The sequence below is a fragment of the Pseudomonas sp. LBUM1648 genome (genome assembly GCF_059716145.1).
This window is the reverse complement of record NZ_CP166808.1, coordinates 5595058-5651728: the sequence shown is the minus strand read 5'-3', so window position 1 is coordinate 5651728 and position 56671 is coordinate 5595058. Positions and strand designations below refer to the sequence as shown.

At 59.2% G+C, this 56671-nt stretch carries 52 protein-coding genes (2 of these 52 running past the window's edge); 26 read left to right on the top strand and 26 right to left on the bottom strand.

Translation table 11 applies throughout. From position 1 onward, the window contains the following. Window positions 1-274, bottom strand: the start of a protein-coding gene (locus tag ACA043_RS25620) for a histone deacetylase family protein (RefSeq protein ID WP_497658142.1). 647 nt of this gene lie to the left of the window's left edge; 274 of the gene's 921 nt are visible here — the first part of the coding sequence; it begins with the start codon at window positions 272-274; its stop codon lies off the left edge, out of view. Window positions 275-356: 82 nt separating this feature from the next. Here ACA043_RS25620 and ACA043_RS25615 point away from each other — a divergent pair, with 82 nt between their 5' ends. The 3 genes from ACA043_RS25615 to ACA043_RS25605 all read left to right on the top strand — a co-directional run bounded on the left by ACA043_RS25615 (window position 357) and on the right by ACA043_RS25605 (window position 2495). Beyond that, window positions 357-926 (top strand): GNAT family N-acetyltransferase, encoded by a 570-nt coding sequence (locus ACA043_RS25615; RefSeq protein ID WP_187680937.1) that lies wholly within the window; start codon window positions 357-359, stop codon window positions 924-926. 109 nt (window positions 927-1035) lie between these two features. Next, the gene (tesB, locus tag ACA043_RS25610) at window positions 1036-1905 is read left to right on the top strand and encodes an acyl-CoA thioesterase II (protein WP_187680936.1); all 870 of its coding nucleotides are present in this window, start codon (window positions 1036-1038) and stop codon (window positions 1903-1905) included. Continuing rightward, entirely contained in the window at window positions 1902-2495 is a 594-nt protein-coding gene (locus ACA043_RS25605) for an HAD family hydrolase (protein ID WP_497658141.1), read from the top strand. Before tesB ends, ACA043_RS25605 begins: the two co-directional genes overlap by 4 nt. A 91-nt stretch (window positions 2496-2586) precedes the next feature. On the opposite strand, the gene ACA043_RS25600 is transcribed toward ACA043_RS25605, so the two are convergent. Both ACA043_RS25600 and ypfJ read right to left on the bottom strand, forming a co-directional pair. Next, window positions 2587-3537: an alpha/beta hydrolase family protein gene (locus tag ACA043_RS25600; RefSeq protein WP_401267307.1), complete on the bottom strand. Its 951-nt coding sequence runs from the start codon at window positions 3535-3537 to the stop codon at window positions 2587-2589. After that, on the bottom strand, window positions 3538-4425 hold the full coding sequence (gene ypfJ / locus ACA043_RS25595) for a KPN_02809 family neutral zinc metallopeptidase (RefSeq protein WP_187680933.1): 888 nt from the start codon (window positions 4423-4425) through the stop codon (window positions 3538-3540). It abuts the gene before it with no gap. A gap of 229 nt (window positions 4426-4654) precedes the next feature. Between ypfJ and ACA043_RS25590 the strand changes: the two genes are divergently transcribed. After that, on the top strand, window positions 4655-5431 hold the full coding sequence (locus tag ACA043_RS25590; RefSeq protein ID WP_489879949.1) for an IclR family transcriptional regulator: 777 nt from the start codon (window positions 4655-4657) through the stop codon (window positions 5429-5431). A gap of 153 nt (window positions 5432-5584) precedes the next feature. Continuing rightward, window positions 5585-6463 (top strand): DMT family transporter, encoded by an 879-nt coding sequence (locus tag ACA043_RS25585; protein ID WP_187680931.1) that lies wholly within the window; start codon window positions 5585-5587, stop codon window positions 6461-6463. A 42-nt stretch (window positions 6464-6505) separates the two neighbouring features. Here ACA043_RS25585 and ACA043_RS25580 read toward each other — a convergent pair whose 3' ends face one another. Beyond that, a complete protein-coding gene (locus tag ACA043_RS25580; RefSeq protein WP_187681212.1) occupies window positions 6506-7843 on the bottom strand; it encodes an MFS transporter in 1338 nt (445 codons plus the stop codon). Between the two features lie 271 nt (window positions 7844-8114). On the opposite strand from ACA043_RS25580, the gene quiC reads away from it, so the two are divergent. Both quiC and ACA043_RS25570 read left to right on the top strand, forming a co-directional pair. Then, on the top strand, window positions 8115-10016 hold the full coding sequence (gene quiC, locus ACA043_RS25575) for a 3-dehydroshikimate dehydratase QuiC (RefSeq protein WP_187681211.1): 1902 nt from the start codon (window positions 8115-8117) through the stop codon (window positions 10014-10016). Between the two features lie 102 nt (window positions 10017-10118). After that, window positions 10119-10796 carry a TetR/AcrR family transcriptional regulator gene (locus ACA043_RS25570; RefSeq protein ID WP_187681210.1) on the top strand — a complete coding sequence of 226 codons (678 nt, stop codon included), beginning with the start codon at window positions 10119-10121 and terminating at the stop codon, window positions 10794-10796. A gap of 32 nt (window positions 10797-10828) precedes the next feature. Here the strand turns inward: ACA043_RS25570 and ACA043_RS25565 are convergent, their stop codons facing one another. The 4 genes from ACA043_RS25565 to ACA043_RS25550 all read right to left on the bottom strand — a co-directional run bounded on the left by ACA043_RS25565 (window position 10829) and on the right by ACA043_RS25550 (window position 14697). Further along, window positions 10829-11683, bottom strand: coding sequence for a shikimate dehydrogenase (locus ACA043_RS25565; RefSeq protein ID WP_187681209.1), 855 nt, complete (start codon window positions 11681-11683; stop codon window positions 10829-10831). Beyond that, window positions 11680-12129 (bottom strand): type II 3-dehydroquinate dehydratase, encoded by a 450-nt coding sequence (aroQ, locus tag ACA043_RS25560; protein WP_497658140.1) that lies wholly within the window; start codon window positions 12127-12129, stop codon window positions 11680-11682. Before aroQ ends, ACA043_RS25565 begins: the two co-directional genes overlap by 4 nt. A gap of 196 nt (window positions 12130-12325) precedes the next feature. Continuing rightward, window positions 12326-13405 (bottom strand): tRNA (uridine(54)-C5)-methyltransferase TrmA, encoded by a 1080-nt coding sequence (gene trmA / locus ACA043_RS25555; protein WP_187681207.1) that lies wholly within the window; start codon window positions 13403-13405, stop codon window positions 12326-12328. Beyond that, window positions 13402-14697 (bottom strand): NCS2 family permease, encoded by a 1296-nt coding sequence (locus ACA043_RS25550; RefSeq protein WP_305439918.1) that lies wholly within the window; start codon window positions 14695-14697, stop codon window positions 13402-13404. Before ACA043_RS25550 ends, trmA begins: the two co-directional genes overlap by 4 nt. A 222-nt stretch (window positions 14698-14919) precedes the next feature. Here ACA043_RS25550 and ACA043_RS25545 point away from each other — a divergent pair, with 222 nt between their 5' ends. Further along, on the top strand, window positions 14920-15366 hold the full coding sequence (locus ACA043_RS25545) for a DUF4879 domain-containing protein (RefSeq protein WP_497658139.1): 447 nt from the start codon (window positions 14920-14922) through the stop codon (window positions 15364-15366). A gap of 67 nt (window positions 15367-15433) precedes the next feature. Beyond that, entirely contained in the window at window positions 15434-15985 is a 552-nt protein-coding gene (locus tag ACA043_RS25540; RefSeq protein WP_497658138.1) for a DJ-1 family glyoxalase III, read from the top strand. 6 nt (window positions 15986-15991) lie between these two features. Here ACA043_RS25540 and ACA043_RS25535 read toward each other — a convergent pair whose 3' ends face one another. After that, a complete protein-coding gene (locus ACA043_RS25535) occupies window positions 15992-17230 on the bottom strand; it encodes an MFS transporter (protein WP_187681203.1) in 1239 nt (412 codons plus the stop codon). A 429-nt stretch (window positions 17231-17659) separates the two neighbouring features. Between ACA043_RS25535 and ACA043_RS25530 the strand changes: the two genes are divergently transcribed. From ACA043_RS25530 to ACA043_RS25520, 3 genes are read left to right on the top strand one after another with little or no spacing between them, the layout of a single operon-like run. Next, window positions 17660-19102, top strand: coding sequence for a cytochrome ubiquinol oxidase subunit I (locus ACA043_RS25530; RefSeq protein WP_401267284.1), 1443 nt, complete (start codon window positions 17660-17662; stop codon window positions 19100-19102). A 3-nt stretch (window positions 19103-19105) separates the two neighbouring features. Further along, the gene (cydB, locus tag ACA043_RS25525; protein ID WP_401267283.1) at window positions 19106-20113 is read left to right on the top strand and encodes a cytochrome d ubiquinol oxidase subunit II; all 1008 of its coding nucleotides are present in this window, start codon (window positions 19106-19108) and stop codon (window positions 20111-20113) included. Window positions 20114-20170: 57 nt separating this feature from the next. Further along, the gene (locus tag ACA043_RS25520) at window positions 20171-20338 is read left to right on the top strand and encodes a DUF2474 domain-containing protein (RefSeq protein WP_497658137.1); all 168 of its coding nucleotides are present in this window, start codon (window positions 20171-20173) and stop codon (window positions 20336-20338) included. A gap of 72 nt (window positions 20339-20410) precedes the next feature. Here ACA043_RS25520 and ACA043_RS25515 read toward each other — a convergent pair whose 3' ends face one another. Together ACA043_RS25515 and ACA043_RS25510 are read right to left on the bottom strand one after the other, a co-directional pair. Beyond that, window positions 20411-21535, bottom strand: a complete 1125-nt coding sequence (locus ACA043_RS25515) for a methyltransferase (protein WP_187681213.1) — start codon at window positions 21533-21535, stop codon at window positions 20411-20413. A gap of 176 nt (window positions 21536-21711) precedes the next feature. After that, entirely contained in the window at window positions 21712-22425 is a 714-nt protein-coding gene (locus ACA043_RS25510; RefSeq protein ID WP_497658136.1) for an autoinducer binding domain-containing protein, read from the bottom strand. A gap of 319 nt (window positions 22426-22744) precedes the next feature. Between ACA043_RS25510 and ACA043_RS25505 the strand changes: the two genes are divergently transcribed. Beyond that, window positions 22745-23521, top strand: a complete 777-nt coding sequence (locus ACA043_RS25505; protein WP_497658135.1) for a ferredoxin--NADP reductase — start codon at window positions 22745-22747, stop codon at window positions 23519-23521. A 43-nt stretch (window positions 23522-23564) separates the two neighbouring features. Here the strand turns inward: ACA043_RS25505 and mscL are convergent, their stop codons facing one another. Then, window positions 23565-23978, bottom strand: a complete 414-nt coding sequence (gene mscL, locus ACA043_RS25500) for a large-conductance mechanosensitive channel protein MscL (RefSeq protein WP_187681198.1) — start codon at window positions 23976-23978, stop codon at window positions 23565-23567. 286 nt (window positions 23979-24264) lie between these two features. Between mscL and ACA043_RS25495 the strand changes: the two genes are divergently transcribed. Genes ACA043_RS25495 through radA form a run of 3 tightly spaced genes read left to right on the top strand, consistent with a single transcriptional unit; the run spans window position 24265 to window position 27825 of the window. Next, complete coding sequence (locus tag ACA043_RS25495) at window positions 24265-25806, top strand: catalase (RefSeq protein WP_497658134.1); 1542 nt, start codon at window positions 24265-24267, stop codon at window positions 25804-25806. 60 nt (window positions 25807-25866) lie between these two features. After that, window positions 25867-26412 carry an ankyrin repeat domain-containing protein gene (locus ACA043_RS25490; RefSeq protein ID WP_401267271.1) on the top strand — a complete coding sequence of 182 codons (546 nt, stop codon included), beginning with the start codon at window positions 25867-25869 and terminating at the stop codon, window positions 26410-26412. A 45-nt stretch (window positions 26413-26457) separates the two neighbouring features. Beyond that, a complete protein-coding gene (gene radA, locus ACA043_RS25485) occupies window positions 26458-27825 on the top strand; it encodes a DNA repair protein RadA (RefSeq protein WP_497658133.1) in 1368 nt (455 codons plus the stop codon). 31 nt (window positions 27826-27856) lie between these two features. Here radA and ACA043_RS25480 read toward each other — a convergent pair whose 3' ends face one another. Both ACA043_RS25480 and ACA043_RS25475 read right to left on the bottom strand, forming a co-directional pair. Further along, a complete protein-coding gene (locus ACA043_RS25480) occupies window positions 27857-28828 on the bottom strand; it encodes an IS110 family RNA-guided transposase (RefSeq protein WP_497657778.1) in 972 nt (323 codons plus the stop codon). Window positions 28829-29163: 335 nt separating this feature from the next. Then, window positions 29164-29532: a PilZ domain-containing protein gene (locus ACA043_RS25475; protein ID WP_497615386.1), complete on the bottom strand. Its 369-nt coding sequence runs from the start codon at window positions 29530-29532 to the stop codon at window positions 29164-29166. A 159-nt stretch (window positions 29533-29691) separates the two neighbouring features. Between ACA043_RS25475 and ACA043_RS25470 the strand changes: the two genes are divergently transcribed. From ACA043_RS25470 to yjiA, 3 genes are all read left to right on the top strand, one after another. Further along, complete coding sequence (locus tag ACA043_RS25470) at window positions 29692-31758, top strand: carbon starvation CstA family protein (RefSeq protein ID WP_489879958.1); 2067 nt, start codon at window positions 29692-29694, stop codon at window positions 31756-31758. 15 nt (window positions 31759-31773) lie between these two features. Next, window positions 31774-31971 carry a YbdD/YjiX family protein gene (locus ACA043_RS25465; RefSeq protein WP_003228401.1) on the top strand — a complete coding sequence of 66 codons (198 nt, stop codon included), beginning with the start codon at window positions 31774-31776 and terminating at the stop codon, window positions 31969-31971. A gap of 151 nt (window positions 31972-32122) precedes the next feature. Beyond that, window positions 32123-33094: a GTPase gene (gene yjiA / locus ACA043_RS25460; RefSeq protein WP_497658132.1), complete on the top strand. Its 972-nt coding sequence runs from the start codon at window positions 32123-32125 to the stop codon at window positions 33092-33094. Between the two features lie 53 nt (window positions 33095-33147). On the opposite strand, the gene ACA043_RS25455 is transcribed toward yjiA, so the two are convergent. The 5 genes from ACA043_RS25455 to morA all read right to left on the bottom strand — a co-directional run bounded on the left by ACA043_RS25455 (window position 33148) and on the right by morA (window position 41558). After that, window positions 33148-33846 (bottom strand): GntR family transcriptional regulator, encoded by a 699-nt coding sequence (locus ACA043_RS25455; protein ID WP_497658131.1) that lies wholly within the window; start codon window positions 33844-33846, stop codon window positions 33148-33150. Between the two features lie 24 nt (window positions 33847-33870). Then, the gene (locus ACA043_RS25450; RefSeq protein ID WP_187679186.1) at window positions 33871-34575 is read right to left on the bottom strand and encodes a FadR/GntR family transcriptional regulator; all 705 of its coding nucleotides are present in this window, start codon (window positions 34573-34575) and stop codon (window positions 33871-33873) included. Window positions 34576-34625: 50 nt separating this feature from the next. Beyond that, window positions 34626-35939, bottom strand: coding sequence for a C4-dicarboxylate transporter DctA (locus ACA043_RS25445; RefSeq protein ID WP_187679187.1), 1314 nt, complete (start codon window positions 35937-35939; stop codon window positions 34626-34628). 276 nt (window positions 35940-36215) lie between these two features. After that, window positions 36216-37469 (bottom strand): serine hydroxymethyltransferase, encoded by a 1254-nt coding sequence (gene glyA / locus ACA043_RS25440; protein ID WP_187679188.1) that lies wholly within the window; start codon window positions 37467-37469, stop codon window positions 36216-36218. A gap of 240 nt (window positions 37470-37709) precedes the next feature. Further along, a complete protein-coding gene (gene morA, locus ACA043_RS25435) occupies window positions 37710-41558 on the bottom strand; it encodes a cyclic di-GMP receptor MorA (protein ID WP_401267255.1) in 3849 nt (1282 codons plus the stop codon). 286 nt (window positions 41559-41844) lie between these two features. Between morA and ettA the strand changes: the two genes are divergently transcribed. After that, window positions 41845-43509, top strand: a complete 1665-nt coding sequence (gene ettA, locus ACA043_RS25430) for an energy-dependent translational throttle protein EttA (protein ID WP_187679258.1) — start codon at window positions 41845-41847, stop codon at window positions 43507-43509. Window positions 43510-43858: 349 nt separating this feature from the next. Continuing rightward, entirely contained in the window at window positions 43859-45196 is a 1338-nt protein-coding gene (gene gdhA, locus ACA043_RS25425; protein ID WP_497658130.1) for an NADP-specific glutamate dehydrogenase, read from the top strand. On the opposite strand, the gene ACA043_RS25420 is transcribed toward gdhA, so the two are convergent. The 4 genes from ACA043_RS25420 to ACA043_RS25405 form a co-directional block, all read right to left on the bottom strand. After that, window positions 45193-45687, bottom strand: a complete 495-nt coding sequence (locus ACA043_RS25420; RefSeq protein ID WP_305439894.1) for a GreA/GreB family elongation factor — start codon at window positions 45685-45687, stop codon at window positions 45193-45195. The genes gdhA and ACA043_RS25420 overlap by 4 nt on opposite strands. Before the next feature lie 71 nt (window positions 45688-45758). Next, window positions 45759-46115, bottom strand: a complete 357-nt coding sequence (locus ACA043_RS25415; protein ID WP_497658129.1) for a hypothetical protein — start codon at window positions 46113-46115, stop codon at window positions 45759-45761. 155 nt (window positions 46116-46270) lie between these two features. After that, window positions 46271-48124: an Lnb N-terminal periplasmic domain-containing protein gene (locus ACA043_RS25410; protein WP_497658128.1), complete on the bottom strand. Its 1854-nt coding sequence runs from the start codon at window positions 48122-48124 to the stop codon at window positions 46271-46273. Between the two features lie 95 nt (window positions 48125-48219). Continuing rightward, a complete protein-coding gene (locus ACA043_RS25405; protein ID WP_042561159.1) occupies window positions 48220-48708 on the bottom strand; it encodes a DUF3015 domain-containing protein in 489 nt (162 codons plus the stop codon). A gap of 277 nt (window positions 48709-48985) precedes the next feature. Here ACA043_RS25405 and ACA043_RS25400 point away from each other — a divergent pair, with 277 nt between their 5' ends. Together ACA043_RS25400 and ACA043_RS25395 are read left to right on the top strand one after the other, a co-directional pair. Next, window positions 48986-51424 carry a Lon protease family protein gene (locus ACA043_RS25400; protein ID WP_489879964.1) on the top strand — a complete coding sequence of 813 codons (2439 nt, stop codon included), beginning with the start codon at window positions 48986-48988 and terminating at the stop codon, window positions 51422-51424. A gap of 311 nt (window positions 51425-51735) precedes the next feature. Next, window positions 51736-52056: a PA4575 family protein gene (locus tag ACA043_RS25395; protein WP_095189336.1), complete on the top strand. Its 321-nt coding sequence runs from the start codon at window positions 51736-51738 to the stop codon at window positions 52054-52056. Here ACA043_RS25395 and ACA043_RS25390 read toward each other — a convergent pair. Beyond that, the gene (locus ACA043_RS25390; protein ID WP_497615382.1) at window positions 52053-53882 is read right to left on the bottom strand and encodes a hypothetical protein; all 1830 of its coding nucleotides are present in this window, start codon (window positions 53880-53882) and stop codon (window positions 52053-52055) included. The genes ACA043_RS25395 and ACA043_RS25390 overlap by 4 nt on opposite strands. A gap of 162 nt (window positions 53883-54044) precedes the next feature. Here ACA043_RS25390 and ACA043_RS25385 point away from each other — a divergent pair, with 162 nt between their 5' ends. The 3 genes from ACA043_RS25385 (at window position 54045) to bamJ (ending at window position 55758) form a co-directional block, all read left to right on the top strand. Further along, window positions 54045-54533 (top strand): TIGR00645 family protein, encoded by a 489-nt coding sequence (locus tag ACA043_RS25385; RefSeq protein WP_129395586.1) that lies wholly within the window; start codon window positions 54045-54047, stop codon window positions 54531-54533. A 177-nt stretch (window positions 54534-54710) separates the two neighbouring features. After that, window positions 54711-55016, top strand: a complete 306-nt coding sequence (locus tag ACA043_RS25380; RefSeq protein WP_187679196.1) for a DUF6482 family protein — start codon at window positions 54711-54713, stop codon at window positions 55014-55016. 124 nt (window positions 55017-55140) lie between these two features. Then, window positions 55141-55758 carry a BamJ family beta-barrel-assembly machinery protein gene (bamJ, locus tag ACA043_RS25375; RefSeq protein WP_039761705.1) on the top strand — a complete coding sequence of 206 codons (618 nt, stop codon included), beginning with the start codon at window positions 55141-55143 and terminating at the stop codon, window positions 55756-55758. Window positions 55759-55889: 131 nt separating this feature from the next. Here the strand turns inward: bamJ and ACA043_RS25370 are convergent, their stop codons facing one another. Both ACA043_RS25370 and ACA043_RS25365 read right to left on the bottom strand, forming a co-directional pair. Beyond that, a complete protein-coding gene (locus tag ACA043_RS25370; RefSeq protein ID WP_401267236.1) occupies window positions 55890-56147 on the bottom strand; it encodes a PA4570 family protein in 258 nt (85 codons plus the stop codon). Between the two features lie 206 nt (window positions 56148-56353). Continuing rightward, window positions 56354-56671: the 3' portion of a zinc ribbon domain-containing protein YjdM gene (locus ACA043_RS25365; protein WP_003228364.1), read on the bottom strand. It continues 24 nt past the right edge of the window; only the last 318 of its 342 coding nucleotides appear in the window; the start codon falls outside the window, past its right edge — the gene reads right to left on this strand; it ends in the stop codon at window positions 56354-56356.

Sequence of the window (56671 nt, the reverse complement as noted above, 5' to 3'; positions counted from 1 at the left end):
TGCGTCGGGCCAGCGCTTCGTTCCATGGCAGGCCAAGACGCCGCTGGTCTTCGCGGGACAACTCGCCGCTCATGTAGCGTTCGATATAGCTACGGTCATGGGCCAGGGCGAGGATGTCGTTGGGGCAGATTTCGGGGCGCAGCAGATCGGCGTCACGGGTCAAGCCGCTGTCGACCAGGTGATCGCGCAGAAGACGAAACTTGTCCATGGGAAAGCGGTGATCCGCAGGAAACTCCGGGCTGTAGTCGTCGTGGTAGATCAGCGGCAGTGGCATGGCGATTTCTGTCAGACGTGTAGGAAAGAGTGAAGGATCCTACCAGCGATGTAGACTTGCGGCATGGAAACGGAGGGGCACGATGGAGCCGATACTGGAACTGGAAAGCGCACGGTTGCTGATGCGTCAGTGGCAGGATGAGGATTTGCCGGAATTTGCGGCGATGTGTGCCGATCCTCAGGTGATGCGCTATTTTCCGGAGCCGTTGAGCCGGCTGGAAAGTGCCGCGTTGATCGGTCGCGTGCGCGGACATTTTGCCGAACACGGCTACGGCTTGTGGGCGCTGGAGCGCAAGGACAGCGGCGAATTCATCGGTTTCACCGGGCTTGGCGTGGTCGGTTTCGACGCGCCGTTCACCCCGGCGGTGGAGATTGGCTGGCGTCTGGCGAAGGAGCATTGGGGCCTGGGTTACGCCAGTGAAGCGGCTTGGACCGCTCTGCGTTGCGGGTTTGATCGATTGGCCCTGAAGGAAATCGTGTCGTTCACTGCGCAATCAAATCTGCCTTCGGAGAAAGTCATGCAGGCGATCGGCATGCATCACGCGCCGGCCGATGACTTTGATCACCCCAAGCTTGCCGTCGATCACCCGTTAAGAAGACATGTGCTGTATCGGATTACCCGGGAGCAGTGGCTGCAAACCTTGCATGGATAAGCTGACACGGACGTTTACAATGGCCGCCATATCATTGGCCCGTGCCAGTACCTGAATCGCCCGCCGCAGCCAAGACTGCGCGGCATTGCTTTGTGTGAGGAGAGTCTGAATGAGCCAAGTGTTGGAAGATCTGGTCGATTTGCTGACCCTGGAACCGATCGAAGAAAACCTGTTCCGTGGTCGCAGCCAGGACTTGGGTTTCCGTCAGTTGTTCGGCGGTCAGGTGCTCGGTCAGTCGCTGTCGGCGGCCAGTCAGACGGTTGAAGAGGCGCGCCATGTGCATTCGATGCACGGTTATTTCCTGCGTCCGGGCGACGCCAAGTTGCCGGTGGTGTACTCGGTTGACCGCGTGCGCGATGGCGGCAGCTTCAGCACCCGTCGCGTCACGGCAATCCAGAAGGGCCATCCGATCTTCACCTGCAGCGCTTCGTTTCAGTATGACGAAGAAGGCTTCGTGCATCAGACTCAGATGCCACAAGTGGTCGGCCCGGAAAACCTGCCGTCGGAACTGGAACTCTTCCAGCAACGCGCGCAACTGATCCCGGAACACATGCGCGAAAAACTGCTGTGCCCGAAGCCGATCGAAGTGCGCCCAGTCACCGAAAAAGACCCGTACAACCCGCAACCGGCGGATCCGATCAAGTACGTGTGGTTCCGCGCCGACGGCGCACTGGCCGACATTCCGGCGCTGCACAAATACCTGCTGGCCTACGCCTCGGACTTCGGCCTGCTGACCACTTCGATGCTGCCCCACGGCAAATCGGTCTGGCAGAAAGACATGCAGGTCGCCAGCCTCGATCACGCGCTGTGGTTCCACAACGATCTGCGCGCCGATGACTGGTTGCTTTACGCGATGGACAGTCCGTGGGCCGGCAATTCTCGCGGGTTCTCCCGTGGCAGCGTGTTCAACCGCGCCGGGCAACTGGTGGCGTCGGTGACCCAGGAAGGCTTGATCCGTCATCGCAAGGATTGGGCATGAGCCTGGCCGATGTGAAGCACTGGGTGTTCGACATGGATGGCACCCTGACGGTCGCCGTGCATGACTTCGCGGCGATTCGTGTGGCGTTGGCGATTCCGCCGGAGGACGACATCCTCACCCATCTTGCCGCGTTGCCGGCGGGTGAATCAGCAGAGAAACATGCGTGGTTGCTGGAGCACGAGCGCGATCTGGCGCTCGGCTCGACGCCGGCCACCGGGGCGGTGGAACTGGTGCGTGATCTGCATTCGCGCGGTTATCGCCTCGGCATTCTTACCCGCAATGCGCGGGAGTTGGCGCATGTGACGCTCGAAGCGATTGGCCTGGCCGACTGCTTTGCGGTGGAAGATGTACTGGGCCGTGATGAAGCGCCGCCCAAGCCGCATCCGGGTGGTTTGCTCAAGTTGGCAGAAGCCTGGGCGGTACCGGCCAGCGAGATGGTGATGGTCGGCGATTACCGCTTTGATCTGGATTGCGGGCGAGCGGCGGGCGCGCGGACGGTGTTGGTGAATCTGCCGGATAACCCGTGGCCGGAGCTGACGGATTGGCATGCGCAGGATTGTGTCGAGTTGCGGCGGATGCTGTTGGCCTAAGATCAAAAGATCGCAACCTTCGGCAGCTCCTACAGTTGCTATTGCAATCCCCTGTAGGAGCTGCCGAAGGCTGCGATCTTTGCTTTTGCTTCTATTCGAACAACGCTTTCTGCCCCTCCGGCGACGTCAACATCCCATCGCCGTTATGCCCGACCCCGGGCACTTCCACCAGCCGCTGATTCACTCCTTCCGGGTGACGGCGCAGCAAATAGCCGAAAAACAGTTTGCCGCGTATCAAACGATAAGCCCCTTGCGCCTCAGCCTCACAGCCCTTGTCCAGCGCCGGGTGCTGCGGGTCGATGTCTTGCTGCCCGAGCAGATAAATCACCTCGCGTTTGATGTAACTGCTTTCAAGCTGCAACGGCGTTTGCCCACCGGCGTACACCGGCATGTCTGACAGACCGTACTTCCAGCGATTGAAACCCATGCACTTGGCGTGATCGAACGCCACGGGCCGCTGCTCATTGAAATACGCGTAGGAAGAAGGATTGGCCACCACGTAACGCAGGCGGATGCCGTTGGCCTTCAGTGCCGGCTGATCCTTGGCGAGCAGGGCATAACGTTGCACTACTTGGCCGCCACCGGAGTGGCCGAAAATCACTATCTGCTTCACGTCCGGAAACTGCTTGCGATCGGTGACTCGGGCGACGATTTCGTCCAGTGCCGCGTAGGAGCTCAACGGATTCGGCCCTGTTGAAAAACCGCCACCCATCCACTCGTTGCCTTTCCAGCGCAACACCGTGGCGGGCAACGAGTACAGGGCCACATCACTTTCATTGAGAAACTGCGGCGCGATCACCAGTGTGTGTGCGGTTTGGCCGGCCATCTCGGCGGCGCTTTCGGCGCTCTTGCGATACGTCTCGGCGTTGCGCAGGCGACCGTGAATGACGATCAGCACGCGCTCGATTTTCTCTGGCGCAGGTCCTATGCCCACCGCCATTTCCCCGGCCTTCAGTTGCAGGCGCCCGGAGCTGATCGCGTCGACACCGGCCGCTTGCGCTGTGCTGCCAAAGATCAGTAAAGCCAAAAGCCATTTATGCATTTACAGGTTTTTCGCCGCGAAGGTGTCGCACTGGCCGACCTGGCCCTGCGCGAATCCGGTTTTGAACCAGCGCACCCTTTGCGCCGACGTACCGTGGGTAAACGAGTCCGGCACCACACGGCCCTGACCCTGTTGTTGCAGGCGATCATCACCGATGGCGTTGGCGGCGTTCAAGGCTTCTTCTATATCGCCGGGTTCCAGCCAGTTCAAACGCTTCTGTGCGCTGTAGGCCCAGACGCCGGCAAGGCAATCGGCCTGCAACTCCTGACGTACCAGCAAGCCACCGTCACCTTCCATCTGCCGACCTTGCTGGCGGGCTGTCTGAATTTTCGCCGAGACACCGAGAAGCGTCTGCACATGGTGTCCGACTTCGTGCGCGATCACGTAGGCCTGGGCGAAGTCGCCGGCCGCCTTGAAGCGTTGCGACATCTCCTGGAAGAACGCCATGTCCAGATAAACCTTCTGATCCGCCGGGCAGTAAAACGGCCCGGTGGCCGAGGTGGCCAGACCACACGCCGAGTTGACCCGATTGCTGAACAGCACCAGGGTCGGGTCCTTATATTGCCGGTCGGCCTGCTGGAAAATCGCGCCCCAGGTGTCTTCGGTGTCGCCAAGGATCGAGCGGACAAACTCTGCCTGCTCATCATTGGCCGGCGGCGCCTGGCGGGTTTGCGAGGTGGGTGCCGATTGCTCGGTCATCTGCCCGGTGAGTTGCCCGAGGATCTGCAATGGATCCTGGCCGGTGATCCAGCCAATGCCGACGATCAACAGGATGGCCCCGATGCTAAGCCCCTTGCCGCCACCAAAGCGCATGCCGCCGCCACCGCCAGCATCATCACCACGGGCATCGACGACGTTGTCACTGCGTCGGCCTTTTTTCCATAGCATGTGGGAATCCTCTTTCTAATCGTGGTGATGAGTGTTGCTGGTGTGTGAGTGTGGCGCCAGTCCGGTCGTCCGTCTATTCGTACGCCGTCAGGCAGGTTGACGGGTAAGAACCTGTAGCGTTCGGTGAATTCCATTCCATAAAGGTTTTTGTGAAATTATCAGATGGTTCCAGATTTTGCGTTGTGCTGAATGTATTTTAGAATCTGCCAAATTTCAGTGGGATCTCATCATGGCCGGCAGTCAGATCGAAAGGGTTTTCAGCGTGCTGGAAAACCTCACCAGTGAGCCGCGCGGTTTAGCGCTGCAAACGCTCGCCGAGCAGATCGACATCCCGAAAAGTGCGACTCACCGCTTGCTCGCCGAGCTGACCCGACTGGGTTATGTAAGGCAGAACCCGGAGACCCTGCGGTATCACTTGTCGACCAAACTGGTGGCGATGGGGTTTCGTTACCTGTCGAGCAGCGGCGCCGATATCGTGCAACCGGTGCTTGACCGCTTGGCTCAGGAAACCGGCGAGTTAATTCGACTTGGGGTTATCGATGGCGAGCGCCAGACCTGGATCGCCAAGGCTCAGGGCGCGCGCAGCGGTTTGCGTTACGACCCGGACATGGGCCGCGATGCGCCGCTGTTCTACACCGCGTCGGGCCATGCGTGGCTGGCGTGCATGAGCGATGCTGAGGCGTTGTCGCTGGTTGAACGCCAGGGCGCCGAGGTGCCGGCGGATATCGGGCCGAATGCGCCGCGCTCCAATATCGAATTGCTCGAGCGTCTGCGGGTCGCCCGGGAGCAAGGGTATGCTTGCGTCGAAGAAAGTTCGGCGGTGGGGACTGCGGCAATTGCGGCGGTTGTGCGCCATCCCGCTGATGGACGGGTGATCGGTGTGCTGAGCATCGCCGGGCCGAGTGCGCGGATGCCGGGGGCGAGGCTGCACGAACTGGCGCCGTTGCTGTTGAAATTCACTGAAGAGTTGTCGGCGGCGAGTCTGGCTTCGGAGCTGTTCGTTTAACTTGAGTTTACTTGGGCCCTCTGCACCTGCTCGCTTGTAAAACTGTGCGCTGTTCGCACACTTTTATGGTTGTCGGGTGTCGTAATCTGGAACCAGGTTCTAGATTGTTGCTTGAGGCTTTTTTCCTCAGCTTGTTTTCTTCAGAGATAGCCAATGACTGTCAGCACCCCACTTTCCGGAGTCAACCAACCCTTCAAGGGGATCTTGCTGATTGTCGTGGCGACCTTCCTGTTCTCCAGCCATGACGCACTGTCGAAGTATCTGTCGGGGTTCTATCCGATCGTGATGGTGGTGTGGGCGCGGTATGTCGTGCACACCTTGTTGATGGCGGGGATTTTTCTGCCGCGTTCCGGGTTGCGTGTCCTGCGCACCAAAAAGCCTTTATGGCAGTTGACCCGCGCACTGTGTCTGCTTGGCACGAGTCTGTTCTTCACCACGGCACTTTTGTACATCCCGCTGGCGGAAGCCACGGCGGTTAACTTTCTGGCGCCGGTTTTGGTGACGGCGTTGTCGGTACCACTGCTGAAGGAGCGGGTGACGCGCGGCCAATGGATTGCGGTGATTTGCGGCTTTATCGGTGTGCTGATCATCGTCCACCCGGGCGGTGAACTGTTCACGCCGGCGGTGTTGCTGCCCTTCTGCTCGGCACTGTTTTTCTGCTTCTACCAACTGCTGACTCGCAAGCTCGCCGAAGTCGACAGCCCGACCACCAGCAACTTCTTTGCCGGGTTGTGCAACACGTTGGTGATGAGTGCGCTGGTGCCGTTCTTCTGGCAGGTGCCGACGCTGACTCACGCCGGGCTGATGCTGGCACTGGGCAGTTGCGGGATGACCGCGCATTTGTTTCTGACTCAGGCGTTCCGCCATGCCGCGCCGGCGTTGCTGGCGCCGTTCGGTTATTGCCAGATTGTGTTTGCGGGGTTGTTGGGCTGGCTGCTGTTCAACCACACGCCGAGTCTGTTGACGATGATCGGGATTGCGGTGATCTGTTGCAGCGGGTTGGCGGCGGCGTGGCAGCAAAGTCGCCGCTGAAAAGACAGCCGGCCTGAAATCAGGCCGGTGTTTGTGGGCAGGTTACTCGGTAACGGTCGGAATCTTGCGCGGTGCCATGAAGTACATCCACGTCAGCGCAATGAAGTACATCGCCGGAATCAGGGTGAACAACACGGTGTAGTTGTTGTTGGTGACGGTGAGGATGTGGCCGACGATCTGAGTCATGAACATCCCGCCGATCGCCGCGCACATGCCGCCGAAACCGAACACCGTGCTCATCATGTGCTTGGGCGTGTAGTCCATCACCAGGCTCCAGATGTTCGCCGTCCATGCCTGGTGCGCACCGATCGCCAGGGAAATAGCAGCCACCGCAACCCACAGGTTCGCGGAGCCGGCAGCCATGACCACACCGATAATGCAGCAGGCGAACAGGAACATCGACAGCAACCGCGCCTTGATCGCGTTCATCCCGCGACCGATCAGGAACGAGGACAGAATGCCGCCACCCACGCTGCCAAAGTCGGCGGTGACGTAGATGATGATCAGCGGGATACCCATCTGGGTCACGTTGATGCCCAGGTTGTATTGCTGATTGAGAAACGGCGGCAGCCAGTACAGGTAGAACCAGAACACCGGTGCGGTCAGCGAGTAGGCGAGGGCGAAGGCCCAGGTCCCGCGCATCCGCAGGATTTTCGAGAACGGCACGCGGGCCTGCTCCGGTTCGACTTCCTGCTGGATGTAATCCAGCTCGGACTGTTTCACGCTCGGGTGATCTTCCGGGTTGTAATACTTCAGGCCCCAGAACAACAACCAGATCCCGCCCAGCGCCGCCATGCACAGGAACGCGGCCTGCCAGCCCCACACATGAAGAACCAGCGGCAGCAACATCGGCGTGAACATGGCACCGACGTTGGTGCCGGCGTTGAAGATGCCGGTGGCGACGGCGCGTTCACCCGCCGGGAACCACAGACGCGTGGTTTTCACACAAGCGGGATAGTTCGCCGCTTCGGTCAGGCCGAGGACGAAACGGCAGACCATGAAGCCGACCGCCGATGTCGCCAGGCCGTGGGCACCCGTGGCCAGGCTCCAGAGCAGCACGGCGCAGAAGAACACGCGCTTGACGCCGACCCGGTCGATCAGTCGCCCTTGCAGCACGAAACCAATGGCGTAGCCGACCTGAAACCAGAAGTTGATGTTGGCGTAATCCATCGCCGTCCAGCTCATTTCCTTGGCGAGGATGGGCTGCATGACGCCGAGGGCGGCGCGGTCGATGTAGTTCAGGGTGGTGGCGAAAAATACCAGCGCCAGCATGCCCCAACGGGTCTTGCCGACAGCCATGGCGCCGCGGATCTTGTCGCCGATGCCACCCGTGGCAGTGCTCATGGCCGGAGCCATGCGGGAAGTCTGTGAAGGAATCATGTGTTCCACCCGTTTTTGGATTTTTTATTTGGTGTGCTTTTTGGTTTGCACGCTGCGACCGGTGGTTCAGACCCGGACTCAATGTGCGGTCGATGTTGGGCAGTGGACGAAAAATCGTCAATTCGTCAAAACGGCATTGTGTTCGATAATCGCACGCAAAACTAACCGGGTAGTACACTTTAAATTGCTGCGCGAAGTGATGCAGCCAATAATTTACCCCACGACAAAAATGGTCCCCCGCAACAAAGCGGCGCAGTCCGGGAGTTGAAACATGCAGCGTTCCATTGCCACCGTTTCCTTGAGCGGCACCCTGCCGGAAAAACTCGAAGCCATCGCCGCCGCCGGGTTCGACGGGGTGGAGATTTTCGAGAACGACCTTCTGTACTACGACGGCAGTCCACGTGAAATTAAACAGATGTGCGCCGATCTCGGGATTGCCATCACCCTGTTTCAGCCGTTCCGCGATTTTGAAGGCTGCCGCCGTGATCGGCTGGCGCGCAACCTGGAGCGGGCCGAGCGCAAGTTCGACCTGATGCAGGAACTGGGCACCGATCTGGTGCTGGTGTGCAGCAACGCTTCGGCGGACAGCGTCGGCGATCAGCAAATACTCATCGATGACCTGCGCTTGCTGGCTGAACATGCCGGCGCCCGAGGCTTGCGCATTGGCTATGAAGCACTGGCCTGGGGCCGTCACGTCAATACGTATCAACAGGTCTGGGACATCGTGCGTCAGGCCGATCACCCAAGCCTCGGCGTGCTGCTCGACAGCTTCCATACGCTATCGCTCAAGGGCGATCCGCGTGCGATTGCCGAGATTCCCGGCGACAAGATTTTCTTCGTGCAAATGGCCGATGCGCCGATTCTGGCGATGGATGTTCTGGAGTGGAGTCGGCATTTTCGCTGCTTCCCGGGGCAGGGCGAGTTTGATCTTGCGGGGTTCCTCGCGCCGATCATCAAGAGTGGCTACACCGGGCCGCTGTCGCTGGAGATCTTCAACGATGGCTTCCGCGCCGCACCGCCACGGGCCAATGCGGCAGACGGCTTGCGCTCGCTGCTCTATCTGGAAGAGAAAACCCGTCAGCGTCTGGAGCAGGAAGCGGCCCCCGTGGCCAACCGCGAAATCCTCTTTGAAACGCCGAAGGCCAGCGAGTACAACGGCATCGAGTTTCTCGAATTCGCTGTCGATGAAAGCCTCGGCGCCAAGTTGTCGAACTGGCTGGAACGCCTGGGGTTCGTCAAGGCCGGGCAACATCGCTCCAAGAGCGTGAGCCTGCTGCGCCAGGGTGATATCAACCTGATCCTCAACGCTGAACCCTATTCGTTTGCTCACAGCTTTTTCGAGGCACACGGCCCGTCGCTGTGTGCCACCGCCGTGCGGGTCAAGGACAGCGCGAGTGCTCTGGCGCGTGCCGTTGCCTACAAGGGCCAGCCCTATCGCGGTCTGGTCGGTCCTAACGAATTGGAACTGGCGGCAGTGCGCGCGCCGGATGGCAGCCTGATTTATCTGGTGGATGAGGCGGCTGATGTGTATGGCACCGACTTCAATCTGCTGCCAGACGCGCAGGTGCGCGGAGGCCTCAAGCGCATCGATCACATGGCCATGGCGCTGCCGGCGGATAGCCTCGACAGTTGGGTGCTGTTCTACAAGAGCCTGCTGGATTTCGAGGCCGATGACGAAGTGGTGCTGCCCGACCCCTATGGTCTGGTGAAAAGCCGCGCTCTGCGCAGTCGTGACAGCTCGATCCGTTTGCCGCTGAACATTTCCGAGAACCGCAACACCGCGATCTCCCATGCGTTGTCGAGTTATCGCGGCTCCGGTGTGCATCACATCGCCTTCGATTGTGACGATATCTTCGCCGAAGTCAGCCGAGCCAAAGAGGCCGGCGTGCCGCTGCTGGATATTCCGCTCAACTATTACGACGACCTTGCCGCGCGTTTTGACTTCGACGACGAGTTCCTCAGTGAGCTGGCGTATTACAACGTGCTCTATGACCGTGACGCCCAGGGTGGTGAGTTGTTTCACGTTTACACCGAGCCGTTTGAGGGGCGGTTCTTCTTCGAGATCATCCAGCGTAAAAACGGCTATGCCGGATACGGCGCGGCGAACGTCGCGGTGCGGCTGGCGGCGATGGCCAAATCACGCAGTGGTGCCGTCCGTCAGGCGAAGTTGTAGGAAATTCGTAAGCGCGGGATTAAACACGGGTCGCGCGGCTTCCTTCACCGTGCCGCGCAGCCCATAATCGCCAGCCTGTGCAGTGATGGCCGTGAGCCCGCAATGACAATGACTTCAGAACTCCCCGCAGCCCCCGTCGAGCCCGCCGTTGAGCCGCGCAAGAGTCGCAAGAACAATCCGGAAAAGACCCGCGAGAACATCCTGCAGGAGGCGATCGTCGAGTTCGTCCAGCAAGGATTGTCCGGCGCCCGCGTCGACGCGATCGCTGAACGCATCCACACCTCCAAACGCATGATCTATTACTACTTCGGTAGTAAGGAGCAGCTGTACGTCGAGGTGCTGGAAAAGCTCTACGGCGATATTCGTAACACGGAAAGCCGTCTGCACCTGGCCGAACTGTCGCCAGTGGTAGCGATTCGGCGGCTGGTGGAATTCACGTTCGATCACCACGATCGCAACGTCGATTTCGTGCGCATTGTCTGCATCGAGAACATCCATAACGCCGAATTCGTGAAGCGTTCCGATGCGATCAAGGCGATGAACAACACCATCCTCGATTCACTCGGCGAGATTTTGCGTCGGGGCGCCGAAGAAGGCGTTTTCCGCAGCGGGCTCAACGCGCTGGACGTGCATTTGCTGATCAGCTCGTTCAGCTTCTATCGCGTGTCGAACCGCCACACATTCGGTGAGATTTTTCAGATTGATCTGCCGGACGAGAGCATCAAGCAGCGTCATCGCGAGATGATCTGCGAGTCGGTGTTGCGTTACTTGCAGGCCTGACATGAGACGAGGGGGCAAGCCCCCTCATTTGGCTAGCCATTCATGCTTTGGAAGTGCGCAAGCATGCGCTGCGCATCCGGCACCACGCCACTGAACAACTCAAACGCCTTCACCGCCTGAAACACTGCCATGTTGCCGCCATCCAGCGTCCGGCAACCTATTGTGCGGGCGTTGCGCAGCAGTTCGGTTTCCAATGGGAAGTACACGATCTCCGCCACCCACAATTCCTTGCGCAGCAACTCGACCGGCACCGGCATGCCCGGCAGTTTGGCCATGCCCATCGGTGTGGTGTTCACCAAGCCGTCAGCCTGATTCATTGCGCTCGGCAAATCCTGCCCGGCCACTGCGCGGCCAAAGCCGAAATGCTCATTGAGGTTGTTCGCCAGATGCTCGGCGCGATCACTGTCCACGTCGAAAATGCTCAACCTTTGTACGCCTTCGCTCAGCAGTGCGTGGGCCACTGCGGCGCCTGCACCACCAGCGCCCATTTGAACAACACGCTCACGGGCGGCGTCCTTCAAGCCGCGACGAAAACCCTCGGCAAAACCCAGGCAGTCGGTATTGTGGCCGACGCGTTTGCCGTCCTTCAGCACCACGGTATTGACCGCGCCGATGCCGCGGGCTTCGGGTGACAGTTCGTCGAGCAGCGGGATAATCGCCTGCTTGCAGGGGAAGGTGATGTTCAGCCCGGTGTAGTTCATGCGCTCGGCCGCCAGCAACAAGTCGGGCAGGGCATGGGTGTCCAGTTGCAGTTGATCCAGGTCGATCAGCCGATACAGATATCGCAAGCCCTGGGCGTCGCCTTCGTGCTCATGCAGCGCCGGCGTGCGGGAGGCCTGAATGCCGGCACCGATCAACCCGGCCAGTATCACGTTTTTGCGGCTCATGCTGCTTGCCCCTTCAGCCGCTGGCTCAAGTGTTCCAGGGCCAGACGATAGCCATGGCTGCCAAACCCGCACATCACCGCCGTGGCGATGGCCGAGACAAACGAGTGATGACGGAACGGCTCGCGGGCGTGGACGTTGGACAGATGCACTTCGATCACCGGCAACTCACTGGCCACCAGCGCGTCGCGAATCGCCACCGAGGTGTGCGTCCAGGCTGCCGGGTTGATGACAATCCCGGCGCAACGACCGCGAGCGGCGTGAATCCAGTCGAGCAGTTCACCTTCGTGGTTGGTCTGGCGAAATTCCACGGCCAGGCCGAATTCTTCGCCGGCGCGACCGCACAGGGCAGAGATATCCGCCAGGGTTTCATGGCCGTAAGTGGCGGGCTCACGGGTGCCAAGCAGGTTCAGGTTCGGGCCGTTGAGCACCAGAACGATAGGGGACATGGGGGTAACTCCACTTCTTGTTTTTGGCTTGGGCCATGGGTTTCGGCCTGTGGAGATAAAATGTACTAGATGGTTACATCGGTCAATTGAACGGCGTTGGTCTTGGCGTTTTTTGTTCGGTGATCGCACAACCTGAAACAAGCGCCCACAAAAAAGCCGTCATTCACGACGGCTTCTTCGTATCTGGCAACAGCAATCAGCGGCGGGTCAGCAACACGCCCGACTCCATGTGATGCGTCCACGGGAACTGGTCGAACAGCGCGCACTGGGTAATGCGGTGCGTGTCGTGCAACTGGGCGATGTTGGCCGCCAGGGTTTCCGGGTTGCAGGAGATGTAGAGGATGTTGTCAAAGCGCCTCGTCAGCTCGCAGGTGTCAGGGTCCATGCCGGCACGCGGCGGGTCGACGAACACGCTGCCGAACTCGTAGCTCTTGAGGTCGATGCCGTGCAGGCGACGGAATGGGCGCACTTCGTTGAGGGCTTCGGTCAGTTCTTCGGCGGACAAACGCACCAGCGTGACGTTATCCACAGCGTTTTCGCTGAGGTTGCTCAGTGCGGCGTTGACCGAAGTCTTGCTGATTTCGGTGGCCAGCACTTTGCGTACGCGGGTCGCGAGCGGCAGGGTGAAGTTGCCGTTGCCGCAGTACAGCTCCAGCAAATCGTCAGTGCGATCGCCCAATGCTTCGTAAGCCCAGTTCAACATCTTTTGGTTTACGGTGCCGTTGGGCTGGGTGAAGGCACCTTCCGGCTGGCGATAGCTGAACGTGCGGCCGCCGACTTCCAGTTTTTCGACCACATAGTCTTGGCCGAGCACTTCGCGTTTGCCCTTGGAGCGGCCGATGATGCTGACCCCGAGATCTGCCGACAGCTTGGTCGCTGCCGCATGCCAGTGCTCGTCCAGCGGACGGTGGTAGCACAGGGTGATCATCGCGTCGCCCGCCAGGGTGGTCAGAAACTCCACCTGAAACAGCTTGTGGCTCAACGCCGCGCTGGCCTGCCACGCCGCCTTGAGCTGCGGCATCAGTTGATTGATGCGCAGGCTGGCGATCGGGAACTCTTCGATCAGGATCGGCGTGCGTTTGTCGTCCTGAGAGAACATCGCGTAATGACGCTCACCGGCCTCGCGCCACAGGCGGAATTCGGCGCGCAGGCGGAAGTTCTGCAGTGGCGAGTCGAATACGCTCGGCTCGGGCGCATCGAACGGGGCCAGCAGGTCACGCAGGCGCGTGACCTTGTCTTCGAGCTGTGCGGCGTAGGCTTGGGAATCGAAAGTCATGCGTTGAACCAACCCAACTTGATCACGAACAGAATCGACAGAATCACCAGCGCTGGGTTCAGCTCACGGGCGCGACCGGACAGCAGTTTGATCGCGGTCCAGGCGATGAAGCCGAACGCGATGCCGTTGGCGATCGAATACGTGAACGGCATGGCCAGCGCGGTCACCACGACCGGTGCGGCGACGGTGATGTCGTCCCATTCTATTTCTGCCAGGCCCGACATCATCAAGACGGCGACGAACAGCAGTGCCGGTGCGGTGGCAAAAGCCGGAACGCTGGCCGCCAGTGGCGAGAAGAACAGCGCCAGCAGGAACAGAATCGCGACGACCACAGCTGTCAGACCGGTACGGCCGCCAGCACTCACGCCCGCAGCAGATTCGATGTAGCTGGTGGTGGTCGAGGTGCCCAGCAGCGAGCCGGCCATGGCGGCGGTGCTGTCGGCGATCAGCGCACGGCCCATTTTCGGCATGTGGCCGTCCTTGCCCATCAGGCCGGCGCGCTTGGCGACGCCGATCAGGGTGCCGGAGTTGTCGAACAGGTCGACGAACAGGAAGGCGAAGATCACGCTGACCAGACCGATGTCCAGTGCACCCATGATGTCCAGCTGCAGGAAGGTCGGGGCCAGCGAAGGTGGCATCGACGTCACGCCATTGAACGCGGTGAAGCCAAAGGCGATGGATACGATGGTCACCGCCAGAATGCCGATCAACACCGCACCGCGTACTTTCAGCGCTTCGAGGGCCACGATCAGGGCGAAACCGAGGGTGGCGAGGATCGGTGCCGGAGCTCTCAGCTCACCGAGGCCGACCATGGTCGCCGAATTGCTGACCACAATGCCGGCGTTATGCAGGGCGATCAGCGCCAGGAACAGGCCGATACCGGCTGCAATCGCCGAACGCAGCGGCAGCGGGATGCTGTTGATGATCCATTCACGGATGCGGAAGATCGACAGCAGGAAGAAGCACACGGCCGAGATGAACACCGCGCCCAGCGCCACTTGCCAGGTGTGGCCCATGTGCAGCACGACGGTGTAAGTGAAGAAGGCGTTCAGGCCCATGCCCGGTGCGAGGGCAATCGGGTAGTTGGCGATCAGGCCCATGACCGTGGAACCGATGGCGGCTGCCAGACAGGTAGCGACAAACACCGCGCCCTTGTCCATGCCGGTCTCGCCGAGGATGCTCGGGTTGACGAACAGAATGTAGGCCATGGCCAGGAAAGTCGTGATGCCCGCGAGAATCTCGGTCCGCACGTTGGTGTTGTGTGCCTTGAGTTGAAACAGCCTTTCCAGCATGTCTGCTCCCCGTGGCGCGCATGGCGCCGTGAATGTATCGACCTCAACAGCAAAGCACAGACCGTCGCAAGCGCCTGAGAAATTGTGGTGGGCCGGAAAAAGCCGCGCATCATACCAGCAGCGTGAGGAATATGGCGGTTGTTGGTGTCGATCGTCGTCGAAGTTTTGCGTTGGGGCCAACTGCGCCATACTGCGCGCTGATTTTTGGGGGATGGGTAACGCATGAGCAAGCGCTGGTTGAAGACATTCGGCTTACTGGCCGTTCTGATGGGCGGGGCGTCTGGCGCCTGGGCTGCGTCGGCCCCACCGTTAACTCAGTTAAAGGTGTTGAAAGTCGAGTCACCGAGCTGCGGCTTCGAAGACATCGCTGAAGGTCAGGAACAGACGCGTTGCGACCACAGCGGCCCGAATATCAAGGTTTACGTGCTGGAGGTCGGCTACGGTCGCGAGGCGCACGTAGCGTTGGACGGTTTTGAGGTGAACGGCACGCGAACCCCGGTCTGCGCTTTTGATAACGGCAATCTGACCGAGTGTACGGTCGGCAAGAAAACCGTGGGCTATCTGTATGTGCTCGACCTGGCTGGCAAGCAGGGCGGTATCTTTACCTTTACCAACATGTCCATCAACGCGCCGGGCAACAGGATGTCGACGCAGCTTTACATCAAGTAACGGCGACGACCGAACGAGGCCGGGTAAAGCTGACTACGCTTTGAAGATCACTCAGCGGATAGCGCCCATGACCTTTAGAGCCCTGATTACCCTCGCCGAGGGCATCGATGATCTGCAAAGCGTGACCCTGGTCGACGTATTGCGTCGCGCCGGCATCGAAGTGATGGCGGCCAGCATCGAAGGTCGGCGCATGCTGACCTGTGCCCGCGGCACCCGCCTGACCGCCGATGGCATGCTGATCGATGTGCTGGCACAGACTTTCGATCTGATCGTCCTGCCCGGCGGCGGCGTCGGTTCACAGCACCTGGCGGCGCATCAGCCGCTGCAACAACTGCTCAAGGATCAGGCCAGCGCCGGACGCCTGTTCGCCGCCATCGCCGAAGCCCCGGCAGTCGCCCTGCAAGCCTTCGGCGTTTTGCGCCAGCGGCGCATGACGTGTTTACCGAGCGCCAGTCATCAGTTGTCGGGCTGTACGTTTGTTGATCAACCGGTGGTGGTTGATGGCAACTGCATCACCGCCCAGGGTTCTGGCGCAGCGCTGGAGTTTGCCTTGGCGCTGGTGGAACAACTTGGGGGCAAGGCATTAAGGGCGAAAGTTGGGGGGGAGTTGTTGGTCTGACGAGCGCTAAACCTTCGCCTCTTCCACCAACTCCGTCATCCGATCCCGTTTGGCCAATGTCGGGAACAGTTTGATCCACGTCCCCGTCACCACCAGCGTACCGACCCCGCCCATGACCACTGCCGGCACGGTGCCGAACCAGTGGGCGGTGAGGCCGGATTCGAATTCGCCGAGCTGGTTCGAGGCGCCGATGAACAGACCGTTTACAGCGCTGACCCGGCCGCGCATTTCGTCCGGGGTTTCCAGTTGGACGAAGGAGGCGCGGATCACCATGCTGATCATGTCCGCCGCACCGAGCACCACCAGCACGGCCAGCGAGAACCAGAACGAAGTCGACAGGCCGAAAGCGATGGTGGCGACGCCGAATATGCCCACCGCGGTGAACATCACCCGGCCGACATTGCGCTCCACGGCAAACCGCGCGAGGAACAGTGACATCCCCAGCGCGCCGACCGCTGGCGCCGAGCGCAGCAGGCCGAGGCCCCACGGCCCGGTCAGCAATATGTCTTTGGCGAATACTGGCAGCAACGCGGTGGCGCCACCAAGCAGCACCGCGAACAGATCCAGAGAGATCGCCCCGAGAATGTCCGGACGGCTGCGAATGAAACGAATCCCCGCCAGCAACGAATCCAGCGTGGCTTTGCCTTTATTCAACGGGGTCTGCCGAGCGGGCAGGTTGAGCATCAGCGAGCAGGCAATCACATAAAGCAGCACCGTCGGGCCATACACCCAGACGCTGCCGAACGCATAAAGCAAACCGCCGAGTGCCGGGGCGACGATGGTCGCCGACTGTTGCGCCGATTGCGCGGCCGCGACTGCGCGCGGGAACAGCGACGCGGGCACGATGCTCGGCAGCAGCGCCTGCGTGGTCGGCATTTCGAACGAGCGCGCCGCACCCAGCAGGAAGGCGAGGATGAAGATCATTTCCCGGGTGACGTGATCGGTGGCGCTGCCAATGGCCAGCGCCAGGGCGATCAAGGCCTGCAACGACTGACAGATCGCCGCGACTCTGCGCCTGTCATAGCGGTCGGCGACATGCCCGGTGTGCAGCATGAACAGCACGCGCGGTGCGAACTCGACAAGACCCACCAGGCCCAGGTCGAGCACGTTGCCGGTCAACTGATACAGGTTCCAGCCAATCGCCACAGTGAGCATCTGGAACCCGCTGGCGGTGAAAATCCGGGCCAGCCAGAACGCGAGAAACGGACGATGGTGACGTAACAGCAGGGGCTCTTGGCTGGGCATCTGGAGGCAGGTCTGGTTCGAGGGGGAACCGCGAGGTTATCACCAGTCTGTAACAGGAAGTTGCTATGAAAAAAATTTAGTTAGCCAGACATCGATTATCCCCGCGCCCCCAACTCCCTGCGACAAGGGAGCACGCCGTTTCGCCACATGGCATGTACTTCAGAGCATTGCCGTAACCGTGAGGCAACTTGTCACGCGGCAAACGACCACGCGGTTCTTCGTCTGAAATGGGACTACTCTTTCAACGTTGCTTGATCCAGATCAAGGCCTCTAACGGAATTGATCCGGCGGCCCGATGGCCAGACTCCCTGCGTTGCGATGGTTGTTAAAAAAGAACGAATCAGAATTCGCCGCACTCCATATCCGTGGGGGCAGTAGGCGTAGGGGTCACAAGCCCCGCAGCCGGTATTACCTGACAGAGGAAGACTTATGTTCGGTTTAGAGGCACTCGATCTCGCCCGAATTCAGTTCGCGTTTACCGTCTCATTTCACATCCTGTTCCCGGCCATCACCATTGGCCTGGCGAGCTACCTGGCGGTGCTCGAAGGCTTGTGGCTGAAAACTCATAACGACACCTACCGTGACCTCTACCATTTCTGGTCGAAGATCTTTGCCGTCAACTTCGGCATGGGCGTGGTCTCCGGTCTGGTTATGTCCTACCAGTTCGGCACCAACTGGAGCCGCTTCTCGGACTTCGCCGGTGCCGTCACGGGGCCTTTGCTGACCTATGAGGTGCTCACGGCGTTCTTCCTCGAGGCGGGTTTCCTCGGGGTGATGCTGTTTGGCTGGAACAAGGTCGGACGCGGCCTGCACTTTTTCTCCACGGTGATGGTGGCGATCGGCACATTGATCTCGACGTTCTGGATTCTCGCTTCCAATAGTTGGATGCAAACCCCGCAGGGCTTCGAAATCGTTAACGGCCAAGTCATTCCCACCGATTGGCTGGCCATCATCTTTAACCCGTCGTTCCCGTACCGCCTGATGCACATGGCGACTGCCGCGTTCGTGGCCACGGCATTCTTCGTCGGCTCCTCGGCGGCCTGGCACCTGTTGCGCGGCAAGGACAACCCGGCGATACGCACCATGCTGTCGATGGCGATGTGGATGGCATTGATCGTCGCGCCGATCCAGGCCGTCATCGGCGACTTCCATGGCCTCAACACCCTCAAGCATCAACCGGCAAAAATCGCCGCCATCGAAGGCCACTGGGAAAACAAGGGTGACGAACCCACGCCGCTGATCCTGTTCGGCTGGCCGGACATGAAAGAAGAGAAAACCAAATTCGCTGTGGAGATCCCGTACCTCGGCAGCCTGATCCTGACCCACTCGCTGGACAAGCAAGTGCCGGCGCTCAAGGATTTTCCACCCGAAGACCGGCCGAACTCGACCATCGTGTTCTGGTCGTTCCGGATCATGGTCGGTCTGGGTTTCCTGATGATCTTCACCGGTCTGTGGAGCTTGTGGCTGCGTAAACGCGACACCCTCTACACCTCACGTCCGTTCCTGTATCTGGCGTTGTGGATGGGGCCGTCCGGGTTGATCGCGATTCTCGCCGGCTGGTTCACCACGGAAATCGGCCGTCAGCCGTGGGTGGTCTACGGGCTGATGCGCACGGCGGATGCGTCGTCCAATCACAGCTTCGTGCAGATGAGCATCACGCTGATCATGTTCGTCGTGGTGTATTTCGCCCTGTTCGGTGCTGGCCTGGGCTACATGATGCGTCTGGTGCGCAAAGGGCCGAAGATCAGCGAAGGCGCAGAAACGCCAGAAGGTGGTCCGGGCAAGCAACGCACGCCGGCCCGTCCGCTGTCCGCTGCGGACGATACGGCCGATGCCGATCACGATGCTCCCAGCCTGACCAAGGAGATTTGACTCATGGGTATTGATCTTCCGCTGATCTGGGCCGTGATTATCATCTTCGGCATCATGATGTACGTGGTCATGGACGGCTTCGACCTCGGGATCGGGATTCTCTTCCCATTTATTCCGGGCAAGACCGACCGTGACGTGATGATGAACACCGTCGCCCCGGTCTGGGACGGTAACGAAACGTGGTTGGTGCTGGGCGGCGCGGCGTTGTTCGGCGCCTTTCCGCTGGCCTATTCGGTGGTGCTCTCGGCGCTGTACTTGCCGTTGATTTTCATGCTGATCGGTTTGATTTTTCGCGGCGTGGCATTTGAGTTTCGCTTCAAGGCCAAGGACGACAAGCGTCACCTGTGGGACAAGGCATTCATCGGCGGTTCGGTGGCGGCGACGTTCTTCCAGGGCGTGGCGCTCGGCGCATTCATCGATGGTTTGCCGGTGGTCAATCGACAGTTTGCCGGCGGATCACTGGACTGGCTGACACCGTTCACGATGTTCTGCGGCGCTGCGCTCGTGGTGGCTTATGCCTTGCTCGGTTGCACCTGGCTGATCATGAAGACCGAAGGCAAGCTTCAGGAACAGATGCATAACCTGGCAAGGCCGCTGGCATTCGTGCTGCTGGCCGTGATCGGGATCGTCAGTATCTGGACACCACTGGCGCACCCGGACATCGCGACACGCTGGTTCAGCATGCCGAATCTATTCTGGTTCATGCCGGTACCGATTCTGGTGATGGTGACGATGTACGGTTTGATCCGTGCCGTGGCGCGCAATGCCAACTACATGCCGTTCCTGCTGACCCTGGTGCTGATTTTTCTCGGCTACAGCGGTCTGGGTATCAGCCTGTGGCCGAACATTGTGCCGCCGTCGATCTCGATCTGGGACGCCGCCGCACCGCCGCAAAGTCAGGGCTTCATGCTGGTAGGCACGCTGTTCATCATCCCGTTCATTCTGGGTTACACCTTCTGGAGCTACTACGTGTTCCGCGGCAAGGTCACCCATGAAGACGGTTATCACTAGGCGTGATCACGATGGCGCTGCCCGCAGCGCCATCTCCCTCAAATGGAGGATGAAGCAATGACCGGCAAACATTCCCTGAACGATATTGAAGGAGCTGAAAAAAAGCCGCTGTGGCAGCGGCTCGGCTGGTTAGCGATGATCTGGGTTGGTAGCGTCGGCGCGCTGTTTATCATCGCCAGCCTGATGCGCATGTTCATGAACGCCGCAGGCCTGACCACTCACTGAATCACTCCGTCCCGGCGCCTTCGGGTACGGATTTGTAACCCTCCTGATGGAGGGTTTTTTTTGCCTGGCGGTTTACTTGCGGGCCTTGAGGATCACGAATTTCGGTGTGGCGGCGACTTGCTCGACACCACGGAACAGCCGCGCCAGTTTGCTGTGATAACCCAGATGACGGTTGCCGACGATGTACAACGCGCCGCCCACCACCAGCGCCTCGCGGGCTTGCTGGAACATGCGCCAGGCGAGGAAATCACCCACGACCTGCTGCTGATGGAACGGCGGATTACACAACACCACGTCCAGCGATTGCGGCTCCTGACCGGCCAAACCATCACCCGCACGCACGATCACGTCGCGATCACCGAGCGCGGCGCGCCAGTTTTCGGCAGCCGACTGCACGGCCATGAACGATTCATCGACCAGCGTGTACTGTGCGTCCGGGTTTTGCAGTGCGCTGGCAATGGCCAGTACACCGTTACCGCAACCCAGGTCGGCGACTCGTGCACTGCCAAGATTCTTCGGCAGATGCGGGAGAAACGCGCGGGTGCCGATGTCCAGGCCTTCGCGGCAGAACACGTTGGCGTGGTTAAGCAACTCAATGGCCGGATCGTCAAGGCGATAGCGAGACGGGTAGGGCGACACGGCTGGCGTTTTCGCCTCAGGTGTGGCGATCAGCAACCGAGCTTTTTTTACCGCCAGTGATGCCTGTACGGGGCCGACGTAGCGCTCCAGCAGGTCGCCCGCCGCGCGCGGCAGATGTTTGACCATCGCTGCTGCGACCACTTCAGCACCGGGCGCCAGTTGCCCTTGCAGGCGAATCAGTTGTTCCTCCAGCAAGGCCAGGGTTTTCGGTACGCGGATCAATACCCGATCGAACGGCCCGAGCAAGGGCTCACTGGCCGGGATACCGCAGATCGCGTCGAACGCGCGGCCATTGCGCAGCAGGTTTTTTTCCAGCCCTTGAAAGCCCAGAAACGAATCACCGCTACTGATGACCGTCACCTTGCCGAGCAGACTGGCGGCCAGCGCGCCGAAGCTGTCGTTGAGCACCAGAACCCGCGTGTCAGCCGTCGGTTGCTGCGCGGCCAGATGATTGAGCAAATATTCATCGGCGGCATCGAACGCCTGCAGCGGTTCGTTTTGCTGTTCAGGCTGGCGGATCAGGTCGAGTTGGGCGAAGGGCGTATCGAGCAAAGGCATGGGGCGGGGACTCAGGATAATCGACGGATGTCCCGCTGCCAGGGTGACGTACGGCGGAACCCGACCGAGTGGACTGCAACGCAAACGGCTGGCGTCATCACTCAGGAAGGGCATAAATGGTACGTTTTTTTCTGCGGGAACACCCGCACGTTTTAATCGGGGGCAAAGCGATGGGTCTAGATGATTCCGGCTCTGGCGGCCGCGATGACAGCGGAAATCTTGTTGCAGACATTGAGCTTCTCGATGACGTTCTGCACGTGATAGTTCACGGTGCGTTCGCTCAAGCTGAGGATTTTCGAGATCTCATAAGCCGTTTTGCCACTGGCGGACAATTGCAGCACCTCCAGTTCTCGGGGTGAAAGATGCGGTTGGCGGGACTTGGCGGGCTGTGCGGGCAAGGCCCTGGCGAACAGTTCGCTCAAGTGGCTGGTGGCGTAGAACATATAGCCAAAATGCTCATACAACTCGAGCGGACTGATCGGGCAGTGCTTTCGGGCAAGGCTGATAATGCTGCACAAGCCGCTCTCCTCGTTATGGAACGCCTGAGACCAGCCGTGTTGCAGCCTATGTTCCTTCAGTGATTCCCATAACTGAGGCGTTTCGGCGAATACCGTTTCATTCCATACGATGGGTAACATTGAGCGATTGCAGTGTGCTATTACCGGATCAATTTTCCGGAAGTTTTTTTGTGCATATTGTTGATTCCATTTTTCAGGGTAGTTGTTGATTTGCAAGGCATTAAGATGAATTTCCCGGTGCGGCGAAGTGACTGAAATTGCGCAGAAGTTAAACCCTAGATTCTCGGCAAATTTCAGCAAGATCGGATAAGCGGCATCTATTCCCTTGGCGAAAGTCAGTTGCTTTAGTTGCGACTCCTTCCACGTTTCCATTTAAAACTCTCCGTTGGTGTTGCGGGGGCGCCGAGTGGATCCAAAAGATCCGGCACGGGTCGAAGTGTAGGATGTTTCCTACGAAGAGTTTTAAATTTTTTCGCTCTTGAGAATGCGCGTCTGGTCATAAAGCGTTATTAGCAATTACGAAGTTTTGGTATGCAACTTGTCATCCTAAATTTTAGTTTGCATAGCTTGCTTGCTTTAAAGGCGGTTGATAGTTGTCTGAGGCGTGCGTTGATAAAGCCATTACCAATCATCGGTGTTTAAGCGCGCAGATTTGCGGGACACTGCTGGTCATCGTTCAACGGAGTGCCCCATGACCGCCAGTGCAGAGAAGTTTACCGCTCAGACCTTGCTCGACGTGCAGCCCTTGACCTCCAGCCTGTTCACTTTGCGCACCAGTCGTGATGCCGGTTTTCGTTTCCGGGCCGGACAATTCGCCCGGCTCGGCGTGACCAAGGCCGACGGCAGCACTGTGTGGCGCGCCTATTCGATGGTGTCGTCACCCTTTGACGAGTTTCTTGAATTTTTCTCCATCGTAGTGCCGGGCGGCGAGTTCACCAGCGAGCTGAGCCGACTGCAGATCGGCGATACCTTGCTGGTGGATCGCCAGGCGTTCGGCTACCTGACCCTTGATCGCTTCGTTGACGGCCGTGATCTGTGGCTGTTATCCACCGGTACCGGGGTGGCGCCTTTTCTGTCGATCCTTCAGGACTTCGAGGTCTGGGAAAAATTCGAACGGATCATTCTGGTGTACAGCGTGCGCGAAGCGCAGGAGCTGGCGTATCAGCAGATGATTGCCGGGCTGGCGCAACGTGAATACTTGGGTGAACACGCACACAAGTTGCGTTTCATCCCGACAGTCACCCGTGAAGCCCATCCCGGAGCGTTGAACGGTCGCATTACTACACTGATCGAAAACGGTGAGCTGGAACGGGCGGCGGGCGTGGAGCTGTCGGCTGAACATTCGCGGGTCATGTTGTGCGGCAATCCGCAGATGATCGACGACACTCGTGCGTTGCTGAAAAAAAGGCACATGAGCCTCAGCCTCACCCGCCGACCGGGACAGGTGGCCGTAGAAAACTACTGGTAAACAAACGGCGCCCTAAGGCGCCGTTTTTCAGGGTGCAGTCAAGTCAGGGCTGATTGTTCCGGGCCTTGAGCAGATCGCGGATCTCACCCAGCAATTCTTCTTCCTTGGTCGGCACCGGTGGCAGGGTAGGGGCCACGGCTTCTTCGCGTTTCAGGCGGTTGATGGCTTTGACGCCCATGAAGATTGCGAAAGCGACAATCACGAAGTCGAGCACGCTCTGGATGAATTTGCCGTAAGCCAGCATGACCGCAGGGGCCTCGCCTTGGGCAGCTTTGAGCGTAATGGCCAGGTCACTGAAATCCACTCCACCGATCAGCAGCCCGATCGGCGGCATGATCACGTCACCGACAAACGATGAAACGATTTTGCCGAAGGCGGCACCGATGATGATACCGACGGCCATGTCGACCACATTGCCTTTGACCGCGAAGGCCTTGAACTCACTTATCACGCCCATAGGTTATTTCCTTGTTACAGATGAGTTTGGTGTACGCAGTGTAAATCAGCAAAACGCGTCCTGCGCGAAACACCTTCTTACAATGCCCGTTTTAATCGACACATTAATCCACGATTAGTTTGCAAAGTGCCACTAATCGCGCGCGAAATACGCCGTAACTCACTGATCGGGAAGCCAGTTTTTTCAATCATGGCGTTACGTTCTTTCTATTTATGTTCAGCGGCACAGGCCTCTAGCCTTGGGTTGGCGCACCTGGATGCGCCCAAAAAAACCAGAGGAACCTGATATGAATGCCACTCTTGGACTGGGGGCTTTTCCCCATCGCCGCACACTTGGCGTAATCACCGCCAGCCTGTTGACCTTTTCCGTGCATGCCGCGCCCCTGACCCGGGATAACGGTGCGGCGGTGGGCGACAATCAGAACTCGCAAACCGCCGGCGCCAACGGCCCGGTGTTGCTGCAGGATGTGCAACTGATCCAGAAGCTGCAGCGTTTCGACCGCGAGCGCATTCCCGAGCGTGTGGTTCACGCACGCGGCACCGGCGCCCATGGCACTTTCACGGTGACCAACGACCTCAGCGACTTGAGCAAGGCCAAGGTATTTGCCGCCGGCCAGAGCACGCCGGTATTCGTGCGGTTCTCTGCCGTGGTTCACGGTAACCACTCCCCGGAAACCCTGCGTGACCCGCGTGGTTTCGCCACCAAGTTCTACACCGCCGACGGCAACTGGGATCTGGTGGGCAACAACTTCCCGACCTTCTTCATCCGTGACGCGATCAAATTTCCGGACATGGTGCATGCGTTCAAACCCGACCCGCGCACCAATCTTGATGATGACTCGCGCCGATTCGACTTCTTCTCCCATGTACCGGAAGCCACGCGTACGCTGACCGAGCTGTATTCCAACTCGGGAACACCAGCCAGTTATCGCGAAATGGACGGCAACGGAGTGCATGCCTATAAGTTGGTCAATGCCAAAGGCGAAGTGCACTACGTAAAGTTTCACTGGAAGAGCTTGCAGGGCATCAACAATCTCACCCCTAAACAAGTCACAAAAGTTCAGGGTCAGGATTACAGTCATATGACCAATGACTTGGTGACTAATATAAACAAAGGCAACTTCCCGAAATGGGACTTGTACATTCAGGTTCTGAAACCACAAGATTTGTCCAAGTTTGATTTCGATCCGCTGGATGCAACCAAGATCTGGCCGGGTATTCCAGAGCGTAAAGTTGGACAAATGGTTTTAAACCGTAATCCGGCAAACGTATTCCAGGAAACCGAACAAGTTGCAATGGCACCGGCCAATGTTGTGCCGGGTATCGAACCTTCCGAAGATCGATTGTTGCAAGGTCGCGTGTTCTCTTATGCCGACACGCAAATGTATCGCCTTGGCGCCAATGCCCTGCAATTGCCGATCAACGCGCCGAAAGTCGCGGTGAACAACGGCAATCAGGATGGCGCGATGAACTTCGGTGCCAGCCAGTCCGGTGTGAACTATCAGCCGAGCCGTTTGCAACCGCGTGAGGAAACGCCCGCGGCACGTTACAGCCAGATGGCGCTGTCGGGCAGCACGCAGCAGGCGAAGATCCAGCGTGAGCAGAACTTCGAGCAGGCCGGCGATCTGTATCGCTCGTTCAGCAAAAAGGAACGCAGCGACCTGATCGACAGCTTCGGCGGCTCGCTGGCCACCACGGATGACGAGAGCAAGCACATCATCCTGTCCTTCCTTTATAAAGCCGATCCGGAGTACGGCACCGGCGTGACTGAAGTGGCCAAGGGTGACCTGAGCCGGGTCAAGGCACTGGCGGCCAAACTGGTCGACTGATCCAACGCTGATGCAAAGCGGGGTCTGAATCAGGCCCCGTTTCGCCAAAGGAGACTGCTGATGCGTATCTGTCTTTTATTGTTTTGCGGTTGCCTGTCGTTCTCTGCGTGGGCGGCTTCGCCCGAGCAGGACCCTGAAGCCATCAGGGCGCAACTGCAGGACTACTATTTCGACGCGGCCCGGCGCGGTGATGTGCCGATGCTCGATACCTTTATCGAGTCCGGATATTCGCTCGACACCCGCGATGACAAGGGCTACACCGCGCTGATTCTGGCGGCGTATCACGGCCAGGCACCCGCGGTTGAAAGGCTACTCGCCGCCGGGGCGGATGCCTGTGCTCAGGATCAACGCGGCAACACGGCGCTGATGGGCGCGATTTTCAAGGGCGAGTTGCAGATTGCCCGGCGCTTGATGGCCACCGATTGCAGTCCCGACCAACGTAACGGTGCCGGTCAGACGGCCGCCATGTACGCCGGCTTGTTCAAGCGTCAGGAATTGCTCGACGCGCTGAAAGCCAAAGGCGCCGATCTGAATGCCGAAGATCCGCTGGGTAACAGCGCCGCACGTCTGGCCAGCGGGGAATTCCGTACCGCCGCGCCGCGCTGATCGGCAGCGCGTGCGTTATCATCGCGGTTTTTGTCGGGGGTTCTGATGGCCAAGGCCAAGCGCATGTACGGCTGCACCGAGTGCGGCGCAACCTTTCCCAAGTGGGCCGGCCAATGTGGCGAGTGCGGTGCCTGGAACACCTTGACCGAAACCATGATCGAGAGCGGCGGCGCGACGGCGCCCACCGGTCGCACCGGTTGGGCCGGGCAACAGGCGCATATCAAGACGCTGGCCGAAGTCAGCATCGAAGAGATTCCACGGTTTTCTACTGCCTCCGGCGAACTGGACCGCGTGCTCGGTGGCGGGCTGGTCGATGGCTCGGTAGTGCTGATTGGTGGTGATCCGGGGATCGGCAAGTCAACGATTCTGTTGCAGACCCTTTGCAACCTCGCCAAGAGCATGCCAGCGCTGTACGTCACCGGCGAAGAATCCCAGCAGCAAGTAGCCATGCGCGCCCGGCGCCTCGGCTTGCCGCAGGATCAACTGCGGGTGATGACCGAAACCTGTATCGAAACCATCATCGCCACTGCCCGTCAGGAAAAACCCAAGGTGATGGTGATCGACTCGATCCAGACGATCTTCACCGAACAACTGCAATCGGCGCCCGGCGGTGTCTCTCAGGTGCGCGAAAGTGCGGCGCTGCTGGTGCGATACGCCAAGCAAAGCGGCACTGCGATTTTCCTCGTCGGCCACGTCACCAAGGAAGGCGCGCTTGCCGGCCCGCGCGTGCTGGAACACATGGTCGACACCGTGCTGTATTTCGAAGGTGAATCCGATGGCCGTTTGCGTTTGCTGCGGGCGGTGAAAAACCGTTTTGGTGCGGTCAACGAACTCGGTGTGTTCGGCATGACCGACAAGGGACTTAAAGAAGTCTCCAACCCATCGGCGATTTTTCTCACCCGTGCTCAGGAAGAAGTCCCCGGCAGTGTGGTGATGGCGACGTGGGAGGGCACTCGGCCGATGCTGGTGGAAGTGCAGGCGCTGGTCGATGACAGTCATCTGGCCAACCCGCGCCGGGTGACGTTGGGCCTGGATCAGAACCGATTGGCGATGTTGCTGGCGGTTTTGCATCGACACGGCGGCATTCCGACCCACGATCAGGACGTGTTCCTTAACGTGGTCGGCGGGGTGAAGGTGCTGGAAACCGCATCCGATCTGGCGTTGATGGCGGCCGTGATGTCGAGCCTGCGTAATCGGCCGTTGCCCCATGATCTGTTGGTGTTTGGCGAAGTCGGTTTGTCCGGCGAAGTGCGTCCGGTGCCGAGTGGCCAGGAACGTTTGAAGGAAGCAGCCAAGCATGGCTTCAAGCGCGCGATCGTGCCCAAGGGCAACGCGCCGAAAGAGTCGCCGCCGGGGTTGCAGATCATCGCCGTGACGCGTCTCGAACAAGCCCTCGACGCGCTTTTCGAATAACCACGATCCCCTGTAGATACCGTCTTGCCCCTCATCGGGCAAGGGCAATTTTCGGGTCAAATGGCTGGCCCGATTTAAGAACGGCGTAGACAAAATGTAGGAGTTTGCGCATCGCTGCACAGATGATTTGCTTGGGGGCCTTGCCGTTGGCCTTCAAGCGGTCCTTCATGGCGATGATTGCCTTGTTGTGCTTCAGTGCAACCAACCCAGGCATGTATAGACCCGCCCGAACGCGAGCCGATCCGATCCTCGAAATCACTGTTCTGCCTTTGAATTTTCCCGAGTCCTGCAGCTTTGGGTTCAACCCGGCGGCAGCGACCAGCTTGCGAGGGTCGTCATATTTACGCAGGTCGCCCAACTCGGCCAGCAGCCGCTCAAGGGTTTTCTGGCCGATACCGTCGATGGTCACGATCAAGTCGCGCATTTGGCGCATGTCTGGATCATCGTCGATGTGTTTTTTGATTGATTTGTGAGTTTCAACGATCTCTTTCTCGATGTGACGCAGCACAGAGTTGATCGAGTCTTTGACCTTTTCGTCGGATACATCCAGGCGATTGAGCTCCATTTGCTCCATTTCCTGAAGGTCATCCAAGCGACGTACCATCGCCTTTAGCTGACGATATTTCAGCGGCTCTGGAGCCCAAAGCTGAAGCTTTTCAGCCTTTTCCCGAGCAAAGTCAGCGATCAATTTGGCGTCGCTTTTGTCGGTTTTGATCCGGCGCAGCTCGCTGTCGGCGTAAGCGTGGGTCGTAGCCGGATTGACGACGCAGACCCGGTAACCCTTGTTGTAGACGAACTCGGCAAGTTCCAGGTGATAAACGCTGGTGGCTTCCATCACGATCAGAGCTGTAGGCTCGACCTGCTTGTTCAGCCAGGCGTCAAACTCTTTGAAACCTTTTGAGTCGTTAGCCAGTTTGGCCTTGGTTTTGTGCTTGCCGTTTGGCAGGTGAGTGGCGATATCAAAGGTATTTTTAGCGACATCGACGCCGACGAAATTGGACATGACCGTTTCTCCATTAATCCGTTTTCGATCATCACTGCACTCTGTCCAACCTTGCGAATGCGGGCTCTCGCCAGAGACGGGCCCAAGATACCGTTCGAACTATACGAGTGAGTGTGGAGGGCTGGAGCACGATCTACATCACAGGCAAAAAGCCTAAGGAGCTGCACGGCTTCCAAGTCCCTCCCTCGATGATCAGTCGAGAACTATCGCTCCTGACGGAGCGATAGTCGAGATACAAGGAGCTGCCGAAGGCTGCGATCTTTTGATCTTGCTTTTAAAAGATCAGGATCAAAAGATCGCAGCCTTCGGCAGCTCCTACAGGGAGCCGGTTTTAATCAGATTTCGATCAGAGCGCCCAATTCTCGCTCCAGCTCCTGCGGGTCACCCAGATTGAACTCAATCAAGCGCCGCAGGCGTTCGATGGACTCCAGGCTGATGTGCTTGCAGACGAAGCCGAGTTGGCCATGGTCGTCGTGGGTCAGTTGCACATCCATCTTGATGCCGACCTCATCGTTGAGATGAATATCGACCAGAAAATGCCGCTCCCGATCACCTAGCCACGGCTCGGGTTTTTCGATCAACAGACCCTTGAGCGACAGATCAATCAATTTGACCGGCCAGATGTACTCGCCCTGACTCAATTCAGTCTTGGCATCGAACGCGATACGTTTGAAGCGGCGACGCTCAGCTGGGTGCTGGCTCATGGCGCAATCCTCACGAAGGTTTGCTGACTATAGACCCGACCAGTCGGTCGCAGCCAATCGTTAAGGCGTCTAGACCAATGTCGGGGTATGGCCTTTGTCGCCGTAAGCGCTAAACTCGGGGTGGCTGTCTTTCTTGTCCACCCTGGCTGGAATAATAAAATGAAAAATAATAATAGCCTGCTACGCCACTTACCCTGGCTAGTGCTGGCAATCGTAGGAGCGTGCGCCCTGGGCGTAGTGGCATTGCGCCGAGGCGAGGCGATCAACGCCTTGTGGATTGTGGTCGCTGCCGTGGCCATTTATCTGGTTGCGTACCGTTACTACAGCCTGTTCATCGCTAACCATGTGATGCAACTCGATCCGCGTCGGGCCACCCCCGCCGTGCTCAACAATGACGGTCTGGACTATGTGCCGACCAACAAACACATTCTCTTCGGTCACCACTTCGCGGCCATCGCTGGCGCGGGGCCTCTGGTCGGTCCGGTACTGGCGGCGCAGATGGGGTATTTGCCCGGCACGCTGTGGCTGATCGCTGGTGTGGTGCTGGCGGGTGCGGTGCAGGACTTCATGGTTCTGTTCATGTCGACCCGTCGTAACGGCCGCTCCCTGGGCGACATGGTGCGTGAAGAAATGGGCCGCATTCCCGGCACCATCGCGCTGTTTGGCTGCTTCCTGATCATGATCATCATCCTCGCGGTGCTGGCGCTGATCGTCGTGAAAGCCTTGGCCGAGAGCCCGTGGGGCATCTTCACCGTGATGGCGACCATCCCGATCGCGATGTTCATGGGCATTTACATGCGCTACATCCGTCCGGGTCGCATTGGTGAGATCTCGGTGGTCGGCGTGTTGCTGCTGCTGGGTTCGATCTGGCTCGGTGGGCAGATCGCCGCCGATCCGGTGTGGGCCAAGGCGTTCACCTTCACGGGTGTGCAGATTACCTGGATGCTGGTCGGTTACGGTTTTGTGGCCGCTTCGCTACCGGTCTGGTTGATTCTGGCGCCGCGTGACTACCTCTCCACTTTCCTCAAGATCGGTACCATCGTCGCTTTGGCGATCGGCATTCTGGTGACCATGCCTGAGCTGAAAATGCCCGCGCTGACCCAGTTCGTCGACGGCACCGGCCCGGTGTGGAAGGGCGGTCTGTTCCCGTTCCTGTTCATCACCATCGCTTGCGGTGCGGTCTCCGGTTTCCACGCGCTGATCTCGTCGGGCACCACGCCGAAGTTGCTGGATAACGAAACCAACGCCCGTTACATCGGTTACGGCGGCATGCTGATGGAATCGTTTGTAGCGATCATGGCGATGGTTGCTGCTTCGGTGATCGAGCCTGGCGTGTACTTCGCCATGAACAGCCCGGCAGCCGTCGTCGGCAGTGATGTGGTGTCTGTTGCGCAAGTGGTCACCAGTTGGGGCTTCGCCATTACGCCTGAGGCGCTGCAAGCCGTGGCGCACGATATTGGCGAAACCACGATCCTGGCCCGTGCCGGCGGTGCGCCGACCCTGGCGGTCGGTATCGCGCAGATCCTGCACAGTGTCCTGCCGGGTGAAAACACCATGGCGTTCTGGTACCACTTCGCGATTCTGTTCGAAGCACTGTTCATCCTCACCGCTGTAGACGCCGGCACCCGTGCCGGGCGTTTCATGCTGCAGGATTTGCTGGGCTCCTTCGTTCCGGCGTTGAAACGTACCGAGTCGTGGACCGCCAACCTGATCGCCACCGCCGGTTGTGTGGCGATGTGGGGCTGGTTGCTGTACCAGGGCGTGATCGATCCACTGGGCGGCATCAACACCCTGTGGCCGCTGTTCGGTATCTCTAACCAGATGCTGGCCGGTATCGCGTTGATGCTTGGTACCGTTGTGCTGATCAAAATGAAGCGCCAGCGCTACATCTGGGTCACTTTGCTTCCGGCTACCTGGCTGCTGATTTGCACCACCACAGCAGGCTTCATCAAGCTGTTCGACGCCAACCCGGCGATCGGCTTCCTGTCGCTGGCCAAGAAGTACAGCGATGCACTCGCCAATGGTCAGGTGCTCGCGCCGGCCAAAAGCGTGGAGCAAATGCAGCACGTGATCTTTAACGCCTACACCAACGCAACGCTGACAGTGCTGTTCCTGTTTGTGGTGTTCAGTATCCTGTTCTACGCGCTCAAGGTCGGCATCGCCGCCTGGGGCAAAAAAGAGCGTACGGATAAAGAATCGCCATTCCAGGCCCTGCCGGATGCTTAACCAGAGGATTGCACCATGTTCAATGACCTGAGTCGCCTCGGTAAATACCTCGGTCAGGCCGCGCGCCTGATGGTCGGCATGCCCGACTACGACACCTACGTCGAGCATATGCAAACCAAGCACCCGGACAAACCGGTGATGAGCTACGAGATGTTCTTTCGCGAACGTCAGGAAGCCCGTTACGGTGGCAAGGGTGGGCCGAAGTGCTGTTGATTAGAGCCTGAGGTCGAAGCTATCCCCTGTGGGAGCGAGCCTGCTCGCGAATACGGAGTGTCAGTTGATGAATCCATTGGCTGACACACCGCTTTCGCGAGCAAGCTCGCTCCCACATTTGTTTTTGTGTTCCTTTTAAGGAGATCGGGTTTTGTCTTCTCCCATACCTGTCACTGTACTCAGCGGTTTCCTCGGCGCCGGCAAGACCACTTTGTTGCGGCACCTGTTGAAAGCCGAGCACGGCCTGAAAATCGCCGTGATCGAAAACGAATTCAGCGACGCCGGCATCGACACTCAGTTGCTTGGCGACGAACCTGTGCAAGTCATGACCCTGGCCAACGGCTGTGTCTGCTGCACCATCCACACCGATCTGACCAAAGCCCTGTACTTGTTGCTTGAGCGGCTGGACAGCGGCGAAATCGCCTTCGACCGACTGGTGATCGAGTGCACCGGTCTGGCCGATCCGGCACCCGTGGCGCAGACCTTTTTCATCGATGAAGAATTGCGCGAGCGTTATTTGCTCGACGGCATCATCACTTTGGTTGACGCGGCTCATGCCGATGTACACCTGACTCAGACCATCGCCCAGGCACAGATCGGTTTCGCCGACCGCTTGCTGGTCAGCAAAACTGATCTGGTGGATGAAGCAGCGTTCACCGCATTGAGTGAGCGCCTGACGCGGATCAACCGTCGTGCGCCGATCCGTGTGGTCGAGCACGGCAACATCGATCTGGCCGAATTGCTCGACGTGCGCGGCTTCAACCTCAACGCCGATCTCGGCGGTGGGCTGAGTCTGCGTCCGGTCAGCCAGGCGCCGTCGATCGATCGCATTTCCAGCCTCGTGCTGCGCACCGAGCAGCCGCTGGATATCGATCAGCTCAGCGAGTTCATGAATGAGTTGCTGGAAGAACACGGCAAACAATTGCTGCGTTACAAAGGGGTGCTGAACATTGCCGGGGAAGATCGGCGATTGGTGTTTCAGGGTGTGCTGAAACTCTATGGTTTCGACTGGGACACCGAATGGGCCGAAGGTGAGGCGCGCGAAAGTGTGATTGTGTTTATTGCTGATGACTTGCCGGAAGAGAAGATTCGGGCGGGGTTTGCCAAGGTTTCGGCAGCCTGATGGATCTTCGGTGTTAGGGATGACGCCATCGCGGGCTTGCCCGCGATGGCGATCTATCCGGCAGCGCAGTGCGCATTGACGGAATACAACAGGGTGCCTTCCAAATGATCCAGATGTTGATTCATCAACATCGCCGCTTTAGCTGCATCCCCACATTCCACCGCCTCGACAATCTCCAAATGCTCCTGCCACGCGCAACAACTGCGCGTCGTTCCATCACCCCGCGCAATCGCCAGTGACGTAATCGGCACAAGGCTGCCAAGAAAATGCGCCAACGGTGCATTCCCCGCCATCTGCGCCAATTGCAGATGAAACTCCCCCGACAATCGAATCGCCGCGCCGCGCCGATCCTGCTCTACGGCCTGACGCTCGCGCTCGATCAAGGCGCGCAGGCGTTTCACGCCATCAGCCTGTGGTCGCTGACAAGCCAGGCGCACCAGTGTGTTTTCGGTCAGGCGCCGTGCATGCAAGGTCTGCCGGGTCTGCTCCATATCGGGCGCAGCAACACGCGGCCGATGATTGGCGCGCAGGACGATCACTTGTTCATGGGACAACTGCGTCAGCACCCGACGCACGTCCGCGCGGCTGGCGCCGAACATCTGCTTGAGGCTGTCTTCGGTGAAGCGGCTGGCCGGGTCGATACGTTGTTCCAGAATCGCATCGAACAGCCGTGGATACAGGTCATCAATGCGGGAGAAGGGCAGGGCGGCCGACATGTGGCGAGTGCGCTGTGGTGAGGCAAGACTGTTCATGGCCGGTCTCCAGTGTGAAGAAATTCAGTTGTTCAAATTGTCGTCCGGAATGTTCAGTTCGATCCCCATCCGCTGTCCCTCGCGCAGGATGTGCCGGCGCATTTCGGCACTGGCCTGGGCGCTGTTTTTGCTGCGGATCGCACGAACCACGGCTTCGTTTTCCTCCAGCCGCTCGGCCAGATGCTCAGGGGAATTGCGCAGCACCTCGGCGCTTTGCTTGAGGGCATTGCTGGTCTGTTGCACCACGCTCTGGAAGATCGGGTTCGAGGTCAGGGTGAACAGCTCTTCGTGAAACGCGATGTAGGCGCTGACCCCGGCTTCGCTGTCACCCGCCTCGAGGGCTTCGCGCATGTCCATCAGAGTCAGGCGCAACTGGCCGACTTCCTTGCTGCTGATCGACTGGGCAACGAGGCCGACGATGAACGGCTCAAGGGTGTAGCGCAGTTGCAGCACGTCTTCGAGACTGGCGCTGGCCACTGCACTGTCGTGGCTTTGGCTGTCGCTGAGCTGTGCGTCGAGTACGACTACGCCTTTGCCCGGCATCGAGCGCACGAGACCGAGGGTTTCCAGGACGATCACCGCTTCGCGCAGGCTCGGGCGGCTGATGCCCAGTTGTTCGGCCAGTTCGCGCTGGCCCGGCAGCATGTCGCCGGAGCGCCACTGACCTCGGGCCAGTGCGGCCCGGAGTTTTTCTACGACTGAGTTGACGACGGTTGAGGTGGTAATCACGTGTCTTGCTCCATGAGCCGTGCCTGCGGGTCAGCAGGCACGGCGATCAATCAGAATTCTTTGGCCGCCGCTTGAGCGACGGTTTTTCTCGGCTGAAAGGTATAGCCCTGCTCGCCGTTGAGCACCTTGTTCGCCCGTTGCACATCGATGTCCTTCTCCCAACGAGCGATGGCCACGGTGGCGACGCAGTTGCCGATCAGGTTAGTCAGTGCGCGGCCGATGCCCATGAACCAGTCCACCGCCAGCACTAACACCAGACCGACCACCGGAATGGCCGGGATCGCCGTCAATGTCGCCGCCAGAATCACCAGTGCCGAACCGGGAATGCCATGGGCGCCTTTGGAGGTGATCAGCGACACCAGCAGAATCGTCAGCAAATCAGTCATGGCCAGCGGCGTACCGGTGGCGTTGGCGATGAACACGATGGCCAGGGTCAGATAGATCGAGAAACCGTCGAGGTTGAACGAGTAGCCGGTGGGAATCACCAGCCCGACCGTCGAGCTGCCGATCCCCAAGTGTTCAAGTTTGCGCATGATCTGTGGCAGCACGGCGTCAGACGACGCGGTGCCCATGACGATCAGCAGTTCTTCACGCAGGTATTTGAGCAGCGGCCACATGCGCAGGCCGGAGGCGCGCATCACCACACCGAGAATCACGCTGACGAAGGCGACGCAGGTCAGGTAGAACAGACCAACCAGACTGCCCAGGTGTTGCAGCGAGTCGAGGCCATATTTGCTGGTGGTGAATGCGATGGCGCCGAACACACCGATCGGCGCCAGACGCACGATCATGCCCATGATGCGGAAGATCACATGGCTCAGTTCGTTGATCAGGCGCGAGATCCCGGAAGCGGCTTCGCCGACCAGGTTCAATGCGCTGCCGAACAGCACCGAGAACAGCAGTACCTGCAGGATGTTGTTGTCGGCAAACGCGCCGATCACCGACGTCGGGATCAGGTCCATCAGGAACTGCGTGGTGGTGTGCATGTGCTGGCTGCGTTCGGCGAGGTCGCCCATGTCGGCGGCGGACAGTTGCTCCAGATGGATATTGGCGCCGCTGCCGATGCCGGTGCTGAACGCGAACACCAGACCGATCACCAAGGCAATGGTGGTCAACACTTCAAAGTAGATAACGGATTTGAGGCCGATGCGCCCGACCTTCTTCAGATCGCCCGCGCCACTGATGCCGCTGACCACCACGCAGAATACGATCAGACCGATGAGCATCTTGATCAGTTTGATGAAGCCGTCACCGAGCGGTTTGAGCTGGGCCGAGTATTCAGGAAGGGTCAGTCCGCAGACGATGCCAAGCACCAGTCCGAGAACCACTTGGAGGAAGATTGAACGCGAGCACCATCTGAGCATGGGAGGAATCCTGGTCGGTGTCCTGGCTGCCGTGCGCGTGGCGCATCAGATTCAGGACTTAATTATTGTGGTCTTACCGGTATGTCCAGTGCGGGTGCAGTCTAGGCGCGGATTTTTGCGAATCGCAAGTGAAAAATGACGAATTGGCATGACCGGTCTGACCAGTTGTGCGGTGAGTCCCATTCTTGAGCGGTTCAGGCGTTTGAAAAAATGCGGACATAAAAAAACCGGCCAATCACTTGGCCGGTTTTTCATGCTGCGGATTTATCGTCGCGATTAAGCGCCGTACACCGGCAGTTTCTTGCAGATGGCTTTGACTTTCTCACGAACGGCGTCGATCACCGCTTCATTGTTCAGGTCAGCCAGGATGTCGCAGATCCAGCCGGCCAGCTCTTTGCACTCAGCCTCTTTGAAGCCACGAGTGGTCACAGCCGGAGTACCGAAGCGCAGGCCGGAAGTGACGAACGGGGAGCGTGGATCGTTAGGCACGGAGTTCTTGTTCACGGTGATGAACGCTTTGCCCAGAGCGGCGTCTGCGTCTTTACCGGAGATTTCCTGCTTGATCAGCGACAGCAGGAACAGGTGGTTTTCAGTACCGCCGGACACCACGTCGAAACCACGCTCGATGAACACACCGGCCATGGCCTTGGCGTTTTTCACCACTTGCTGCTGGTAAGTCTTGAACTCAGGCTGCAGCGCTTCCTTGAAGCAGATCGCTTTAGCGGCGATCACGTGCTCCAGCGGGCCACCCTGGGCACCCGGGAATACCGCGGAGTTCAGCTTCTTCTCGATGTCGGCGTTGGCGCGAGCCAGGATCAGGCCGCCACGTGGACCGCGCAGGGTCTTGTGCGTGGTGGTGGTCACGACGTCAGCGAATGGCACCGGGTTCGGGTAGACGCCAGCGGCGACCAGACCGGCCACGTGAGCCATGTCGACGAACAGGTAGGCGCCAACCTTGTCAGCGATAGCGCGGAAGCGTGGGAAATCCAGAATCTGCGAGTAGGCAGAGAAACCGGCCACGATCATTTTTGGCTTGTGCTCAACCGCCAGACGCTCGACTTCGTCGTAGTCGATCAGGCCGTTGGCGTCGATGCCGTACTGGATAGCGTTGTAAAGCTTGCCGGAGGAGGAAACGCTGGCGCCGTGGGTCAAGTGACCGCCGTGGGCCAGGCTCATGCCCAGAATGGTGTCACCGGCCGACAGCAGGGCCAGGTAGACAGCAGCGTTGGCTTGCGAACCGGCGTGCGGCTGAACGTTGGCGTAATCGGCGCCGAACAGTTCTTTGGCGCGGTCGATGGCCAGTTGCTCAACAACGTCGACGAACTCGCAACCACCGTAGTAGCGCTTGCCCGGATAACCTTCGGCGTACTTGTTGGTCAGTACCGAGCCTTGAGCCTCCATCACCGCTGGGCTGGTGTAGTTCTCCGAAGCGATCAGCTCGATGTGTTCTTCCTGGCGCTGAGCTTCTTGCTCCATGGCGGCAAAAAGATCGGCGTCGTACTTGGCAATAGTCAAATCACGGCTGAACATGGCGGTCCTCAAGGATCGGGGGCAGAAAAGGGGGGCATTCTAACCCAATGGGTTTTGGATGGCATATGAAACGACATCATGTCGCAGACAAGTGGTTTTCATGACCGATGTGCGGTGCGTTTGCTGGCCCCATCGCTGGCAAGCCAGCTCCCACAATGTCTGTGTTTCAGCCCGAGAATATTGATCCACAGCAAGTCCCTGTGGGAGCTGGCTTGCCAGCGATGGCAGCACCACAAGACTTCAGTCGAACATGAAGAGGGCGTCATTGCTGAACTGCGCCTCAAACCGACCCGCCGGCATCGGCCTTCCAAACAGATACCCCTGAACCTCATCGCAGCCATGCTCACGCAGGAAGTCGAGCTGCTCATGGGTTTCCACACCCTCGGCAATCACCGCCAGATTCAAGCTGTGGGCCATGGCGATGATCGCCCGGGCTATCTGCGCGTCCTGTTCGCCGGACGGCAAACCGTCGACGAAAGTGCGGTCGATCTTCAACACGTCGATCGGGAATTGCTTGAGGTAGTTCAGCGATGAATAACCGGTGCCGAAGTCGTCGACCGCGATGCTCAGGCCAAGGTTTTTCAGCCCGGCGAGAATCTGCATGGCTTCGCTGACCTCGCGCATCAGGATACTTTCGGTCAGTTCCAGCTCCAGGCATGCCGGCGGCAGGCCGGTTTCGCGCAGGATGGTGGCGATCCGCGTGCCGAGTTGGCCATCGGAGAACTGCCGCGCCGAGATGTTCACCGACACCTTTGGCACGCGCACGCGGCTCTGGTGCCAGGTCTTGAGCTGACGGCAGGCCTCGCTGATCACCCAGTCGCCGACGTCCACCACCAGTCCGAGTTCTTCCAGCACCGGAATGAAATCCCCCGGCGGCACCAGCCCACGACGCGGATGACGCCAGCGCAGCAGGGCTTCGGCGCCGGTCAGGCGCTTGCCGTCGCCGCTGAATTGGGGTTGGTAATACAGGACGAATTCGTTCTGCTCCAAGGCATGGCGCAGGTCGCTTTCCAGCTCCAGACGCTCCAGCGCACTGGCGTTCATGTCGGCCTGGTAGAACTGGAAGTTGTTCTTGCCGCGCTCTTTGGCATGGTACATCGCGGTGTCGGCGTTCTTCATCAACTGGCTGAGTTCGTTGCCGTCCTGCGGACTCAGAGCGATGCCGATACTCGCGGTAACGAAGAACTCGCGACCTTCAAGCACGAATGGTCGTACCAGACTGCCGAGAATCTGCTCGGCCACATGAATCGCGCGGTTCAGCGCCAGCTCCCGACTTGAGCGGTGTTGCAGCAGGAGAGTGAACTCATCGCCACCCATCCGCGCCACGGTGTCGTCATCGTCGACGCAGGCCAGCAGGCGCGTGGCCATGTCTTTCAACATGCGGTCGCCGGCGGCGTGGCCGAGGGAGTCGTTGATCGGTTTGAAGCGGTCGAGGTCGAGAAACATCAGCACCACCCACGACTTCTGCCGCTCGGCTGCTTGCAGCGCAGTGTGCAGGCGATCCTGGAACAGTGTGCGGTTGGGCAGATGGGTCAGGGCGTCGTAATAGGCGAGGCGGTGGATGCGCTGTTCGCTGGCCTTGCGCTCGCTGATGTCGCTGAAGAAGCACACGTAACTGGCCAGATCACCCTCGTCGTCGAGCACGGCGGTGATGCCGACCCACGCCGGGTAGTGCTCGCCGTTGCGGCGTTTGAGCCAGACTTCGCCTTCCCACGTACTGTGCTGATGCAGTTGCTTGAGCACGTAACGCAGGTGCGCATCCTGTTGCTCGTCGACGGTGAGCATGTTGGGCAATTGGTCGAGCACTTCCGCCACCGCGTAACCGCTGACCCGACTGAACGCCTCGTTGGCCTGGACGATGTAACCGGCCGGGTCGGTGATCAGGATCGCCGACGTCGAGTGTTCGAATACCGTGGCGGCCATGCGCAAATCTTTCTCGGCGCGGCGCTGCTGACTGATGTCGCGACCAACGCCGAGGACGCCTTCGAACGCGCCGTGTTCGTCCCACACCAGCACCAGACGCAGTTCGATCGGGATCTTGCGGCCATCGGCGCGCAGGCAGTCGAACAGGAACAGTTGGGTCTGCACCTGATTGCGCAAAATGGCTAACTGTTCGGGTTTATCCAGGGCTTTGCTGACGCGATCCATCAGGGTGTAGATGCCGCTCAGTTGCTGCGGGTTGGCGATGGTCGATTGCCAGCCGTTCTGGAAAATCCATTCGGCGTCGTAGCCCAGCACCGCTTGCACCGACGGGCTGACGTAGTTCAGCGAGAGCTTGCTGTCGGTGGAGAAGATCACGTCGCTAATGCTTTCGGCGAGCATCCGGTAGCGCTGCTCGCTGTCGCGCAGGGATTCGCTGGCTTCGATCTGCTCGGTTATGTCCTTGGCCACGCCGATGATCCGCGTGACCTGATCGTGCTTGTCCCGGGCCAGTGCCTGTTCACGAATGTCGAAGCGCCGCCATTCGCCGTCGCGATGGCGGAAGCGCAACTGGCACTGCAACAGTTGGCTGTAACCGGCGTGGCGCTGCATCTGCCGTGAGCGATGGTAATAGTCGGCGTCTTCCGGGTGCAGGAGAATTTCCCAGAAGTACTCGCCCATCTGATGCAGTTCGGTGCGGTTGTAACCGAGGGTCTGGCCGAGATGGTGGTTGCTGAAAATCATCCGCTGGCTGATCACATCCTGCACGTACAGATGATCCGGCACGGTGCGCACCACGTCCGACCAGAAGCCCTCGCGCTCCAGCAGCGACAGCTCGATCAGCTTGCGGCTGGTGATGTCGTTGATACTCAGGATCACCGCTTTATAGTCGTGCCGCTCGGTCGGCAGGCGCAGCACCATCCACAGGTGTTGATCGCGACCGTTGATGTCCGGGAGTTTGATTTCCAGTTCCAGCTGCTTTTGTTGCTGGAGCACCGCGTCGAGTACTTGATGGCCGATCGCGCAGTGACGATGTGGATGACCGTCGATCAACAACTGCCAGGCGTGTTCGCAGGAATTGACATTGAGCAATTGCAGCGCGACCTGATTGACCTCGGTGACGCGCAGTTCCTGCAGCAATTGCTGGCGCTGTTGCGGCTGGTCCAGCCAGGCCTTGAGCTGGTCGCTGGTCTGGATCTGCGCCTTGTCGAAAATCTGCTTGAGCCCGGACAGATCGAGCACGCACAGGGCAACCCCGGTACCGTCGAAAATGTCCTGATAGCGGCGGCGGCCTTCATGTAATTGGCGCTGACGCCGGCGCATGTTCAGTAGCGCGATCACCGGTAGCATCGAGAACGCCAGACCCAGCAGGCATTTGCCGATGAACGCCGGCAGCAACTCTTCCAGCACGCGCTGGCGGTCGAACAGGCCACGCAATTGCCAATCACTGCTGCTCAGCGGCACGGTGAGCACGGTGTTGGCCAGATCGTCCGGGCTCAGCACGCCAGGCTTGGCGGATGACAGGGCTTCGTCGCGGCTGATGATCTGATGGTTGATACGGTTTTCCACCAGCCACAGCGGACGCAGGCCGGTTTCACTCTGCTTGGTCAGCGAGTCGAAGAACGTCGGCGTCAGGCGCAAAGCCCAGTAGGCGCGGGTACTGCCGCTGGCCTGATGCAACAACAGATGCACCACCGAGCCATCGTCGGCGTTACTGAAATAGTGCGCCTGGGCGCGGCTGCGGCGTACCAGTTCGGTGAGGTAGCTGGCGTCGGAGCTGTCGGCGGCGCTGTCGCTGATGATTCGCCCAGAAGGGCTGAGCAACGCGAGGCTGCGCAGGTCAGGCAGCGATTGCTGGAGCTTGCGCAGCAACTGCTGCTGTTCGTCGGCCGATTGCGGTTGTTCGACGATCGGTAGCAGATTGAGGGCGATTTGCGCATTCAGCGCCATGTTCAGGCTGACCTGCGAGGCGAGGTCGGCGGTGTAATCGATGGTGTACTGGCGCTGGTTTTTCTGGGTTTCGCGCAGTTGATCGAGCAGTTGCCAGAACAGCAGCGCCAGCAGCAAAAGCACGAGTGTCGCCAGCGCACCCTTTAATGTCCCGCGCAGGGGCGAGCCGTGCGCCGGTTGGGTGCTGCTCACAGAGGCTGGCGGAGTGACATTGGACAAGCTGTAATCCTGCGATCTGGCTGGACTGGCGCGACGTGCACTATAAGCCGGACGCCCAAAGGGCGGCTAGCATGCCTTGAGTCGTGGCGAAGTGCCAGCCCCTCGCGGCTGGACTGCCTTCCGTCAATCAGGTAGCTTTGCCGGTTACGCGGGAGCGTTCCAGCTCCTAGAATCAGACTTTTTTCAGCGCGCACGCATTGATCACCATCAAGTGAACGACGCGCACGGTCTGGCCGGGCATCGCCTGCGCTCCAATCATTCATCTGTCACTGACCCAAGGTTCTCCATGGCTCAATACGTCTTCACCATGCATCGGCTGGGCAAAGTTGTTCCGCCGAAGCGGGAAATCCTGAAAAACATTTCGCTGTCGTTCTTCCCCGGCGCCAAGATCGGCGTACTCGGCCTCAACGGTTCGGGTAAGTCCACGTTGCTGAAAATCATGGCCGGCGTCGACACCGAGTTCGAAGGCGAAGCCCGTCCGATGCCGGATCTGAACATCGGTTATCTGCCGCAAGAACCGCAACTTGATCCGACCAAGACCGTGCGTGAAGTGGTCGAGGAAGCGGTCAGCGTGATCAAGAACGCCCAGGCGCGCCTGGACGAGGTCTACGCGGCTTACGCTGAAGAAGACGCCGATTTCGACAAACTGGCTGCTGAGCAGGCCAAGCTCGAAGCGATCCTGCAAGCCAGCGACGGCCACAATCTGGATCGTCAACTGGAAGTCGCTGCCGATGCGCTGCGTCTGCCGGCATGGGACGCCAAGGTCGAATTCCTCTCCGGTGGTGAAAAGCGTCGTGTGGCCCTGTGCCGTCTGCTGCTATCCGCTCCGGACATGCTGCTGCTCGACGAACCAACCAACCACTTGGACGCCGATTCCGTTGCGTGGCTGGAGCACTTCCTCCACGACTTCCCGGGCACCGTGGTTGCGATCACGCACGACCGTTACTTCCTGGACAACGTTGCTGGCTGGATTCTGGAACTCGACCGCGGTGCGGGCATTCCTTACGAGGGCAACTATTCGGGTTGGCTTGAAGCCAAGTCCGATCGTCTGGCTGCCGAATCCAAGCAGCAGTCGGCCCACGAAAAAGCCATGAAAGAAGAACTGGAATGGGTGCGCAAAGGCGCCAAGGCCCGCCAGTCGAAATCCAAGGCTCGTCTGCAACGCTTCGAAGAAATGCAATCGCAGGAATTCCAGAAGCGTTCGGAAACCAACGAGATCTACATCCCGGCCGGTCCGCGCCTGGGCGACAAGGTCATCGAGTTCAAGAACGTCACCAAGGGCTACGGCGATCGCGTGCTGATCGACAACCTGTCGTTCTCGATGCCGAAAGGCGCCATCGTCGGCGTGATCGGCGGTAACGGTGCCGGTAAGTCGACCCTGTTCCGCATGCTGATGGGCAAGGAAACGCCGGATTCGGGCAGCATCGAAGTCGGCGAAACCGTGCAACTGGCCTGTGTGGATCAGAGCCGCGAAGACCTCGACGGCAGCAAGACTGTGTTCCAGCAGATATCCGACGGTTCCGACCAGATCCGCATCGGTAACTACGAGATCCCTTCGCGCACCTACGTCGGTCGCTTCAACTTCAAGGGCGGCGATCAGCAGAAGTTCGTCAAGGACCTGTCCGGTGGTGAGCGCGGTCGTCTGCACCTGGCGCTGACCCTGAAGGAGGGCGGCAACGTCCTGCTGCTCGACGAACCGTCCAACGACCTCGACGTTGAAACCCTGCGTTCCCTGGAAGAAGCCCTGCTGGACTTCCCGGGCGCCGCCATTGTGATCTCTCACGATCGGTGGTTCCTCGACCGCGTCGCGACCCACATCCTGGCGTACGAAGACGACTCGCAAGCGATCTTCTTCGAAGGCAACTACACCGAGTACGAAGCCGACCGCAAAAAGCGCCTCGGCGAAGCGGCTGCCCAGCCACACCGGGTACGCCACAAGAAACTGGCCTGATATCGGGTTGGTTGCACAAAGAGCGGAGCCTTAGGGCTCCGTTTTTTTTTGCCTTTTTTCTCCAGTGAGACCGAGTCGCGGCCTTCGCGAGCAGGCTCGCTCCCACAGGGAAATGCATTTCAAATGTGGGAGCGAGCCTGCTCGCGAAGGCGGTGTTACTGTTGGTGCATCACTTGGGTTTCGCCTCCCCATTCAGCTGCAAAAAAGCCCTTAAAAGACTTCTGATTTATATCCTGTGCACCATTTAATTGCATATCTGCGACATTTTGAACTGTTCCTGTATGCAGATCGTTTGTTACAGTCCGGCCCAATCTCCTCCAACGACAATAAATTTGCCGAGACTTTTCCCATGACCGAATCCGTCGAATCCTTCCTCACACGCCTGAAAAAACGCGACCCGGATCAACCCGAATTCCACCAGGCTGTCGAAGAAGTCCTGCGCAGTCTCTGGCCGTTTCTCGAAGCCAATCCGCGTTACCTGACCTCGGGAATCCTGGAGCGCATCTGCGAGCCGGAACGGGCGGTGGTGTTCCGGGTGTCGTGGGTCGATGACCAAGGCAAGGTTCAGGTCAATCGCGGTTTCCGAGTCCAGATGAACAGCGCCATCGGCCCGTACAAGGGCGGCCTGCGTTTTCATCCGTCGGTGAATCTGGGCGTGCTGAAATTCCTCGCCTTCGAACAGACCTTCAAAAACTCGCTCACGTCGCTGCCCATGGGCGGCGGCAAGGGCGGTTCGGACTTCGATCCGAAGGGCAAGAGTGACGCCGAAGTCATGCGGTTCTGCCAGGCGTTCATGAGCGAGTTGTACCGCCATATCGGCTCGGACGTCGACGTGCCGGCCGGTGACATCGGCGTTGGCGCGCGGGAGATCGGTTTTCTGTTCGGCCAATACAAACGCCTGAGCAACCAGTTCACCAGCGTGCTGACCGGCAAGGGCATGACTTACGGCGGCAGTTTGATCCGCCCGGAAGCTACCGGTTTTGGCTGTGTGTACTTCGCCGAAGAAATGCTCAAGCGTCGCGAGCAGACCGTCGAAGGCAAGCGCGTGGCGATCTCCGGTTCCGGCAACGTCGCGCAATACGCGGCGCGCAAGGTGATGGATCTGGGCGGTAAAGTGATTTCCCTGTCCGACTCCGAAGGCACGCTGTATTGCGAGGCTGGGTTGAGCGAAGAACAGTGGCTGGCGCTGCTGGAGCTGAAAAACGTCAAACGCGGGCGGATCAGCGAAATGGCGGCGGCGTTCGGTCTGGAGTTCCGCGTTGGTCAGCACCCATGGTCGCTGCCGTGCGACATCGCTCTGCCCTGCGCCACCCAGAACGAACTCGACGCCGAAGCCGCCCGTACGCTGCTACGCAATGGCTGTGTGTGCGTGGCCGAAGGCGCGAACATGCCGACCACGCTGGAGGCTGTGGATATCTTTATCGAGGCCGGCATTCTGTTCGCGCCGGGCAAGGCCTCCAATGCCGGCGGCGTGGCGGTGAGTGGGCTGGAAATGTCGCAGAACGCCATGCGTCTGCTGTGGACGGCGGGCGAGGTGGACAGCAAGTTGCACGCGATCATGCAGTCGATCCACCACGCTTGCGTGCATTACGGCGAAGAGAACGGGCGGATCAACTACGTCAAAGGCGCGAACATCGCAGGCTTCGTCAAAGTCGCCGATGCGATGCTGGCGCAGGGTGTGGTTTAACTCGGTTCGACGCGGATCACTTCAATCACTTGATCGCCGGCGGGGCGCTGCCACAGCACCTCGTCGTTGAGACGGGCACCGAGCAGTGCGCGGCCCAAAGGTGATCCCCAATTGATCAGGCCTTTGGCGGCGTCGGCCTGATCTTCGCCCACCAGTTGCACCCGGCGTTCGGTGCTGTGTTCGTCGGCGTAGGTGACCCAACTGCCGATCTGCACCTTGTCGGTGGAGGTCGCGGCGACGGCGACCTGCGCGCTGCCCAGGCGTTGGTTGAAGTAGCGCAGATCCCGTTCAAGATCGGCCAGGCGCTGTTTGTCAGCCTGTTCGCCCTTGGCCGATTGCTCGGCGTGCAGGGCTTGCAGCTCGGCGACTTTCGCCTGCAACTGCGCCAGCCCTTGCGGGGTGACGTAATTGGGCTGTGTGCTGACCTGCCGTTCGACCGGTTGATCGGCTTGCGCAGCGGCATTGTCTTCGTTGACGAAAGCGCGACTCATGGTGTCCTCCTCTTCATAGAGTTTGGGCCATGGTCGCCGGCATTTGGTTTCACTGGATGTCTGGAAGCGACCTACTGTGAGCGATAAGCCCGCCCGGTGTCCTGGTCTTTCTGTTGCTGCCAGGCGCGTTCGCGTTCGTCCCAATGTTCGTTGCGATATTCTTCGCGACCCTTGTTTTCCAGCATTGCCTGACACTGGCGGAAGCCATCGGTCCAGCCTTCGGCGTACTGCTTGTCCTTGAGATAGCGCGGCACGTTCTTGCGGAATTCACCGCTGATCGAACCGGCCGCCTGGCGGCCGCTGACACAACCGTCATCGAAACCGTCGGCGAAGGCCGGTGGATAACCTTTGGCAATCAAATCTTCGTGAGTGGTCTGGCAACCGCTCAGCACCAGCAAAACGCCCAGCAAACCCGCACACCGCCACATCGCACTCTCCCGCGCCGGTTCTCGGCTTATGGGGAAAGTCTAGAAGGGGATTCGTTGATGGGGTGTGAAAGAAAGATCAAAAGATCGCAGCCTGCGGCAGCTCCTACAGTTGGAATGCATTTCCCCTGTAGGAGCTGCCGCAGGCTGCGATCTTTTCAGTAGTGATACCACTTCACTTCTAGCATCACTTCAGTCTCCGGCGTGGCCAGATGACTGAACTCACGCTGCGCACTCAAGCGCAAACCGAGGTTGCGCGACAACTCCCACTGCTGATTCAGACTCAGGCTGCGGCGCACTTCGCCATTGAAGAAGTAATCGCCCTTGGCTTCCAGGCTGAGATTGCCCAGCGGGTTTTTCCACAGCACGCCGGTATTGAAACCGCCCGCCGGGGAAACAAACTCGGCGAAGTCATTGTTGTGTTCCACCCGCACCGTGCCGAGAGCAAAACCCAGCACATCGTCGCCCAGCGCCCACGTACCGCCACCACCGCCATTGACGTGGCTGACCAGCGTCTCGTCATCGTGTTTGCCCGGCACCCGCTCAAGACCGCCTGTGACTTGCCACGACAGCGGCTGCAATAGCTCATTGCGAGGGGTTAGCGAGCGAATGGTTGCCAGATCCAGTTGCTGGAATTGCCACTGGTTGCCTTCGTACTGGCGCAGTTTCATCTGCAGGATTTCAATCTGCGCACCCAGCGGGAAGCTTTCGGCGTTGTCGTTGAGATCGTGATAGGCCATGCGCAAGCCGTACTCGCCAAATGCGCGGTCGCCTCGAGTACCGAGACCGGCCTGCCAGGTCCTTGATTCGTGGCCATCTTCTGGCAAGCCCGGTTGCGGGATTTCCAGCTCCGGCGCCGGATTTTTGTTGATTGCTCGCAGCAGTTCAAAACTGCGCTGCGCCCGTTGTGGGTCGCGTTCCTGGCCGTTGGCGCGGTAGCGTTCCAGACGATACGCCGCGTCGATGATCAAGGCTTGGCGGGCGCGGGGCAGGGCCTTGAAGGTCGGGTCTTGCAAGACTTGCTGGTCGGCGCTGACTTTCAGCACCCACTGCTGATCTTCATCGCTTAACGGTTCGGCGCGACTGAGCAGTTCACGCTCGCGGGAGGGGCGGTATTCGATGCTTTCGACCAGCCCGGCTTCTTTCACCGCTTTGACCGTGTCGGTAGGAATCGCGGTCAGCGGGAATTGTTCGGTCAGGCGCAGGCTCGGCCGCGCCACTTGCAGCAGTTCGAGCAAGCGGTAGGAGCAGTTTTCATCGAAGAAGAAGTAGTCGAACTGGATCTGCTTCAACTCCCACACATGTTCAACCATGCGCGCGGTTTCTTCTTGCGTCAGATTGAGTCGGTATTCCCACAGATCGCGGTTTTCCAGACTGCGGTATTCGGAGAGTTTTTCCTGATACGGCACCAGTGCGAACAGGCCGGGATAGCCACCCATCAAACCTTTCCAGGCGTAAAGGATGCTGTTGTCCGAACCTTCGATGTAAGCACCGAAGTTGATCGCGTAACTGAGCAGCGACGTCTTGTCTGCCTGCACGTCAGCCTGATCGATGCGCAGCAGCGTGTGGCCGAACATCGACGATGGGCTGTTGAGATAAGCCGCCGGGAAGATCATCACCGCGCTATGCGGCGATACGTCCTTGAACCACTTTTTGTACTCGGCGCACGCAGGTGCCGGCAGATCGGTCAGGTTGAGCTGCGTTTTCAGCCAGCGCGTGCGCGCCGGATAAACGCATTGTGCGTGTTGCTCGCCGAGGCTGGCCGGGGCATACAGTGCCTGAACGGTGGCGGCAAGTTCATGGTCGGGATGTTCGTTGCCGTCGGGCGCCAGAAAGAACTTCTTGTCGCTGACATAGCTGCGCCAGCCACCAAGCTTGGCGGTTTCGTAATGACCGAGGGAAATCCAGAAGCGGTCGTTGGCCAGTTGCTGCAAACGTTGAGGGTCGATGTTTGGCGCGGCGGACAGCGGGGCGCAGACACAGAGCGCCAGCCAGGCAAGGCGTTTGAGCATAGTCGGCAACTTAAACAGGAAAAAAACAAAAACCCAAAGAGGGGCGGGCCAAAAAAATAAAACCCGCTTCCCGAAAGAAGCGGGCGGAGTCGAGCTTAAGCCTGAGTTGCGTACTTGGCCAGACGTGGGTCTGACTTCAGAACGGACAGGGTGTTGGTATGCACGTCTTCAGCGGTCACGTCAGCCTTGCTGAAGATCTGCTGGAAGTGCTCGTGAGTGACAGCAGCGAAGTGCGCACGGTCTTCCGGCGCCACGCCCAGTACCACGGCATAGGTAGTCAGCGCTTCGCCGTTACCTTTTGCCATGTCTTCGGACAGCTCGTTCATCATGCCATTCATGGCAAACCAGGATTTGCCGCCGTAGGTCAGCGACGCGTTGGTCGAGCAACCGTTGGTGCCGGAAGTCATACCAAACGTGGCGTTACCGGAAGTGCCGTTGGTGGTGGATGCCAGGAAGTGAGCAGGGGTGCCACGCTGACCTTCGAACAGCATGTTGCCCCAACCGCAATCCGGGCCGCCTGGAGCTTGCGCCATTGCGTTGATGGATACAGCGGTGAAGAGAGTACCGAGAAGAATCCGTTTCATAGCTTTGTTCTCTTTATGTGCATACCAATGGACAGGGTTCTGACACCTGACGGTGCCAGTGGGCCAGTATTAGTTCCAGCCGCGCAGTTTGGAGTTTAGGCACGTTCCCGGGGTTCCGTGAGTTTTTACAAAAGATTTGGCGATAACCCCGATTTCATGGGTGGCGGGACATGGGCAGCCGGTTGTCTATGCTTTGTCACATGGCGCGCCTTGCCAGTGGGGCACGGGCAGCGCCAGAATGCCGCTATCTGCCCCGCCTGATTGTTAAGGAAGCCCGATGCCTGATCCTGTTGCTGCCAGCCTGCGTATAGCGCCCGAAGCGCTGACCCGTCCGTTTTCCGCTGAACAGTTCAGCTTCACTACCACCAATGATCTGGAGCCCTTTCGCGGTGTGCTCGGCCAGGAACGTGCGGTCGAAGCCTTGCAGTTCGGCGTGGCCATGCCACGCCCCGGTTACAACGTATTCGTCATGGGCGAGCCCGGCACCGGTCGCTTCTCGTTCGTCAAACGCTACCTCAAAGCCGAAGGCAAACGCCTGCAGACCCCGGCGGACTGGGTTTACGTCAACAATTTCGATGAGCCGCGCGAGCCCCGCGTGCTGGAGCTGCCATCGGGCACGGCCGGCGCGTTCATCGGTGACATCAACGGCTTGATCGACAACCTGCTGGCGACCTTCCCGGCGGTGTTCGAACACCCGTCCTACCAGCAAAAGAAAAGCGCCATCGACCGCGCCTTCAACCAGCGCTACGACAAGGCCCTCGACATCATCGAGCGTCTGGCCCTGGAAAAAGACGTCGCCCTGTACCGCGACAGCAGCAACATCGCCTTCACGCCGATGCTCGACGGCAAGGCGCTGGATGAAGCTGAGTTCTCGCAGTTGCCGGAGGCCGATCGCGAGCGCTTTCATGAAGATATTTCCGGCCTTGAAGAGCGTCTGAACGAAGAACTCGCCAGCCTGCCGCAGTGGAAGCGTGAGTCGAACAACCAACTGCGTTCGCTCAACGAAGAAACCATCACCCTGGCCTTGCAGCCACTGCTGTCGCCGCTGTCGGAGAAGTACGCGGAAAACGCCGCTGTCTGCGGTTATCTGCAAGCGATGCAGGTGTACCTGCTGAAAACCGTAGTCGAGCAACTGGTCGACGACAGCAAGACCGACGCCGTCGCGCGCAAGTTGCTGGAAGAGCAATACGCGCCGAGTCTGGTGGTTGGTCATCCGGCCAGCGGCGGTGCGCCGGTGGTGTTCGAGCCGCACCCGACTTACGAAAACCTGTTCGGCCGTATCGAGTACACCACCGATCAGGGCGCGCTCTACACGACCTATCGCCAGTTGCGTCCGGGTGCCTTGCACCGCGCCAACGGCGGTTTCCTGATCCTTGAAGCGGAAAAAATGCTCAGCGAGCCGTTCGTGTGGGATGCGCTTAAACGCGCCCTGCAATCGCGCAAGCTGAAAATGGAATCACCGCTGGGCGAGATGGGTCGTTTCGCCACCGTGACCCTCAACCCGCAGCACATTCCGCTGCAGGTCAAAGTCATCATCATCGGTGCGCGGTCGCTCTACTACACGCTGCAAGACCTCGATCCGGACTTCCAGGAGATGTTCCGCGTCCTGGTCGACTTCGACGAAGACATTCCGATGGTCGACGAGAGCCTTGAGCAATTCGCCCAGTTGCTGAAAACCCGTACGTCGGAAGAAGGCATGGCGCCGTTGACCGCCGATGCGGTCGCGCGTCTGGCCACTTACAGTGCACGTCTGGCCGAGCATCAGGGGCGCTTGTCGGCGCGCATTGGCGATCTGTTCCAGTTGGTCAGCGAAGCGGATTTCATTCGTCACTTGGCCGGCGATGAGATGACCGATGCCGGTCATATCGAACGTGCCCTGAAAGCCAAGGCCACTCGTACAGGTCGTGTGTCGGCGCGGATTCTCGACGACATGCTCGCCGGGATCATCCTGATCGACACCGACGGTGCGGCGGTCGGCAAGTGCAACGGCCTGACCGTGCTTGAAGTCGGCGACTCGGCGTTCGGTGTGCCGGCGCGGATTTCCGCCACGGTGTACCCGGGCGGCAGCGGTATCGTCGACATCGAGCGTGAGGTCAACCTCGGCCAGCCGATCCACTCCAAAGGCGTGATGATCCTCACCGGATATCTGGGCAGCCGTTACGCTCAGGAATTCCCGTTGGCAATTTCCGCGAGTATCGCGCTGGAGCAATCCTACGGTTACGTCGATGGCGACAGTGCATCGCTGGGCGAGGCGTGCACGCTGATTTCGGCGCTGTCGAAAACCCCGCTCAAGCAGTGCTTTGCGATCACCGGCTCGATCAACCAGTTCGGCGAGGTGCAGGCAGTTGGCGGGGTCAACGAGAAAATCGAAGGCTTCTTCCGCCTCTGCGAAGCACGCGGGCTGACCGGCGAGCAGGGTGCGATCATTCCGCAGGCCAACGTCGCCACGTTGATGCTCGACGAGAAAGTGCTGGCGGCGGTGCGCGCCGGGCAGTTCCACGTTTACGCAGTGCGTCAGGCCGACGAGGCGTTGAGCCTGCTGGTCGGCGAACCGGCCGGTGAACCGGATGCTGACGGTCAATTCCCTGAAGGCAGCGTCAACGCTCGGGTGGTTGAGCGTCTGCGCGTGATTGCCGAGATGATCAGTGAAGAAGATCTGAAAGAGGCCGAGAAGGAACTGGCGCAGGAGGCGTTGGTGGAAGCCAAACCGGCGTAACCGATTACGCGGTTAAAACTGTAGGAGCGAGCCTGCTCGCGATCACGGTGTATCAGTCGACATTTCCATCAACTGACACACCGTGATCGCGAGCAGGCTCACTCCTACATTTGTTTTGTGTCGATCTTCGGGAAAAGTGCCATCACTCTGGCGCCAATATTCACACAATGACCATTCGGCGCCTTCTGGTTCCATAAAGCTTGCGCGGCGAACTTTTCTTCTATTCTCAGCTCAAGGATATCGACAGTATCACTGGATCGAGCCAGTCCTCCCGTGAGGGCTGAATACCGGCTTCACCGAGGGTCGCCGCCATGTCGCGCAACCTCTGCCTCACCCGTCAATGCCTGGGTCTCGTGACCCGTATCGAGTGCGCCATCAAGCCGTTGGCCGGCGATACGGGCATGTGGACGCTGCTCTTCGCTGCCGGCATGGCCGGCGAACAACCCTCTGCCATCAAAGCCCAAGGCCCGTTTCACGGCCCGGTCGCTGCCGAGTCGATCCTCGATACCATCGTCGAAAGTCTGACCCTGCACGGCTACGAACTGGCCGACGATCCGCAAATCTGGAGCCTGCACCTGCAAGCCCAGCTTCGGCAGATCAACGGCGGGCGAGGACGTAGCCTCAACAGTTAAGGCGCAGGGGCGGGTGCCTGCGACTTGTCGAGTTTGACCTCAAAGCCGTATTGCACGGTGGCGAGGTCGGTTCGCTGGAAGGTTTCGACGTGGGTTGGTCGGCCGTAGAAGTAGTGCACGCCGAACAACGCTGGGCCTTCTGCGCTCGCATCATGGCTGACCGAGAGGATCTGCTTCAGATAGTTGCCGCTGTCGTCCTTGACGAAGAACCGCCATTCGTTCGCAGGAAACAGTTTCAGATCCACCGCCAGGGTGTTGTTTTTGATCTCCAGGCCTTTGGGCAAAGACTTGGCGTCGTAGGATTTTTTGTCGACCGTGGCGAGAAACAACGGCATCGAACCGACGGCAATCGCCGGGGTTTCCGGGAACAGATTCAGATCATAGGTAATCGTCGCCCGCAACGGGTCGACCTGATAAGCCTCGGGCGGCAGTTCGATTGGCTCATCAAGTTTTCCGCTGCGCTTTTCGGTGAAGAACGTCACCGGGCTGACGCCGGGGCTGAAGTCGTCACCGAGCAATTCATCGTTGAAGGTCCGTCGATGGGAAAACTCGATACGCGCCGCGCTGGGGTCCTCCACCGATTGATGAATACGGATGCCGGCCTTCAATTGGTCTTCTGTCAGGCTTGCGCCTTTGAGCCAGTTCACCGCCAGATCGTCATACACCACCACGGGCAGATCCAGCGCTTGAATGGCTTTTTCCGTGGTGTGCTGATTGAACGCACGAATAGGCAGATCCAGGTTTTTGCGGGTCACGGTGGCCGATGAGAAGTCGAGCACGCTGACTTCCAGGGTTTCGATCGGGCCGTTGAAGTAAACCTTGTTGTAGCGCTTGGGGTGTTGCTGCTCAAAGGCTTGCTGATCGTTACTGAGCTGTTTTTCCAGGGTGTCGCTCCAGCTTTTCTGCTGTTGCAACTGAGCCAGTTGTTTTTCGTAGAAGGCAACCTGCTCCGGACTTTCGTTGATCGAGCCGGCACGCATCAAATATTGCCCGCTGATATCGCGTGCTTGAACGATCAGCGGATTGAGCTGGGCGTCTGCGACTTCCGGTGCCAATGGCAGGCTGTTGCTGAACTCTACTTGCGCGTAGTTCTTTTCAAGCTTGAGCAGTTTGACGCTGAGGTTGTCGTTGGTGCGGATCTGGCCAACGTCCTTTTGCGTCAGGTCGAAACTGTACAAACGTCGCGGCGCAATGACTTCGACCTGGCCTTGCAGGCTCACTGGTTGCGGCTGGGTTTTCTTGTCCACATTCAGGCCGTCGATGAATGGGTAGGTCACCGTCAGGTCATCGGGGTTGGTGACGTTGGAGCTGGACGGGCTCAACTGAATGCCGGGATCGGTTTCCGACCACTCGGGTTGATAAGCAATGACGCGCTTGTTGCTCAGCGTTACCGACTGCCATTCCACACTATGGGGAAACAGGAAGCCGCCGGGAATGTTCAGGTTGAAGGGGAAGACCGGTTGCAGATCCGTGAGGTAATCGGAACTGGCGTCCTTGTGCAGTACGAACAGGCCATTGATGAAGGTATCGACAAGGCTCTGCGGGGTCGGGTAATGCTTTAGCACGCCGAGGGCGTCTTCGCCGTATTCGGTTTTTGCCGGATTGCTGTCGAGTTTCTGTTTTGCGCGCTCAAGCAGCAGCAGCGAACCGCCAAGCTCGGTGATGGCGTCCTTGAGCTTCGGATCGGTGATGGCATCCAGTGACTGTTCGAACTTTGTGGTCTTTTCTTCAAGGCTGGCAGCCTGCTTGTCGTCGCCGGGTGAGCAACCGCCGAGTAGCATGGCGAAGCAAATTCCGGCAGTCGTTATCGGCAATCGCAGATCCATTTCCACTCGTCCTGTCCACTGTCGCTGGGCTGTCAATGATTTGGACACTAGCAGAAAAACCTTGTCACACACACGCAGGTGGCGGATTTCCGGGCGGTTTCTGGCTGTCACAGGTGGCTGGTATACTCGCCACCCATTACAACCCCCCTTGTGTGAGATTCAATGGAACGCTTTATCGAAAATGCAATGTACGCCTCGCGTTGGCTGCTGGCGCCGATCTACATCGGGTTGTCACTCGGGCTGCTGGCGTTGGCGCTGAAATTTTTCCAGGAAGTTTTCCACATCCTGCCCAACGTGTTCTCGATGGCCGAGTCGGAGCTGATTCTGGTGCTGCTGTCGCTGATCGACATGGCGCTGGTGGGTGGCCTGCTGGTGATGGTGATGATTTCCGGCTACGAGAACTTCGTTTCCGAATTGAACATCGACGAAGGCAAGGAAAAACTCAGCTGGCTCGGAACCATGGACTCTTCGTCGCTGAAGATGAAAGTGGCGGCCTCGATCGTGGCGATCTCCTCGATCCACCTGCTGCGGATCTTCATGGACGCCAAGAACGTCGATCCCGAGCACCTGATGTGGTACGTGATCATCCACATGACCTTTGTGATCTCGGCGTTTGCCATGGGTTACCTCGACAAGCTCACCAAGCACTGATCATTGTGGCGAGGGAGCTTGCTCCCGCTGGATCGCGTAGCGATCCCCCCCTCGCAACACAAAAACACCGCCCGTCTGTTGCGAAACAGACGGGCGGTGTCGTTTGTGGCTTGTGCTTTGGGGCGTGCGGGCATATCCCTGTAGAGGTCTTGGCTCGCCACTGCGTGAGGTGTGTTCATGAACCTGCAAGAGTTGAATGCGTTTGCTATCGCCAAAAAAGTAGATGAGCTGAATCTGATCTCCATGGAAGGCGGGATTTATCTGCTGGAAGCGCGGATGCATGGCGCGGCGTATCCGTTGAGCGATCTCAAGGGCAACATGCTGACGCTGCGTTCGGTGGAGCATGCACGAGATTTGCTGCATAACTTTCCGGTGCTGCCGTTCAACCTCGTCCACACCTCGGTGCATGATGAAATGTGTGGACTAAGTGCCAGCATTGAAGAGAGCCTGAAATTGCCGATTGCCTGGCGCTCCGCCCTGTAGACCCCGTGCCCCAACCGACGGGGCATCTGTGCTAGTCTGCTCGCCCTTTTTGGTTCCGGGCGCGCCGGGACGCGCTGTGTTCGCACGGCAAGTCTTGAGGTCGTCCGCACAGCGGAGCAGTGTCATGTCCGAAGTAAATCTGTCCACCGATGAAACCCGCGTCAGCTACGGCATCGGCCGTCAGCTGGGTGACCAGCTGCGCGACAACCCGCCACCGGGTGTCAGCCTGGACGCCATCCTGGCCGGTCTGACCGACGCCTTCGCCGGCAAGCCAAGCCGTGTGGGTCAGGAAGAAATGTCCGCCAGCTTCAAAGTGATCCGCGAGATCATGCAAGCCGAAGCCGCTGCCAAAGCTGAAGCCGCTGCGGGCGAAGGCCTGGCATTCCTGGCTGAGAACGCCAAGCGTGATGGCATCACCACTCTGGCGTCCGGCCTGCAATTCGAAGTGCTGACTCAGGGCGAAGGCGCCAAGCCTACCCGTGAAGATCAAGTGCGTACTCACTACCACGGCACCCTGATCGACGGCACTGTGTTCGACAGCTCCTACGAGCGCGGCCAGCCTGCAGAATTCCCGGTTGGCGGCGTGATTGCCGGCTGGACCGAAGCTCTGCAACTGATGAATGCCGGCAGCAAATGGCGTCTGTACGTGCCGAGCGAACTGGCTTACGGCGCTCAAGGCGTTGGCAGCATCCCGCCGCACAGCGTTCTGGTGTTCGACGTCGAGCTGCTCGACGTTCTGTAAGACCTGGCCTGTCCTTGTGATGGGCTAATGTGGGAGCCAGCCTGCTGGCGATGGTGCGACGGGGTTTTCTTTCAGAACCGCGTTGATGCCAACGCCAGTAATCTGGCTCCCACAATTTTTTGTGGTACTGCTCATATTTCGATCTTGTGATGCAGCTCATTGGTCGGGCGCAAGGCCCGGGCATAGCAGAACAGAAACAGATTGCGCACGAGTTCCTTGAGCACCAGCGGCTCGCTGGAATTCAGGCTGGTGACGTCCAGGTCCCCTTGATCCTGCAGCTCATGCAGCGCTTCTTCTTCCAGCACTGCGCAGACTTCCCCGGTTTCCCGATGCAGGATTCTCAGATAAGGGTGTGGGCGGTCCAGCCAGGCGTCGATCAAATAAGTCATGGTTCTAATCTCCTTGAAAGGGTTTCAATGAGAATAATTCTTATTCGTCAAATAGCAAGCGCCTATTGGCATGTTGCGAGTTTTTACGGGTAAAGATTGCGTAAGGTCAAAACGGCTGGCGTTTAGCTATTGCGTGGTTTTTCTGGGGGAAAGCGAGGAGGGTGGAGCTCCATCCCACGGCTGGCGCGGGATGGATGACAGCAGGCTCAGACTTTTCTGACGAACTCGGATTTGAGTTTCATCGGGCCGATGCCGTCGATCTTGCAGTCGATATCGTGGTCGCCATCGCACAAGCGGATGTTCTTGACCTTGGTGCCGACCTTGACCACCAGCGACGTGCCCTTGACCTTCAGGTCCTTGATCACGGTGATGGTGTCGCCGTCCTGCAGGACGTTACCGACCGAATCCTTCTTCACTGCATCGTCAGAGGCCACTTCGGCTTCGCCATTGGCAGACCACTCGTGGGCGCACTCCGGGCAGATCAGTTGGGCACCGTCTTCATAGGTGTATTCGGAATTGCATTT

Excerpts from the sequence above, each read along its gene's own strand:
- ACA043_RS25475 (WP_497615386.1), bottom strand. The coding sequence starts at position 29,532 with ATGAGCCAGCACCCAGCTGAGCGTCGCCGCTTCAAACGTATCGCGTTC.
- ACA043_RS25510 (WP_497658136.1), bottom strand. The coding sequence starts at position 22,425 with ATGGAAACGTGGAAGGAGTCGCAACTAAAGCAACTGACTTTCGCCAAG.
- ACA043_RS25445 (WP_187679187.1), bottom strand. The coding sequence starts at position 35,939 with ATGCTCAGATGGTGCTCGCGTTCAATCTTCCTCCAAGTGGTTCTCGGA.
- ACA043_RS25410 (WP_497658128.1), bottom strand. The coding sequence starts at position 48,124 with ATGCTCAAACGCCTTGCCTGGCTGGCGCTCTGTGTCTGCGCCCCGCTG.
- ACA043_RS25380 (WP_187679196.1), top strand. The coding sequence starts at position 54,711 with ATGAACCTGCAAGAGTTGAATGCGTTTGCTATCGCCAAAAAAGTAGAT.
- tesB (WP_187680936.1), top strand. The coding sequence starts at position 1,036 with ATGAGCCAAGTGTTGGAAGATCTGGTCGATTTGCTGACCCTGGAACCG.
- ACA043_RS25530 (WP_401267284.1), top strand. The coding sequence starts at position 17,660 with ATGTTCGGTTTAGAGGCACTCGATCTCGCCCGAATTCAGTTCGCGTTT.
- ACA043_RS25385 (WP_129395586.1), top strand. The coding sequence starts at position 54,045 with ATGGAACGCTTTATCGAAAATGCAATGTACGCCTCGCGTTGGCTGCTG.
- ACA043_RS25580 (WP_187681212.1), bottom strand. The coding sequence starts at position 7,843 with ATGATTCCTTCACAGACTTCCCGCATGGCTCCGGCCATGAGCACTGCC.
- ACA043_RS25370 (WP_401267236.1), bottom strand. The coding sequence starts at position 56,147 with ATGACTTATTTGATCGACGCCTGGCTGGACCGCCCACACCCTTATCTG.
- ACA043_RS25420 (WP_305439894.1), bottom strand. The coding sequence starts at position 45,687 with ATGAGTCGCGCTTTCGTCAACGAAGACAATGCCGCTGCGCAAGCCGAT.
- ACA043_RS25395 (WP_095189336.1), top strand. The coding sequence starts at position 51,736 with ATGTCGCGCAACCTCTGCCTCACCCGTCAATGCCTGGGTCTCGTGACC.
- ACA043_RS25520 (WP_497658137.1), top strand. The coding sequence starts at position 20,171 with ATGACCGGCAAACATTCCCTGAACGATATTGAAGGAGCTGAAAAAAAG.
- aroQ (WP_497658140.1), bottom strand. The coding sequence starts at position 12,129 with ATGTCCCCTATCGTTCTGGTGCTCAACGGCCCGAACCTGAACCTGCTT.
- ACA043_RS25600 (WP_401267307.1), bottom strand. The coding sequence starts at position 3,537 with ATGCATAAATGGCTTTTGGCTTTACTGATCTTTGGCAGCACAGCGCAA.
- cydB (WP_401267283.1), top strand. The coding sequence starts at position 19,106 with ATGGGTATTGATCTTCCGCTGATCTGGGCCGTGATTATCATCTTCGGC.
- ACA043_RS25590 (WP_489879949.1), top strand. The coding sequence starts at position 4,655 with ATGGCCGGCAGTCAGATCGAAAGGGTTTTCAGCGTGCTGGAAAACCTC.
- ACA043_RS25615 (WP_187680937.1), top strand. The coding sequence starts at position 357 with ATGGAGCCGATACTGGAACTGGAAAGCGCACGGTTGCTGATGCGTCAG.
- ACA043_RS25490 (WP_401267271.1), top strand. The coding sequence starts at position 25,867 with ATGCGTATCTGTCTTTTATTGTTTTGCGGTTGCCTGTCGTTCTCTGCG.
- ACA043_RS25415 (WP_497658129.1), bottom strand. The coding sequence starts at position 46,115 with ATGTGGCGGTGTGCGGGTTTGCTGGGCGTTTTGCTGGTGCTGAGCGGT.
- ACA043_RS25465 (WP_003228401.1), top strand. The coding sequence starts at position 31,774 with ATGTTCAATGACCTGAGTCGCCTCGGTAAATACCTCGGTCAGGCCGCG.
- ACA043_RS25390 (WP_497615382.1), bottom strand. The coding sequence starts at position 53,882 with ATGGATCTGCGATTGCCGATAACGACTGCCGGAATTTGCTTCGCCATG.
- ettA (WP_187679258.1), top strand. The coding sequence starts at position 41,845 with ATGGCTCAATACGTCTTCACCATGCATCGGCTGGGCAAAGTTGTTCCG.
- ACA043_RS25495 (WP_497658134.1), top strand. The coding sequence starts at position 24,265 with ATGAATGCCACTCTTGGACTGGGGGCTTTTCCCCATCGCCGCACACTT.
- ACA043_RS25535 (WP_187681203.1), bottom strand. The coding sequence starts at position 17,230 with ATGCCCAGCCAAGAGCCCCTGCTGTTACGTCACCATCGTCCGTTTCTC.
- ACA043_RS25505 (WP_497658135.1), top strand. The coding sequence starts at position 22,745 with ATGACCGCCAGTGCAGAGAAGTTTACCGCTCAGACCTTGCTCGACGTG.
- ACA043_RS25405 (WP_042561159.1), bottom strand. The coding sequence starts at position 48,708 with ATGAAACGGATTCTTCTCGGTACTCTCTTCACCGCTGTATCCATCAAC.
- mscL (WP_187681198.1), bottom strand. The coding sequence starts at position 23,978 with ATGGGCGTGATAAGTGAGTTCAAGGCCTTCGCGGTCAAAGGCAATGTG.
- ACA043_RS25565 (WP_187681209.1), bottom strand. The coding sequence starts at position 11,683 with ATGAGCCGCAAAAACGTGATACTGGCCGGGTTGATCGGTGCCGGCATT.
- ypfJ (WP_187680933.1), bottom strand. The coding sequence starts at position 4,425 with ATGCTATGGAAAAAAGGCCGACGCAGTGACAACGTCGTCGATGCCCGT.
- gdhA (WP_497658130.1), top strand. The coding sequence starts at position 43,859 with ATGACCGAATCCGTCGAATCCTTCCTCACACGCCTGAAAAAACGCGAC.
- ACA043_RS25480 (WP_497657778.1), bottom strand. The coding sequence starts at position 28,828 with ATGTCCAATTTCGTCGGCGTCGATGTCGCTAAAAATACCTTTGATATC.
- bamJ (WP_039761705.1), top strand. The coding sequence starts at position 55,141 with ATGTCCGAAGTAAATCTGTCCACCGATGAAACCCGCGTCAGCTACGGC.
- ACA043_RS25515 (WP_187681213.1), bottom strand. The coding sequence starts at position 21,535 with ATGCCTTTGCTCGATACGCCCTTCGCCCAACTCGACCTGATCCGCCAG.
- quiC (WP_187681211.1), top strand. The coding sequence starts at position 8,115 with ATGCAGCGTTCCATTGCCACCGTTTCCTTGAGCGGCACCCTGCCGGAA.
- trmA (WP_187681207.1), bottom strand. The coding sequence starts at position 13,405 with ATGACTTTCGATTCCCAAGCCTACGCCGCACAGCTCGAAGACAAGGTC.
- ACA043_RS25470 (WP_489879958.1), top strand. The coding sequence starts at position 29,692 with ATGAAAAATAATAATAGCCTGCTACGCCACTTACCCTGGCTAGTGCTG.
- ACA043_RS25545 (WP_497658139.1), top strand. The coding sequence starts at position 14,920 with ATGAGCAAGCGCTGGTTGAAGACATTCGGCTTACTGGCCGTTCTGATG.
- ACA043_RS25605 (WP_497658141.1), top strand. The coding sequence starts at position 1,902 with ATGAGCCTGGCCGATGTGAAGCACTGGGTGTTCGACATGGATGGCACC.
- ACA043_RS25585 (WP_187680931.1), top strand. The coding sequence starts at position 5,585 with ATGACTGTCAGCACCCCACTTTCCGGAGTCAACCAACCCTTCAAGGGG.
- ACA043_RS25550 (WP_305439918.1), bottom strand. The coding sequence starts at position 14,697 with ATGCTGGAAAGGCTGTTTCAACTCAAGGCACACAACACCAACGTGCGG.
- glyA (WP_187679188.1), bottom strand. The coding sequence starts at position 37,469 with ATGTTCAGCCGTGATTTGACTATTGCCAAGTACGACGCCGATCTTTTT.
- ACA043_RS25455 (WP_497658131.1), bottom strand. The coding sequence starts at position 33,846 with ATGAACAGTCTTGCCTCACCACAGCGCACTCGCCACATGTCGGCCGCC.
- radA (WP_497658133.1), top strand. The coding sequence starts at position 26,458 with ATGGCCAAGGCCAAGCGCATGTACGGCTGCACCGAGTGCGGCGCAACC.
- ACA043_RS25540 (WP_497658138.1), top strand. The coding sequence starts at position 15,434 with ATGACCTTTAGAGCCCTGATTACCCTCGCCGAGGGCATCGATGATCTG.
- ACA043_RS25400 (WP_489879964.1), top strand. The coding sequence starts at position 48,986 with ATGCCTGATCCTGTTGCTGCCAGCCTGCGTATAGCGCCCGAAGCGCTG.
- ACA043_RS25570 (WP_187681210.1), top strand. The coding sequence starts at position 10,119 with ATGACAATGACTTCAGAACTCCCCGCAGCCCCCGTCGAGCCCGCCGTT.